56 protein-coding genes and 6 pseudogenes (1 of these 62 only partly in view) are annotated in these 54,924 nt (G+C 68.4%); 31 read left to right on the top strand and 31 right to left on the bottom strand.

Features of this window, described 5'->3' with window-relative positions; all coding sequences use genetic code 11:
- Nucleotides 1–317: 317 nt before the first annotated feature.
- A complete protein-coding gene (locus OG219_RS43055) occupies nucleotides 318–1,415 on the bottom strand; it encodes a serine hydrolase (RefSeq protein WP_266837890.1) in 1,098 nt (365 codons plus the stop codon).
- Between the two features lie 626 nt (nucleotides 1,416–2,041).
- Between OG219_RS43055 and OG219_RS43060 the strand changes: the two genes are divergently transcribed.
- Nucleotides 2,042–2,287, top strand: a complete 246-nt coding sequence (locus tag OG219_RS43060; RefSeq protein ID WP_266836439.1) for a hypothetical protein — start codon at nucleotides 2,042–2,044, stop codon at nucleotides 2,285–2,287.
- A gap of 97 nt (nucleotides 2,288–2,384) precedes the next feature.
- Here the strand turns inward: OG219_RS43060 and OG219_RS43065 are convergent, their stop codons facing one another.
- The 3 genes and pseudogenes from OG219_RS43065 to istA form a co-directional block, all read right to left on the bottom strand.
- Nucleotides 2,385–3,374 (bottom strand): dipeptidase, encoded by a 990-nt coding sequence (locus OG219_RS43065; RefSeq protein WP_266837892.1) that lies wholly within the window; start codon nucleotides 3,372–3,374, stop codon nucleotides 2,385–2,387.
- A gap of 49 nt (nucleotides 3,375–3,423) precedes the next feature.
- On the bottom strand, nucleotides 3,424–4,224 hold the full coding sequence (istB, locus tag OG219_RS43070) for an IS21-like element helper ATPase IstB (protein ID WP_266836440.1): 801 nt from the start codon (nucleotides 4,222–4,224) through the stop codon (nucleotides 3,424–3,426).
- Nucleotides 4,221–5,794 (bottom strand): annotated as a pseudogene (istA, locus tag OG219_RS43075) (IS21 family transposase). The gene istB and the pseudogene istA overlap by 4 nt, the downstream one beginning before the upstream one ends.
- A gap of 229 nt (nucleotides 5,795–6,023) precedes the next feature.
- On the opposite strand from istA, the gene OG219_RS43080 reads away from it, so the two are divergent.
- The gene (locus OG219_RS43080) at nucleotides 6,024–6,254 is read left to right on the top strand and encodes a hypothetical protein (RefSeq protein WP_266836441.1); all 231 of its coding nucleotides are present in this window, start codon (nucleotides 6,024–6,026) and stop codon (nucleotides 6,252–6,254) included.
- Here the strand turns inward: OG219_RS43080 and OG219_RS43085 are convergent.
- From OG219_RS43085 to OG219_RS43095, 3 genes are all read right to left on the bottom strand, one after another.
- On the bottom strand, nucleotides 6,223–7,041 hold the full coding sequence (locus OG219_RS43085) for an IS5 family transposase (RefSeq protein ID WP_266836442.1): 819 nt from the start codon (nucleotides 7,039–7,041) through the stop codon (nucleotides 6,223–6,225). The genes OG219_RS43080 and OG219_RS43085 overlap by 32 nt on opposite strands.
- A gap of 268 nt (nucleotides 7,042–7,309) precedes the next feature.
- Nucleotides 7,310–8,260 carry an alpha/beta fold hydrolase gene (locus tag OG219_RS43090; protein ID WP_266836443.1) on the bottom strand — a complete coding sequence of 317 codons (951 nt, stop codon included), beginning with the start codon at nucleotides 8,258–8,260 and terminating at the stop codon, nucleotides 7,310–7,312.
- Between the two features lie 218 nt (nucleotides 8,261–8,478).
- Nucleotides 8,479–9,060, bottom strand: coding sequence for a YdeI family protein (locus OG219_RS43095; RefSeq protein WP_266836444.1), 582 nt, complete (start codon nucleotides 9,058–9,060; stop codon nucleotides 8,479–8,481).
- A 651-nt stretch (nucleotides 9,061–9,711) separates the two neighbouring features.
- Between OG219_RS43095 and OG219_RS43100 the strand changes: the two genes are divergently transcribed.
- Entirely contained in the window at nucleotides 9,712–10,023 is a 312-nt protein-coding gene (locus OG219_RS43100) for a hypothetical protein (RefSeq protein ID WP_266836445.1), read from the top strand.
- A 109-nt stretch (nucleotides 10,024–10,132) separates the two neighbouring features.
- Nucleotides 10,133–10,312: pseudogene (locus tag OG219_RS43105) on the top strand (response regulator transcription factor); the annotation flags it as partial.
- A 108-nt stretch (nucleotides 10,313–10,420) separates the two neighbouring features.
- On the opposite strand, the gene OG219_RS43110 reads toward OG219_RS43105, so the two are convergent.
- Together OG219_RS43110 and OG219_RS43115 are read right to left on the bottom strand one after the other, a co-directional pair.
- Nucleotides 10,421–11,485, bottom strand: coding sequence for a class I SAM-dependent methyltransferase (locus OG219_RS43110; protein WP_266836446.1), 1,065 nt, complete (start codon nucleotides 11,483–11,485; stop codon nucleotides 10,421–10,423).
- Nucleotides 11,486–11,505: 20 nt separating this feature from the next.
- A pseudogene (locus tag OG219_RS43115) lies at nucleotides 11,506–11,640 on the bottom strand (CGNR zinc finger domain-containing protein); the annotation flags it as partial.
- 809 nt (nucleotides 11,641–12,449) lie between these two features.
- Between OG219_RS43115 and OG219_RS43120 the strand changes: the two are divergent.
- Nucleotides 12,450–13,964 carry an alpha/beta fold hydrolase gene (locus tag OG219_RS43120; protein ID WP_266836447.1) on the top strand — a complete coding sequence of 505 codons (1,515 nt, stop codon included), beginning with the start codon at nucleotides 12,450–12,452 and terminating at the stop codon, nucleotides 13,962–13,964.
- 135 nt (nucleotides 13,965–14,099) lie between these two features.
- Here the strand turns inward: OG219_RS43120 and OG219_RS43125 are convergent, their stop codons facing one another.
- Nucleotides 14,100–14,936, bottom strand: coding sequence for an enoyl-CoA hydratase/isomerase family protein (locus tag OG219_RS43125; protein ID WP_266836448.1), 837 nt, complete (start codon nucleotides 14,934–14,936; stop codon nucleotides 14,100–14,102).
- 106 nt (nucleotides 14,937–15,042) lie between these two features.
- Here OG219_RS43125 and OG219_RS43130 point away from each other — a divergent pair, with 106 nt between their 5' ends.
- The 3 genes from OG219_RS43130 (at nucleotide 15,043) to OG219_RS43140 (ending at nucleotide 17,163) form a co-directional block, all read left to right on the top strand.
- Nucleotides 15,043–15,435: a helix-turn-helix domain-containing protein gene (locus OG219_RS43130; RefSeq protein ID WP_266836449.1), complete on the top strand. Its 393-nt coding sequence runs from the start codon at nucleotides 15,043–15,045 to the stop codon at nucleotides 15,433–15,435.
- 664 nt (nucleotides 15,436–16,099) lie between these two features.
- Entirely contained in the window at nucleotides 16,100–16,639 is a 540-nt protein-coding gene (locus OG219_RS43135; RefSeq protein ID WP_266836450.1) for a winged helix-turn-helix domain-containing protein, read from the top strand.
- A complete protein-coding gene (locus OG219_RS43140; RefSeq protein WP_266837894.1) occupies nucleotides 16,636–17,163 on the top strand; it encodes a transposase in 528 nt (175 codons plus the stop codon). The genes OG219_RS43135 and OG219_RS43140 overlap by 4 nt, the downstream gene beginning before the upstream one ends.
- Nucleotides 17,164–17,166: 3 nt before the next feature.
- Here the strand turns inward: OG219_RS43140 and OG219_RS43145 are convergent, their stop codons facing one another.
- The 4 genes from OG219_RS43145 to OG219_RS43160 all read right to left on the bottom strand — a co-directional run bounded on the left by OG219_RS43145 (nucleotide 17,167) and on the right by OG219_RS43160 (nucleotide 21,107).
- Nucleotides 17,167–17,661 carry a hypothetical protein gene (locus OG219_RS43145; RefSeq protein WP_266836451.1) on the bottom strand — a complete coding sequence of 165 codons (495 nt, stop codon included), beginning with the start codon at nucleotides 17,659–17,661 and terminating at the stop codon, nucleotides 17,167–17,169.
- A gap of 264 nt (nucleotides 17,662–17,925) precedes the next feature.
- Nucleotides 17,926–18,204: a hypothetical protein gene (locus tag OG219_RS43150; protein ID WP_266836452.1), complete on the bottom strand. Its 279-nt coding sequence runs from the start codon at nucleotides 18,202–18,204 to the stop codon at nucleotides 17,926–17,928.
- A 433-nt stretch (nucleotides 18,205–18,637) separates the two neighbouring features.
- Nucleotides 18,638–19,702: an LLM class flavin-dependent oxidoreductase gene (locus tag OG219_RS43155; protein ID WP_266836454.1), complete on the bottom strand. Its 1,065-nt coding sequence runs from the start codon at nucleotides 19,700–19,702 to the stop codon at nucleotides 18,638–18,640.
- Between the two features lie 586 nt (nucleotides 19,703–20,288).
- The gene (locus OG219_RS43160) at nucleotides 20,289–21,107 is read right to left on the bottom strand and encodes an SAM-dependent methyltransferase (RefSeq protein ID WP_266836456.1); all 819 of its coding nucleotides are present in this window, start codon (nucleotides 21,105–21,107) and stop codon (nucleotides 20,289–20,291) included.
- Nucleotides 21,108–21,508: 401 nt separating this feature from the next.
- On the opposite strand from OG219_RS43160, the gene OG219_RS43165 reads away from it, so the two are divergent.
- Nucleotides 21,509–22,573 carry a hypothetical protein gene (locus OG219_RS43165; RefSeq protein WP_266836458.1) on the top strand — a complete coding sequence of 355 codons (1,065 nt, stop codon included), beginning with the start codon at nucleotides 21,509–21,511 and terminating at the stop codon, nucleotides 22,571–22,573.
- 155 nt (nucleotides 22,574–22,728) lie between these two features.
- Here OG219_RS43165 and OG219_RS43170 read toward each other — a convergent pair whose 3' ends face one another.
- The 3 genes from OG219_RS43170 to OG219_RS43180 form a co-directional block, all read right to left on the bottom strand.
- Nucleotides 22,729–23,523: an SDR family NAD(P)-dependent oxidoreductase gene (locus tag OG219_RS43170; protein ID WP_266836460.1), complete on the bottom strand. Its 795-nt coding sequence runs from the start codon at nucleotides 23,521–23,523 to the stop codon at nucleotides 22,729–22,731.
- Between the two features lie 12 nt (nucleotides 23,524–23,535).
- On the bottom strand, nucleotides 23,536–24,663 hold the full coding sequence (locus OG219_RS43175; RefSeq protein ID WP_266836462.1) for an acyl-CoA dehydrogenase family protein: 1,128 nt from the start codon (nucleotides 24,661–24,663) through the stop codon (nucleotides 23,536–23,538).
- Nucleotides 24,664–24,843: 180 nt separating this feature from the next.
- The gene (locus tag OG219_RS43180; protein ID WP_266836464.1) at nucleotides 24,844–25,782 is read right to left on the bottom strand and encodes a 2-hydroxyacid dehydrogenase; all 939 of its coding nucleotides are present in this window, start codon (nucleotides 25,780–25,782) and stop codon (nucleotides 24,844–24,846) included.
- A 273-nt stretch (nucleotides 25,783–26,055) separates the two neighbouring features.
- On the opposite strand from OG219_RS43180, the pseudogene OG219_RS43185 reads away from it, so the two are divergent.
- From OG219_RS43185 to OG219_RS43210, 6 genes and pseudogenes are all read left to right on the top strand, one after another.
- Nucleotides 26,056–26,148: pseudogene (locus tag OG219_RS43185) on the top strand (VOC family protein); the annotation flags it as partial.
- Between the two features lie 461 nt (nucleotides 26,149–26,609).
- A complete protein-coding gene (locus OG219_RS43190) occupies nucleotides 26,610–28,394 on the top strand; it encodes a substrate-binding and VWA domain-containing protein (protein WP_266836466.1) in 1,785 nt (594 codons plus the stop codon).
- 40 nt (nucleotides 28,395–28,434) lie between these two features.
- A complete protein-coding gene (locus OG219_RS43195) occupies nucleotides 28,435–29,250 on the top strand; it encodes a hypothetical protein (protein WP_266836468.1) in 816 nt (271 codons plus the stop codon).
- Between the two features lie 11 nt (nucleotides 29,251–29,261).
- Complete coding sequence (locus OG219_RS43200; RefSeq protein ID WP_266836470.1) at nucleotides 29,262–29,942, top strand: hypothetical protein; 681 nt, start codon at nucleotides 29,262–29,264, stop codon at nucleotides 29,940–29,942.
- A gap of 203 nt (nucleotides 29,943–30,145) precedes the next feature.
- Nucleotides 30,146–30,418 (top strand): annotated as a pseudogene (locus OG219_RS43205) (IS5/IS1182 family transposase); the annotation flags it as partial.
- Between the two features lie 77 nt (nucleotides 30,419–30,495).
- The gene (locus OG219_RS43210; RefSeq protein ID WP_266836472.1) at nucleotides 30,496–31,275 is read left to right on the top strand and encodes a class I SAM-dependent methyltransferase; all 780 of its coding nucleotides are present in this window, start codon (nucleotides 30,496–30,498) and stop codon (nucleotides 31,273–31,275) included.
- Nucleotides 31,276–31,535: 260 nt separating this feature from the next.
- On the opposite strand, the gene OG219_RS43215 is transcribed toward OG219_RS43210, so the two are convergent.
- The gene (locus tag OG219_RS43215) at nucleotides 31,536–32,834 is read right to left on the bottom strand and encodes an amidohydrolase family protein (protein WP_266836474.1); all 1,299 of its coding nucleotides are present in this window, start codon (nucleotides 32,832–32,834) and stop codon (nucleotides 31,536–31,538) included.
- Nucleotides 32,835–33,086: 252 nt separating this feature from the next.
- Nucleotides 33,087–34,277, bottom strand: coding sequence for a PLP-dependent aspartate aminotransferase family protein (locus OG219_RS43220; protein ID WP_266836476.1), 1,191 nt, complete (start codon nucleotides 34,275–34,277; stop codon nucleotides 33,087–33,089).
- 167 nt (nucleotides 34,278–34,444) lie between these two features.
- Here OG219_RS43220 and OG219_RS43225 point away from each other — a divergent pair, with 167 nt between their 5' ends.
- The gene (locus OG219_RS43225) at nucleotides 34,445–34,888 is read left to right on the top strand and encodes an Lrp/AsnC family transcriptional regulator (RefSeq protein WP_266836478.1); all 444 of its coding nucleotides are present in this window, start codon (nucleotides 34,445–34,447) and stop codon (nucleotides 34,886–34,888) included.
- A gap of 101 nt (nucleotides 34,889–34,989) precedes the next feature.
- On the opposite strand, the gene OG219_RS43230 is transcribed toward OG219_RS43225, so the two are convergent.
- Nucleotides 34,990–35,832, bottom strand: coding sequence for a PhzF family phenazine biosynthesis protein (locus OG219_RS43230; RefSeq protein WP_266836480.1), 843 nt, complete (start codon nucleotides 35,830–35,832; stop codon nucleotides 34,990–34,992).
- A gap of 210 nt (nucleotides 35,833–36,042) precedes the next feature.
- Nucleotides 36,043–37,173, bottom strand: a complete 1,131-nt coding sequence (locus tag OG219_RS43235) for a transposase (protein ID WP_266836482.1) — start codon at nucleotides 37,171–37,173, stop codon at nucleotides 36,043–36,045.
- 52 nt (nucleotides 37,174–37,225) lie between these two features.
- On the opposite strand from OG219_RS43235, the gene tnpA reads away from it, so the two are divergent.
- Nucleotides 37,226–37,651 (top strand): IS200/IS605 family transposase, encoded by a 426-nt coding sequence (gene tnpA / locus OG219_RS43240; protein WP_266836484.1) that lies wholly within the window; start codon nucleotides 37,226–37,228, stop codon nucleotides 37,649–37,651.
- Nucleotides 37,652–37,879: 228 nt separating this feature from the next.
- Here tnpA and OG219_RS43245 read toward each other — a convergent pair whose 3' ends face one another.
- Nucleotides 37,880–38,026: a hypothetical protein gene (locus OG219_RS43245; protein ID WP_266836486.1), complete on the bottom strand. Its 147-nt coding sequence runs from the start codon at nucleotides 38,024–38,026 to the stop codon at nucleotides 37,880–37,882.
- A gap of 78 nt (nucleotides 38,027–38,104) precedes the next feature.
- Between OG219_RS43245 and OG219_RS43250 the strand changes: the two genes are divergently transcribed.
- Together OG219_RS43250 and OG219_RS43255 are read left to right on the top strand one after the other, a co-directional pair.
- Complete coding sequence (locus OG219_RS43250; RefSeq protein WP_266836488.1) at nucleotides 38,105–38,353, top strand: antitoxin MazE7; 249 nt, start codon at nucleotides 38,105–38,107, stop codon at nucleotides 38,351–38,353.
- 4 nt (nucleotides 38,354–38,357) lie between these two features.
- The gene (locus tag OG219_RS43255; protein ID WP_266836490.1) at nucleotides 38,358–38,735 is read left to right on the top strand and encodes a toxin Doc; all 378 of its coding nucleotides are present in this window, start codon (nucleotides 38,358–38,360) and stop codon (nucleotides 38,733–38,735) included.
- Between the two features lie 19 nt (nucleotides 38,736–38,754).
- Here the strand turns inward: OG219_RS43255 and OG219_RS43260 are convergent, their stop codons facing one another.
- Nucleotides 38,755–39,639: an IS5 family transposase gene (locus OG219_RS43260; RefSeq protein ID WP_266836492.1), complete on the bottom strand. Its 885-nt coding sequence runs from the start codon at nucleotides 39,637–39,639 to the stop codon at nucleotides 38,755–38,757.
- 72 nt (nucleotides 39,640–39,711) lie between these two features.
- Between OG219_RS43260 and OG219_RS43265 the strand changes: the two genes are divergently transcribed.
- From OG219_RS43265 to OG219_RS43275, 3 genes and pseudogenes are all read left to right on the top strand, one after another.
- Nucleotides 39,712–40,377: a class I SAM-dependent methyltransferase gene (locus OG219_RS43265; protein ID WP_266837896.1), complete on the top strand. Its 666-nt coding sequence runs from the start codon at nucleotides 39,712–39,714 to the stop codon at nucleotides 40,375–40,377.
- A gap of 277 nt (nucleotides 40,378–40,654) precedes the next feature.
- Complete coding sequence (locus OG219_RS43270; RefSeq protein ID WP_266837897.1) at nucleotides 40,655–41,311, top strand: HAD-IA family hydrolase; 657 nt, start codon at nucleotides 40,655–40,657, stop codon at nucleotides 41,309–41,311.
- Between the two features lie 7 nt (nucleotides 41,312–41,318).
- Nucleotides 41,319–41,541, top strand: a pseudogene (locus OG219_RS43275) (IS5/IS1182 family transposase); the annotation flags it as partial.
- Nucleotides 41,542–41,630: 89 nt separating this feature from the next.
- On the opposite strand, the gene OG219_RS43280 reads toward OG219_RS43275, so the two are convergent.
- Nucleotides 41,631–42,380, bottom strand: coding sequence for an SDR family oxidoreductase (locus OG219_RS43280; protein WP_266836494.1), 750 nt, complete (start codon nucleotides 42,378–42,380; stop codon nucleotides 41,631–41,633).
- Between the two features lie 159 nt (nucleotides 42,381–42,539).
- Nucleotides 42,540–43,445: an AraC family transcriptional regulator gene (locus OG219_RS43285; RefSeq protein ID WP_266836496.1), complete on the bottom strand. Its 906-nt coding sequence runs from the start codon at nucleotides 43,443–43,445 to the stop codon at nucleotides 42,540–42,542.
- Between the two features lie 143 nt (nucleotides 43,446–43,588).
- Between OG219_RS43285 and OG219_RS43290 the strand changes: the two genes are divergently transcribed.
- Both OG219_RS43290 and OG219_RS43295 read left to right on the top strand, forming a co-directional pair.
- Complete coding sequence (locus tag OG219_RS43290; protein WP_266836498.1) at nucleotides 43,589–43,906, top strand: putative quinol monooxygenase; 318 nt, start codon at nucleotides 43,589–43,591, stop codon at nucleotides 43,904–43,906.
- Nucleotides 43,907–44,009: 103 nt separating this feature from the next.
- Entirely contained in the window at nucleotides 44,010–44,978 is a 969-nt protein-coding gene (locus tag OG219_RS43295) for an alpha/beta hydrolase (RefSeq protein ID WP_266836500.1), read from the top strand.
- Nucleotides 44,979–45,132: 154 nt separating this feature from the next.
- Here the strand turns inward: OG219_RS43295 and OG219_RS43300 are convergent, their stop codons facing one another.
- A complete protein-coding gene (locus OG219_RS43300; protein WP_266836502.1) occupies nucleotides 45,133–45,714 on the bottom strand; it encodes a hypothetical protein in 582 nt (193 codons plus the stop codon).
- 73 nt (nucleotides 45,715–45,787) lie between these two features.
- Between OG219_RS43300 and OG219_RS43305 the strand changes: the two genes are divergently transcribed.
- The 7 genes from OG219_RS43305 (at nucleotide 45,788) to OG219_RS43335 (ending at nucleotide 48,499) form a co-directional block, all read left to right on the top strand.
- A complete protein-coding gene (locus OG219_RS43305; protein ID WP_266836504.1) occupies nucleotides 45,788–46,039 on the top strand; it encodes a hypothetical protein in 252 nt (83 codons plus the stop codon).
- A 123-nt stretch (nucleotides 46,040–46,162) separates the two neighbouring features.
- Nucleotides 46,163–46,345, top strand: coding sequence for a hypothetical protein (locus OG219_RS43310; protein WP_266836506.1), 183 nt, complete (start codon nucleotides 46,163–46,165; stop codon nucleotides 46,343–46,345).
- Nucleotides 46,346–46,350: 5 nt separating this feature from the next.
- The gene (locus OG219_RS43315; protein ID WP_266836508.1) at nucleotides 46,351–46,689 is read left to right on the top strand and encodes a helix-turn-helix transcriptional regulator; all 339 of its coding nucleotides are present in this window, start codon (nucleotides 46,351–46,353) and stop codon (nucleotides 46,687–46,689) included.
- A complete protein-coding gene (locus OG219_RS43320; RefSeq protein WP_266836510.1) occupies nucleotides 46,689–47,153 on the top strand; it encodes an ATP-binding protein in 465 nt (154 codons plus the stop codon). Before OG219_RS43315 ends, OG219_RS43320 begins: the two co-directional genes overlap by 1 nt.
- 43 nt (nucleotides 47,154–47,196) lie before the next feature.
- On the top strand, nucleotides 47,197–47,382 hold the full coding sequence (locus tag OG219_RS43325) for a DUF6126 family protein (protein ID WP_266836512.1): 186 nt from the start codon (nucleotides 47,197–47,199) through the stop codon (nucleotides 47,380–47,382).
- 230 nt (nucleotides 47,383–47,612) lie between these two features.
- Nucleotides 47,613–48,113, top strand: a complete 501-nt coding sequence (locus OG219_RS43330; RefSeq protein WP_266836514.1) for a hypothetical protein — start codon at nucleotides 47,613–47,615, stop codon at nucleotides 48,111–48,113.
- Nucleotides 48,110–48,499, top strand: coding sequence for a pyridoxamine 5'-phosphate oxidase family protein (locus OG219_RS43335; protein WP_323183368.1), 390 nt, complete (start codon nucleotides 48,110–48,112; stop codon nucleotides 48,497–48,499). The genes OG219_RS43330 and OG219_RS43335 overlap by 4 nt, the downstream gene beginning before the upstream one ends.
- 42 nt (nucleotides 48,500–48,541) lie before the next feature.
- On the opposite strand, the gene OG219_RS43340 is transcribed toward OG219_RS43335, so the two are convergent.
- From OG219_RS43340 to OG219_RS43360, 5 genes are all read right to left on the bottom strand, one after another.
- Entirely contained in the window at nucleotides 48,542–50,020 is a 1,479-nt protein-coding gene (locus OG219_RS43340; RefSeq protein WP_266836516.1) for an NADH-quinone oxidoreductase subunit C, read from the bottom strand.
- Nucleotides 50,021–50,023: 3 nt separating this feature from the next.
- On the bottom strand, nucleotides 50,024–51,502 hold the full coding sequence (locus tag OG219_RS43345) for a proton-conducting transporter membrane subunit (RefSeq protein WP_266836518.1): 1,479 nt from the start codon (nucleotides 51,500–51,502) through the stop codon (nucleotides 50,024–50,026).
- Between the two features lie 221 nt (nucleotides 51,503–51,723).
- Nucleotides 51,724–52,434: a hypothetical protein gene (locus tag OG219_RS43350; protein WP_266836520.1), complete on the bottom strand. Its 711-nt coding sequence runs from the start codon at nucleotides 52,432–52,434 to the stop codon at nucleotides 51,724–51,726.
- Entirely contained in the window at nucleotides 52,431–53,387 is a 957-nt protein-coding gene (locus tag OG219_RS43355; protein WP_266836522.1) for a respiratory chain complex I subunit 1 family protein, read from the bottom strand. Before OG219_RS43355 ends, OG219_RS43350 begins: the two co-directional genes overlap by 4 nt.
- Nucleotides 53,384–54,924: the 3' portion of a proton-conducting transporter membrane subunit gene (locus tag OG219_RS43360; RefSeq protein WP_266837899.1), read on the bottom strand. Its footprint extends 490 nt past the window's final position; 1,541 of the gene's 2,031 nt are visible here — the last part of the coding sequence; its start codon lies off the right edge, out of view; it ends in the stop codon at nucleotides 53,384–53,386. The genes OG219_RS43355 and OG219_RS43360 overlap by 4 nt, the downstream gene beginning before the upstream one ends.

Below are 54,924 nucleotides of genomic sequence, written 5' to 3' on the forward strand. Positions count from 1 at the left end.
AGGACCGCCAACCACCCCCACCCCCACCGACAGCCAGAAAATATACCGGACGGACGGTTCACGGCAACGCCCCCACAGCTCGCACCGCACCGCCACGAAGGGGCCCACCCCGAACCACCCAGCCCACCACCCCCACCATCCGATCCCTTTCGGGGAATCTCGAGGAGAGGTCTGGGCAAGGCGCCCCGTAGTGTCCGCGTCCGCAGCGTGGCGCGAGGGCGAGAGCTTCGAAGACGCCCCGCAGACCGTCAGCAAGCGCACCCAACCGCCTTCTGCGCCCACCGGCCTTGCAGTTCCGCCCGCGTCCTGCTTGCTGCCTACTGCCTACGCAACAGCGCGCAGACGAAGTTCTCCTCCACGGCCCGCAGCCGCTCCAGCAGTTCCGGCTTGTTCGTCTTGTTGACCTGGGTGGTGAGGGAGACGGTCAGCGACCGCTTGCCATCCGGGGTGGCTGCGACCAGCTGCGTGTAGCCGGGGAAGTTGCCTGTATGGCCGTACACCACCCCGCAGCGGGTGGTGTACCGGAAGATGGCCAGACCGGCGTTGTTCGTGCCGGGACCCGCGGGTTCGGATGCGCCGTCCACCCACTTCAGCTGCTGACGGCGTGTCCGGTCGGAGACCAGCTTTCCGCCGGCGTAGCCGCGGATGAAGGCCGTCATGTCCTCCGGTGTCGAGATGATCCCGCCCGATGCCCACACACCCGACGCACTCAATACCTCGCTGATGTCCTCGGGCGGGTCCGGCGGCGTGACGTCGTAGCCGTGCATGTACGGCTCGGGCATCCGATAACCCTGCGGCAGGCTGGTGCTGCGCAGATCCAACGGCCGGTACACGAGCTGGGCGAGCAGATCTTCGTAGCGGCGGCCCGTCACCGCCTCCGCCATCAGTGCCACGGCGATGTTGTCGGAGTTGGAGTAGGCATACCGGGATCCCGGACGGAACCCCAACGGCTCGTCGGCCACGAAGTCCAGCAGTCGGCGGGAGTCGAAGTGGCGGCGCGGGTTTTCGGTCACCAGGGCCAGGAACTCCGGGGCCGCGCTGAAGTCCGGCAGTCCGCTCGTGTGGTTCAGGAGCTGCCGCAGCGTAACCCGATGCCATGCACGCGGCAGCCGGGGAAGCACCTTGCCGACGGTGTCGTTCAGACGTAGCTTCCCGCGGTCGACAAGCTGGAGGGAGACCGCGCCGGTGTACGCCTTGGCCGTACTGGCGATACGCATGTGGTCGGTGGCTTCGACCGGACGGCCGGTGCCCGTTTCGGCAACACCGGCCCGAAAGACCTCGCTGCGGGACCCGCGTTTGAGGACGGCAATCGCTCCAGGCGGTCCGCCGGGCGCAGTGGTCAGTTCCTGCAACTGCTGTCTCAGCTCGCGGCTGTCATCACCGGGGACATCCGCGGCTCGGGCCGAGGCATGCACCGGCCCGGCGATGCAGGCAGCGGCCAGCAGAACAACAAAGGGCAGGCAGACCCGCGAGGAACTGGGCACCAACACGGAAGGACTCCTGATACGTGAGCACGGTGGGACGTCCAGCTTCACCCGCCGACCAGGAACCTGCGCGCGGCCCTGCTCCAACCGGCCCACAGCCGCACACAGGCGACACCGCTCATAAGGCCGATCAACAGAGCACACACGGCAGAGCCGGGACTGGCCACGGCGGAGATCACCGCTACGACGACGCCACCGCGTAACCCAACCAACAACCACTCACCGCGCCACGACCAACCACGACGACGCACCACACGAACCAGGAAGCCGCGACCCGCGATCCCGCAGTCGCGGCCTACGGCTGCACTGCTACCTGAACGTACGCCAGAACTTAGATGGGACGTGCCTGCGGATTGAGGCCGCGCTCGGCGCACGGATCGAACGCCTTGGCAACAACGCCGGCCACTACGTCCTGGAGATCCAGGTCAAGGGCGACTATTAGAAGGCTTCCGCTTTCCGAACGTGATCGTGTGGTTCGAGGTTGGTGGGCGTGAACTCCGCCTGTGGGTGGGAGAGATGGGGCGGTTCGTCTGCTCGTCTTGTCCGTGGAGGTGGCTGTGCCGTCGGTGCTCGGAATGCTGGAGGCCCGGGAGAAGAAGGTCCGTGAGGAGGTGGCCCGGCTGCGGGAGGAGGCCGAGCGGGTGCAGGCCGCGCTCGTGGCGGCGGAAGGCGCCCTGGTGAGGCTGGCCGGCGCCCGGGAGACGGTGGCCGAGGTGCTGGGTGAACAGGCAGGTCAGGGCGGCGAGCTGACCTCTGGTGCGGTAGCGGGCTCGACCGTTCCGCACCGGGGTGTGGCTTCGTAACTGACAGGCGACACCACTTATCACCGAGTTTGGACAGCACTTGGTGATCACAGGGCCAGGAAATGTCGATGAGAACTGACACCGGCTGCTGGTCGTGCTACTGCCACACCAGTTCGGCGACGCGGCGGAAGTTGCCGCCCAGGATCGCGGCGACGGCGTTGTCGGGGTATCCCCGGGCAAGAAGTGCGTCTTCGACGGTCAGCAGGCCTTCCGGGGGCATGAAGTTGATCGGCCCCCAGCGGGTGTAGCAGTCGGGGAACAGCTCCGGGCTCTGTTCGAGCATCGCGTTGAAGTCTTCGTGGTCGAACGGGTAGTCGGTCGACACTCCGACGTGTTCCGGACCGACGAGGTCGACGGCGTAGTCGATGTGCCGTACCAGCGCGTCGATGGTGGCGTCGTTGGGGCCGAGGAAGATCCCGACACCGGTGATGCCGATGACCCCGCCCGTGGCGGCGCATTCCTTGGCCTGTTCGTCGGTGATGTTGCGGGGGTGGTCCCACACCGAGCGCATGCAGGAGTGGCTGTAGATCACCGGATTCTCGGAGACCTCGCACATGTCCAGCCCGGTACGGGCGCCGCAGTGGGATCCGTCTGCCACCATGCCGACGGCGTTCATCTCCCGTATCAGCGCCCGGCCGTAGGTGGTGAGCCCCTCGTCGACCTCGTCCAGGCAACCGCCGCCGGCCGCGTTGCGGTTGTTGTAGCTCGGCAGCATCGTACGGACGCCGAGATCGTAGAAGTGGCGCACTCGGTCCAACTGCCCATCGAGCGGACCGGAATCCTCCAGGTCAAAGGCCACCGCGACGTCACCCGCGCGCCCAGCGGCCTCGATGTCGTCGAGGTTCACAGCCAGCCGCAAACGGTGATCCGTGGCGATCCGCTCCCGCCAGCTTGCGATCAGGCCGTTGACGTCATCAGCGCTGTGGGGGGCATAGCCCACGTTCACCGAAACGAAGCTGCCCCCGGGCCTGCGGTAGCGGGCCAGTTCGCCGACATCTGCGCGTCTCTCCAAGGGCAGGCAGCAGTGCTGCTCCCACAGCAAGGGCGGGCGGCGCGGTCCTGAAGATTCTTTCGACACAGTACGCATCATGCCCGTACCTCATCGGTTCCAGGCTCGGCACCCACGCCTGGTGAGGTTAGCTGGCTGAGTTCTGTGCTGCGGCCCGGGCTTGGGTGATGGCGAGGCGGTAGGAGTCGGTGCCGGTCTGGATCAGGTTGCCGCCGAAGGTGAGCCGGTCGACGATGGCCGCGCAAAGGCGGGGGTCGGTGAAGGTCTTGGTCCAGCCGCTGAAACTCTCGTTCGAGGCGATGGCGACACTGTTCTTCTCCTCCCGCTCCGTCAGCACCTGGAACAGCAGCTCAGCGCCCCTGCGGTCCAGCTCCATATAGCCCAGCTCATCGATGCACAAAAGATCGACGCGGCCGTAGCGGGCGATGGTCTTGGTCAGCACCTTCTCGTCCGCGGCCTCGACCAGTTCGTTGACGAGTTTGGTGGCGAGCGTGTAGCGGACCCGGTAGCCGGCCATCGCGGCCTCGGTGCCCAGTGCGATCAGCAGGTGGGACTTGCCGGTGCCCGAGTCGCCGATCAGGCAGAGCGGCAGGCCCTTCTTGACCCACTCGCAGGTCGCCAGGGTGTGGATGACCGCCGGGTCGACGCTGGGGTTGGCCTCGAAGTCGAAGGCCCGCAGCGATTTCTCACGGGGGAAGGCGGCGGCCTTGATCCGCCGTTCCGAGCGGCGGCGGGCCCGGTCGTCGCACTCGGCCATTAGCAGCTCGGCGAGGAAGCCGCGATACGACATCTGGTCACGGGCGGCTGCTTCGGCCAGTTCGGGGAACTGGGCCCGAATGGTGGGCAGCCGCAGCATGCGGCATGCCTGGTCGACGGCGGCGTCAGCGGCCTGTTCGGTCAGCCCGCGGTGGCGTTTGAACGTCGTCATGGCCTGTCTCCCTCGACGGCGGATCGGTCCGGCCGCCGCGGTCGCAGCAGCTGGTCGTAGGCCGCGACCGACGGCAGCGGCCGGTTGTCGGGCGGCAGGTGGGCCAGCCGCCGTTCGGTCAGGAACGTCACACTCGCCCGGTCCGGCTGCGGATCTGCCGTGGCGGGTGGTGCCTCGTCGGCTTCGGCGGCCTTGCGTGCCTCCAGGGCGACCGCGTCCGCGGTCAATGCGCCGGCCCGCAGGGCGGCGGCGAGGCCGGTCACCAGGTATTCGTGGTGAAGGTGCCGGCCCAGCAGCAGGACCTCGATCAGAGCGCGGGTACCGTCCCGGTCGCCGTGGGCCTTGCAGGCCGCTGCCCACCACGCGTCGTGGACGGGGGTGAACTTGCCCGCGGAGCGGGCCTGTTCCAGCGCGGTCGCGCCGGGGAAAGCTCCGGGCTTGCGGACCAGGGCCTCCAGGTAGTGGTCCAGTTCCAGGCGGGACTGGCCCTTGGCGATCAGCCGTTCGTGCCGGGCGACTTCCTTGCGCCCGTCGTAGACGACGACCTCGGAAGCGTGCAGCATCACCCGGACGGTGCGGCCGATCAACCCCACGGGCACCGAGTAGCGGTTCGTGCGGACGCTGACCTGCGCGTACCGGTCCACCCGCAGGCTGAACAGTCGGCGGTCTCGAACGGCTCGTCCGGCAGTGGCCGCAGCAGCGGGCGTTCGACGCCGAAGTACTCGCCGATCGTCCTGGGCCGCGACCGGATGCGGCGGTCGTCGTCCTCGGCGTCCCATTGCTCGACCATCGCGTTGAGTTCGGCGAGGGAGGCGACTTCCGGGACGGGGACCAGGTGGTTGCGCCTGAACCAGCCGATCTGGCCTTCCACTCCGCCCTTCTCATGGGCCCCTTCGAGTCCTGGGCGGCAGTACATGCTTTCGATGCCGTAGTGCGAACGGAACGCAGTCCAGCGCTCGTTCTCCACTCTCGCTCTCGACAGGCCCAGCACCCGGGCGACCGCGGCCCGCAGGTTGTCATAGCGCACCTTGCCGCAGGGGACGCCGCCCAGCATGCTGAGAGCGTGGACGTGGCCTTCGAAGAACGCCTCCTGGCCGCACGAGGCGAAGATGCGGTGCACCGCCTTGCCGGAATACGACAGGCGCATCGCGAACAGGAACACCTTGACCTGCTCGCCGGCCAGACGGATCGTCACGTCCCCGAAGTCGACCTCGGCCTCTGCCCCCGGCAGGTGGGTCTGCGGGATGAACGCGTTCAGCGGACCGCGTCCCGCCTCGATCCGGATCTGCGGGCGGCGAACAGCGACATAGGCCCGCACCATCGGATAGGTCACCTCCACCGCGCCGTGCTCGTCCAGCAGCCGGTCGAAGATCCGCTTGACGGTGTGCCGCTGCTTGCGCGGCGCGTCCAGATCCGCCCGCAGCATCTGGTCGATCACCGGCTTGAACGCATCCAGCCGCGTCTTGCGGGGTGGCAGCTGCTTGCGCGGCTCCGGCCAGACGGACTCCACAGCCGCCTTCACCGTCCGGAAGCCCACCCCGTACTTGCGCTGCACGGCCCGGTTCGACATCCCGGCCCGGACATCACGGCGGATCGCCGCGTACAGATCGACCTTGGACTTCGGTGGCACCGGCGCCCCCTCACCACGCAGAGCACCACCAGCCTCCCACCGCAAGCACCCAAGTGGTATCAAAACTCGGCGATATCACTTTCCGTCAACACTGGGCGGTGTCGCCGCCGATCGACAACCGGTGTCAGGACTCGCCGATAAAGCCAGGGGTGGGAATGCCGTCGTTGAGGTGCTCGCGCCCGAATACCAGCAGATCCTGCGGGTCCTCGTTGTGCCGGAGGCGGCCGGTGGGATGCGGGTGAAGCAGATCCTGGCCGGGCTGCGGTGGGAGGCGACACCGACCCGGGTCGAGGGAGTGCGCTCGCGGGTCAAGCGGCTGGCTGCCCGCGGGTGGGTCACCGAGGTGCGGCCGAACGTATTCGTCTCCGCTATGACGACGGAGTCAGCTGCCGCGGGATGAAGGCGTTGCCGCGGCGTTCGGCGAGCCGGCTGCTCATGAGCATGGTCATCGACCACAGCACCATCGCCTCGTGCATCGCGGGCAGCGTCTCGTAGTCACGCACCAGACGACGCGAGCGCATCAGCCAGCTCAGCGTTCTCTCCACCACCCACCGTCGCGGCAGCACCACGAACCCGGTGGTGTCGTCGGTGCGGCGGACGATGTCGAGGGTGAGCTGGAGCTCTGAGCGGGCGAAGTCGACCAGACGGCAGGCATAGCCGCCGTCCGCCCAGACGAGACGGATCGAGAAATACTGCTCACGCAGCCGCGCCAGCAGCCCGATGCCGGCGTCGCGATCCTGCACGCTCGCCGCACTCACCAGCACCGTCAGGACCAGGCCGAGACAGTCCACCACCACATGCCGCTTGCGCCCGCCCACCCGCTTGCCGCCGTCCCAGCCCGACGTCGCGCGCGGGATGTTCGCCGCGGCCCGCACCGACTGCGAGTCCACGATCGCAGCCGAAGGATCCACCGAACGGCCCTCCCTGACGCGTACGCGGTCGCGTAGCCGGTCATGGAATTCGGCCAGCAGGCCGGTGGCCTGCCAGCGGCGGGCGAAGACATGCACCCGCCTCAACGGCGGGAAGTCCGCAGGCAGGTTGACCCACTTCACCACGTTGTCCACGACATAGCGGACCTCATCCAACATCACGCGATGGCAGTACCCCTCCGGCCGCCCGCCCTGGCCCTGGAGCCAGGCCGGAACCGGCAGCAACGGCCGGACGACCTGCCACTCCGACTCGCTCATATCGGAGCCGTAGCACGAGGTCCGGTCCGTCCGGTCCGCGGCGTTTCCGAACCGGTGCGCGAGACAATCGCACGGCGACACGCGGGAGTTGGACGCGACAGCCGTGGTCACGCAAGACTGCGACAACAGGGTCTCCTGGGTGTTCGAGTGGCTTCGCGACCCCGAGCTACCGAGGGGCCCTGTCTTCATGCGCCGACGCCGCAGCGATCACCCGATCCAGCACCCAGTTCGACTGACCACACCCATCGACCGGTATGCGGAAGCCTTCTCAGACGGTGGCATCCTGCTGTTCCAGCCATTTGGTAATCAGCTGGTTTGTTTCCTCAGGCATTTCCTCCTGGATCCAGTGCCCGCAGTCCAGGCCGACAACTTCCACGTTGGGCACGAACTCTGTCAGGGTTTCGGACCTCGGGACCCCAAGGTCCCGGTCGCCGTAGATCATGAGGGCGGGCTGCTGGATGATCGGGTCCACGTCCGCCAGCTGGTGCCAGTTGCGGTCGAGGTTCCGGTACCAGTTGATGCCGCCCGTGAATCCCGACGTTTCGAACCCGGAGATGTAGACGGCCAGGTCGCTGTCGCTCATGACAGGCTCACCAAGCGGTGCTTCCGCTAGGGCGAGGTTGATAAACGCCATGCCCGGCTCAGGGGGCGCCGGGGGAACGTTCTTCCGGTAGAGGTTGCGGAGAAACTGGCTTGTGTTCGCATCGAACACGGCGTCCGCAACGCCCGGCTGTCGATTGAAGTGGACGAAGTAGAAGTCGCCGCCGAGGAACTGTTCCATGACCTCGATCCACGGCGTTTCACCGCGCACCTGGTAAGGCAAGGACAGGTTGATCACCTTGTTCACACGGTTGGGGTGCAGCAGGGTCAGTCCCCAGACGACGAACGCACCCCAGTCATGGCCGACGAAGGTGGCGTCTTCGTATCCGTAGTGGTCGAGGAGCGCGACGAGGTCGCCCGACAGGTGCTCGATATCGTAGTCGGTCACTTCGGCCGGGCGGGATGAGTTGCCGTAACCCCGCTGGTTCGGTGCGATGACGTGGTAGCCGGCTTCGGCGAGGACGGGCATCAGATGACGCCAGGAGTACGCGTGCTCAGGCCAGCCGTGGCAGAGCACGATGGGCTTTCCCTTGTTTTCTCGTCCTGCTTCGAAGACTTCGAGTTCCACGCCGTTGACCGGAACAATGGTGGGCTTGGAGAAATCGCTAGAATTGGTCATCGTGTTTCCTTATTGCCTTTCGGGGTGATTGGGCTTAGGTGAAGTTCCCGAAGAGTTCGGGCTGTTGAATCACGAACTCTTTGCGCGGGAAACCCTGTGCGGAATGAAAGTCTGAACGCGAGACGACGGTTGCGCTTCGTGACAGCGCCTTCTTGGGGCTCCCTATAAGCCTCCGCGGGCCTTGATGCCCTTGATCTGCGCGTTGACCGAGCGGTCGATCATGATGGCCGCTCGGACCTTGCCATCGACGCCACCATCCGCTCCAAGCGGGCCAGCCGCGTCTTCTCGGTACGGGCGGTGACCAGACCGAGGTACAGGGCGAACTGGTCGGACTTGCCGAGCGTGTCGTAGAACACCCGCGCTGCAGGGTTCGCGTCGAGGGCTTCGATGAGATCCGGTGGTGCGGTGGCGTTCTTCTGCGAGGTGTATGCCGTCTCCCAGCGGCCGTCCGCCCGCGCCGCCTCGACCTCGGCCAGGCCGCGGGGGCGCATCCGGCCTGCCGCGATCAGGGCCTCGGCCTTGTCGACGTTCACCTGCGACCAGGCGGAGCGGGGGCGGCGGGGTGTCGTGCGCTGCAGAAAGTACGAGTCGTCGAAGCCTCGCCGCTGACCGTCGATCCAGCCAAAGCAGAGCACCGTGTCGACCATCTCTTCCCAGGTGAGCGACGAGATGCCGGTATGCTTCTTGGCGATCTTCACCCAGAGCGCGGCCTTCTCCCCGTGATGCTCTTCGAGCCACGCCTCCAGCTCGGCCGGGCTCGCGGGGACAAGGATCTCGACGCCGTCCTCGTGTTTCTGCATAAACCGCAGACTAGAGGCTATATAGGACAGATGGTGACCTACTCAAGCGGCCCGCTCAGGCGACCTGAACGGTTCACTACTTGGCGAGCTTCGCCCCTGCTTGCCTCAGGTCACCCGTCGAGTTGATGAACTGCTTGAGCTGGCTTGGGATGTTGCCGTAGCGGGTCGGCGAACCGACCGCAGGGTCTAGCCAAGGCGGCGACCGACACAGATGTGCTTGGGGCGATTCGACTCCCACAAGGGGCCTTCGGGACGCCGCCCTGGAGTATCGGTGGACTGGTGACCATTGGGCGGCAGTGCCACTCCCGTGGCGGGGTGGGTGTCCACCGCGGTGGACACCCACCCCGCTGCCGCTCCTGTCTCTGAGAAGGCTTCCGCATACCGGTCGATGGGTGTGGTCAGTCGAACTGGGTGCTAGATCGGGTGATCGCCGCGGCGTCGGCGCATGAAGACTTCTTCTCCCGGGCCTCCAGCACTCCGAGCACCGACGGCACAGCCACCTCCACGGACAAGACGAGCAGACGAACCACCCCATCTCTCCCACCCACAGGCGGAGTTCACGCCCACCAACCTCGAACCACACGATCACGTTCGGAAAGCGGAAGCCTTCTAGGTCAAGAAGGCGGCCCGCTGCTGGTCCACGACGCGATCATGACTCTGATCGGCGACCGCACCGATGGCTACATCCTCATCACCAGCACCAGCACCAGCACCAGCACCAGCGGCACGCTCGACGAGCCCTCACAGTGGCGCGCGTTCCGCTCCGTAGCCCGGCGCGCTGGGCTGCCGCAGGCGAACGTCGGCCCACGCTCGATCAAGCACTCCGCGATCAACCACGCTCTGGACCGGCCGGCGCGCGTCAAGACAAGATCCAGCAGAGAGGGGGTGGGCAGGAATGGCCCAGGCGACGCAGTTTTCGGACACCAGCAAGCGGGGCCGGAACGGAAATCGGTGCGGTCCTGAGCAGTTCAAGTTCGCGTTCTGGCGCTTGAACCGCAACTGAAAGCGTGAGCATGAGATCCGTCCCGAGCAGCTGGAGGCTCAGTCGCGGGCGGCCGAGCGCAAGGCCGGCCGCGAACGCGAGGTCCTCGCCGAGCTGGCCCACGGCCGCTCCAACCGTGAGATCGCCAAATCCCTTGTCCTGTCGGAAAAGACCGTCAAGACGCACGTCAGCGCGACCCTGTCCAAGCTCGGCGTGCAGGACCGGACGCAAGCGGCCTTGCACGCCGTCCGAACCGGCTTGCTCGACTGACCCACTCGTCCCCCGCCCCCTCGTCGTGCAGGGAAGGACGCCTTACCTGCACTCAACGCGGGTAAGGCGTCCTTCCCGTGCACAACAGCAGCGCCCGGATCCCGGGCGCTAGTTCCGGGTCAGGAGCACGCGGTAGGCGTTGGAGTAGCCGTGCTTTCGGCCGTACGGTGCGAAAAGCTTGTCGCCGAGGAACGCGAGCACCATCAGTGGCACCGAGATGACCATGCTGGCCTTGCGCGCGAACTTGCGCAGCGGACTCGGCGGCTTGGGGTGCCACGGCACGTCGTTGCCGCCGACGATCCAGTTGGCCCACAACGCGAAGGCGGCGACCATGTCCATGCCGCCGTGCGGCTCGGACCGCTGTTCCTCCACCACGGCGAAGCCGACGTCCTCGGCCGCCTTCTTCAGGTTGGCGATGGGCATCAGGTTCAGGTGCTGGGGCTGGAGCCAGGGCATCCAGTAGCGGCCGAGGATGCGGCCCCACCTGCACTCGGGATCGGGCAGTTCGATGACGAGGTACCCGCCGGGCGACAGGACGGCGGCCGCGGCGGCCAGCTCAGCCTTCGGGGCGAGGGTGTGCTCCAAGTAGTGGAACATGCTGAGCACGTCGTAGTTCCCGGTCAGTTCCGCGGTCATCTCCGGGAAGTTACCCCGGAATCCGCGCGTGATCCAGCCATGCTCCTGGGCCAGCTCGACGCCGGCGCTCATGTCGAGGCCGTGGAACTCGGTGTCGGGCAAGATCTCCGCGGCTGCCTTGCAGAAGTGGCCGTGCCCGGTACCGACGTCCAGCCAGCGCTTGGGCTGGTGATGCTGGGTGAGCAGCGAGGCCCGGTCCTTGAGCCCGGCGGCGTTGCCCTCGAACATGGCGGCCATCTGCTGCTCGCCGAGACCGTCGTAGCAGTCCCGGTAGTAGAACTCCAGCCCGGCCAGGCTCAGCCGAGGGTTCTGGAAGGTGTGTCGGCAGTCGAGGCATTCGGCCAGTTCGAACCGGCCCGGCTTGTGCTGCAACAGGTCCACGGTGCGCAGCCGGGTCGACAGCCGGGCGCTGCCGCACCAGGGGCAGTCGGTGCGACGAGGTTCGTATAAGCGGTCCAGTCCGGCCGCGATGTCGGCGAGGTACTGGGGACGCCGCGCGGCGACAGGGTCCGTCTCCGGCAGGGGGGAAGCGGTCACACGCCGCAGCGTAGCGGCGATCAACGCCCGCTGTCTGCGCGTTGACGGTGGTAAAAGCGGGCGGCCCGGGCCCGGTTGCCGCACGACGGCTGGCAGAACTCCTGACAGCCGTGGACCTTCACGAAATACCGGACGCAGCGGGGCACGGTGCAGGCGGTCGGTTTCCAGAAAGGCGGTCAGCGCTGCACCGACATGACCGGTCCCGTCGGCCGCATGATGAAGACCGCGGCGCTCGCCTGGTGCTCGTCGACGGCATCGACCGGCTGGAGAATTCTGAACTGAAGGCGGCCTTCGGCTACCTCGCCAGCGAGTTCAGCGTCTCCTTCGCCTCTTGCGGCCCCGGTGCCCGTGACATCGTCAACGCCGCTCGTCGCGGCAAACGGGCCGCGGCGCCCCCAGATGGCATTCCAACTCTCGCGGTCAACCCGATCCCCTGCAGTCCCGACGCCTACGACGTCTGGCACGAAGTCATCAAGTTTTCGACCAGGACCTGCGGCTGCACCACCATGCCCCCGGTGACCTCCTCAAGCTCGCCGCCCACCTGCACGAACGCACCAGCGGCCATACGAGGCCGTGGTCCCACCTGGTCTGCCAGGCAGTCCAGGAAGCCATCGAAACCGGCGCCGAAGCCATCACCCGGGAGCCGCTGGACAACCAGCGGGCGGGACGTTGCGACGATGATCCGATTCTGTAGAACTGACGCGCGTCTCTTCAGACCCTCCGGTCGCTACGGCTCCTCGGATATCCCCGCTACAGGTTCCTGCCTGGCACATCAGCCCCTCCTTGCTCTGCCTTCTCGCATCGCCCGCGCCGAGCAGAGAGCGCCGACGTTCACAAGGGCTCACAGGAACCACAAAGCAAGACGGTAACCGTTTTCATTTTAAAAGGGATGGTCAAGATCCCCTGTCCGTCGCACCCCGCCTGGCAGAGTCACCTCCGCCCCCCATGGTGAGGAGATTCTCAGGTGAGACGATTGCTGACCGCTGTCGCCACAAGCACCTTCCTGCTGTTAACCGTACCGACGGTTCCCTCCGCCGCCGCGACCCCCGCACGGCCCACCTCCACCATCGCTTGGAGCACCTGCACGGATACGACGCTGGCCCAGGCCGGCGCCGAGTGCGGCACGCTCCGGGTCCCCCTCGACCACGCCCAGCCTGCCGGCACCCAGATCACCCTGGCACTGTCGCGGATCCGGCACACCGTGCCGGACGGCGAGTACCAGGGCGTGGTGCTCGCCGCCCCCAACCCGCTGGGCGGCTCCGGGTACACCGACCCGCTGCAGGGCGCCCTGCTGCCCGAGAACGCGGGCGCCGCCTACGACTGGGTGGGATTCGCCCGGCGCGGCCTGTCCCCGAGCGCACCCGCGCTGTCCTGCGAACCCGGCTACTTCGGCTATGACCGGCCGGCGTACGAGCCCGCGTCTGCCGCCGAGGAGCAGGCGTGGCTGGACCGGACCGAGGGCTACGCCCAGGCATGCGACACCGGCAGCCAGTCGGCGCTGCTCGACCACATGAAGGCAACCGACACCGCCGCGGACATGGAGGCCATCCGCACCGCGCTCGGGGCCGGGCAACTCAACATCTACGCACACTCCTACGGCACCTACATCGCCCAGGTCTACGCCACCCTGCACCCGCGACAGGTCCGCCGGATGGTGCTCGACAGCAACGTCGATCCGACACGCGTCTGGTACAACGCCGCCAACTTCGACCAGAACGTCCAGATGCAGGACAACCTGGAGCTCTGGTTCGCCTGGCTCGCCTCGCACGACGACGTCTACCACCTCGGCGCCACGACCGAGGCCGTGACCCAGCAGTGGGAGGACCAGCTCGCCGCGGTGACCGCCGCGCCGGCCGACGGGGCGATAGGCCCCGACGAGTGGATCGACATCTTCCTGGTGTCCCCCTACTTCCAGGCGAGTTGGCCCTTCCTCGGGTCGGCGTTCTCCGGCTGGGTGCACGGCGGCGACGGCGTGACGCTCAAGGCACTGTTCGACCAGCTCATGCAGTACGGCAACGACAACACCTACGCGGCCCTGCTCGCCGAGGTGTGCACGGACGCGCCTTGGCCGTCGGACTGGGCCAGATGGCAGGCCGACACCCAGGCCACCGCGGCACTGGCGCCGACCACCACTTGGGGCAACACCTGGTTCAACGCGCCCTGCCGGACTTGGGGCGCCGAGGCCGGAACCCCCGTGAAGGTGGACGGCTCAAAAGTGGCCGGCGCGCTGCTGATCGACGAAACGCTCGACGCGGCAACGCCGTTCGAGAGCAGCCTCCAAGTCCGGTCGCTGTTCCCGCACTCGTCGCTCGTCAGCGTCCCGGGCGGCACCAGCAACGGCGCCACGCCGGGCAGCAACACCTGCGTGGACGCGACGATCGCCGCCTACCTCACCACCGGCACACTGCCGACCCGCGTCCCGGGCCGCCAGGCCGATCTTGAGTGCGCGGCCTCGCCGCTGCCCACGCCGACCGGCTGAGACGCTCCCCGAACGGGCCCGGCCGGCAGTGACGACCCGGTCGGGTCCGCTCCCCCGCGCGACTCAGCTCCAGGGAGCTGCGGGATCGCGCCACCTACCCGCGCGGTTGCCTCGGCGCCAGATACTGGTTCTGGCTCACCGGCGCATGGCACTGCGCATCAGTTCCTCGAGGGCGCGTTCACCTGTGGGTGTCTGCGCCCCGTTGCGCAGTCCTCGGCCTATCAATTGCTGAACAGCGGGCAAAGCAATCTGAGTGGCCCACGCCTCGTTCTCGCGGAGGAGTCCGTCCGTGATGTGTTCGGCGGGCAATGCGCGCTTGGCCGCTTCGATGACACCATCGGGCAGGGCAGCGATATTGCGGGCGATACGGTCGACGTACTCATCGAGTTGGTCGGCTGGCAGAGCCCGGTTGATCCAGCCGTAAGACGCTGCGGTCTCGGCATCGAACAGGTCTGCGGTGAGAACCACCTCCAGTGCACGGTTGCGGCCCACGCGGTCACGGAGGTACTGCGTTCCGCCTCCGCCGGGGACGATGCCCATGAGCGCTTCGATCTGGCCGATTCCGGCGGTCTCGGCAGCGGCGAATGCCATGTCCGCTGCGGCTACGAATTCCGCCCCGCCTCCGCGGGTCTTCCCGGCGAGCTTCACGATGGTCACCTGGGGCTGATGTCGGAGGACCTCGCCTACGGCCTGGAACACGTTGACGTCCGTCGGCGCCGACGCAGCGAGCTGCTCCAGAACGTCCATCCTCTCCCCGATCCGCATGTCCACATGAGCGAGGAAGAACTCCGGGTTGGCGCTGGAGAAGACGATCACCCGGACCGATGAATCGCCCCTCAAGGCGTCCAGCGCCGTACGGAGCTCGCGCATCATCGTCGCGTCGAGCACGTTCACCGGCGGGTTGTCGAGGACGATCCGGGCGACGCCGTCTTCGATGCTCACGTGCAGAGTCGAGTAGACATTGGTGGTCAAGAGGCTCTCCGTCAGTTACCGATAGGTGTGTAGGTTTGCAATGCATACCTACCGTCGGCGACGCCTCTGGGACCGTCAAGAACGCACTCTGGGAGAACCAAGGATCATGAGGGATACCGCCCCGCACGGCCTTGACGCGGGAACACACATCGTTTTCCGGGCGGACTGCCCCACCCGGCCGATCCTCGACCAGATAGCAGACAAGTGGTCGATGATGGTCATGGCGCTTCTGGAGCGGCCGATGCGGTTCAATGAGCTGAAACGCCGCTTGGAAGGTGTGACGCAGCGTGTCCTCACTCAGACGCTGCGCCGTCTTGAGCGGAACGGCATGATCCAGCGGAAGGTACTGCCGACCTCACCGGTCGGCGTCGAGTACTCGCTCACGGCGCTGGGCGAGTCCCTGCGCGAGCCTTTCGGGCATCTTTACAACTGGACGGTCGAGCACAGCGAGGAAATCCAGAATTGCCAGCGGGCGTACGCCAGCAGGACTGACACATAGCCGCCTGCTCAATCACCCATAGACATGTCATCCGAGGCTGGGCCCCTGGTCTGATGCGGATGGAGAGCGTGGTCTGGACGAGCAGGGTGAGCGCTGCCCGAGAGCCGACGTCGGCCGTGGGCGTGGTCACCATGGTGGTCCGGTCCTGATCCGCAGCGGCTCGATCACCGACCCCAGTTCGTCGTCGACTTCCCACACCTTCGGCCGAGCCACCCCGCCCCCCAGATCACCGTTCCCCAATTGATCCAACCACCTCTAAGATCATTTCGTTGGGAGTCCTAAGCCCGGCAAGATCTACTTCTCCGGCTACAACTGGGACCAGAGCCTCGGCGTCCCGACCTTCCACACCTTCGGCGGCGACACCTTCCGCCTGGGCGGGAACGGCGTTCCGCCCGGCACGCCGATCCGATTCCAGGCCGTGAACGTCGATACCGGCACGCAGATCAACTTCTGCCGCGGCCAGTCGCTCTACACCACCCGGGGAGCCGGGGACAACTGCGTCGTCAACCAAGAAGGCCCGCTCACGGTCACCGCCCCCCGGAGACATCGTCGATCAAGCGGTCAACGTCGTGGTGTCCTGACTCCCCCTCGCTACTGAACTTGATCGGGTGATGTCGGGCTGTACCTCGGACAGCGAGCAGGTGGCTTCAGTAGTCCTGGTGCGGTGAGATATTCGCAGGGTGGCGGCTTGACCGACGCCGAGAGGACTGCGCGGGAGCAAGTCTGGCTCCAGGCCGTGGCTTGCTTCCGGGGCGGGGAGAAGAACAGGGAGATCGCTGCCGCGTTGCAGGTCTCGGAGCGGTCGGTGGAACGCTGGCGACGCCAGTGGCGCGAGGACGGCCAGGCCAGGGTGGCTTCCAAGGGGTCACCTGGCCGACCCCGACTGTTCGACGCGCAGATGGCCAGGCTGGAGCGAGAGTTGGAACGCGGCCCGCTGGCACACGGGTGGTCCGATCAGCGGTGGACCCTGGCCCGGGTGAAAACGCTGATCGACCGGTTGTGCCACGTCTCATACACGGTGGAGGGCACGTGGCGGTTGCTGCGACGGAACGGCTGGTCGTGGCAGCAACCCGCCCGGCGGGCGATCGAGCGTGACGACGATGCAGTGGAGCTGTGGAAGCGGGAGGTGTGGCCGCGAGTAAGAGCACCGCGGCGGCGAACGGAGCCTGGGCGGTCTTCGAAGACGAAGCCGGCCAGTCGATGACGCCGCCGCGTGCCAGGACCTGGGGCCGCAGGGGCAGCACCCCGGTCGTCCGGGTCCGCGGACGGGGATCGGGCCGGGTGTCGATGGCGGGCATGACCTGCTACAACTCCGGTCAGCAGTCCCGTCTGATCTACGCGATCCGCGAGTGCCGGGGGCGCAAGGACGAACCGAAGGGCTTCGGCTGGAAGGACTATCGCGATCTGGCCCTCCGCGCCCATGCCCAGCTCGGCGGTCCGATCGTGCTGGTGTGGGACGACCTGCGCATGCATCTGGTCGCGCCACTGCGGGAGTTCCTCGAGGCCAACGCCCACTGGCTCACCGTGTTCCAGCTACCGACATACGCTCCGGACCTCAACCCGCAGGAGGGCATCTGGTCCCTGGTCAAACGCGACATTGGCAACCTTGCCGCCGCTGACCTCGGCCGGGTCACCCGGGCCGTGAAGCGCAAGCTCAAGATGCTGCAGTACCGGCCGGAGGTGATCGACGGCTGCCTGGCGGGTACCGGCCTGACGCTGTCGGCGTGATCGTCAGAAGATGCCGAAGAAGCGATGCCACCAACTGGGCCGATGAACGTGCCAGGGCAGCCGGCTCGGCCCGTCGTAGTCGAGCTCCAACAGCTCCTCGGCAACCACCACATAGCCGATCTCGACCAACGCTCGTTTAGCCTTGGCAAGGTCGGCGTCGTCCAGCTCGCCCTCAGCCTGGGCGTCCTCCGTCCCAAGGAAGGCGCCGGGGTTGTCCGCGCAGACCAGAGCCAGTGAGCCGAACTTGCTCACACAGATGACGATCCGGGTTCCGCATACGGTCGCGTCCCCGGGCACGACGACACGTCCGTACTCGCTGGAGTCCGGAGTGTCCTGCTCAGCCGTGCAGCGAGCTGCGAAGTCACCTTCGAGCCGGGTCACCAGACCGCCGAAGAGGGCTGCGGTCTCACCGCGGTTGTAGTGCTGCGGCCACTCCAGCCACTCCGGATCATCGAGCTCACGCAGCAACGCCAGCAGATCCGATTCACTCTCGGTCATGTCCTCATCCTGACGCGACAGCCACACGCGGAGCGGCTCGGGGTACCACCACGCTCACCATGCCCCGACAACACCCATTCAAGTTCAGTAGCGGCCGCCCCGGGACGGCCGCCAGTCGGCGGACAACTCGCAACACCGATGGACGACCGAACCTACGACGCGGAACAGCAACATCCGGCGCCAACCCGATTAGCATGCTCCTGACGGCATCGCGTACCAAATTGTCGCGAATGGGATGCGCTGGCGGTGTTTTCTGTGTAGCTGTCAGGGGCTCGTGAGATCCACCCATAGCCACGGTTTGTGGTGCCACGAGCGCACTTCGCCGACGACCAGATCGATGGTTGTTCCCACCGGCGGGAGGTCCTGAGCCAGTCGCCTCACGCCTGGCTCGCTGCCGCGGCGGATGGTATCCAGAGATGCGCCGGCCGACTCGTATTCGTTGAGTTTCGCCGTGAGGCCCCATGGCTGGTGGCTAGTGATGGTCGCTTGGACGGGATCGCCCGGGTGAAGCTCGCTGAGGGGGCGCTTCGGCTTGTCTGGCATGGCAGCATCATCGCTCCCTGCCACCAGCAGGGCGTCGGCGGGGAACGTAGTTCGCCCAGGTCATTCCGGAGACCTTGGCGTGTCGCTCGGCGCACGGGGCGGTGTAGCCAACAGCTTGGGCAGCAATGGCTGGCGGCATCTCGGAGACCAGAGGCTCGAAGCGCCGAGATGCGGCTGCAAGACGGTCGACGACTGGCTCCGCGCCGATTTGGAGGCGCCGTGCAAGCAGCGGCACACCGCGAAACGGATCGGTACACGGCTGGAGGAGGAGTTCGGGGCACGCTTCCGTACACCACGGTGCGCGACTTCGTCACCGCCCGCCCGTGATCCCGGGGCGCTGCCTGAGCAGCTGTCCTACCTCATTCCGCAAGTCGAAGCCTCATGACGCGCCATGGTGAGCTGCGGCATCGGTAGTTAGGGTCGGTGGGTCCGCTCAGGCGAGGAGTTTCGCGAGCTGAGCCATCTCGGTGGGCGGGTCGATCACCGGCTGGATGAGGAGTTCGTCGATGCCGGCCTGCTCCAGGGTGGTGATGCGGGCGAGGAGGTCGTCGCGGGTGCCGACCAGGGCCAGGGTGTCCATCAGCGGGGGCAGAACCAGATCCCGGTCCCGCAGTGCGATGCGTCCAAGGTAGTTGGGGTAGAGCTTGGTGTGCCGGTCCGGCGCGGTGGCGGTGGTGCCGCGCCGGTCGAGGAGCCGCCGCACTGCCTCGCGCTCCTCGAGGCCGAGTTGCTCGGCGAAGGCAGGCATGTCGGCGGCTGTGTCGGCGGCGAAGGCCAGCAGCGACAGGACGAGGTGGCCCGTCGCATCCCTGGCCGCGTCGCCGTAAGGGTCCTCGCCCTCGCCGAGTAGGTGGACCGAGGTGACCACATAGGAGTCCGTGTGGGAATCGGCGTCGCGGGGTGAGTCTCGGGCGGCGTGGCGGCGGGCGTCGTGCAGCGCGTGCCAGGCGGTGGGGTCCAGCAGGCCGAAGGAGATGAGTCCGGTGTTGCGGCGGCCGGCGACGGCGGCGGCCTTGGGTCCGAGCGCGGCCACGACGAACTCGATCGGGTCGGCGGTGTTCACGTGCGCCCCGGCGTGCAGGAACTGGATGTCGCGGACCCGGGCGCCTTCGCGGTACACGGTCGACCGTCCGGCGCACAGGTCCTGCAGCGCGGTGGTGAAGTGCTCCAGCGTGGCCGCTGTGGTCGGCCGCATGCCCAGGGTGCGACGGGCGGTGTTTCCGGTGCCGACCCCGCAGATGATCCGGCCCGGTGCCAGGGCGTTGAGGCTGGCGAGCCCGCTCGCGGTGGCCGGGGCGGAGCGCAGCGCCGGTGAGGTCACGCCGATGCCGAGCCGGATGCGACGGGTGGCCTTCGCACACAGGCTCAAGGCGACGAAGGGGTCTCCGTGGACCATCGGGGTGTCGTTGACCCAGATGCTGTGCAAGCCCAACTCCTCGGCCCGCACGGCGAGTTCTTCCACGCCGGGGTGCGCGGCGACCACGACGCCAGCACGCATCAAGCCTCCAACATATGAGGATCGATTCGAACTCGCTCAGCATGACAGGTAACGGCGGCAGCCCCGCGGGGGCCGGCAGCGTGGGCGAGAGGGTCGTTCTCGAGGTACCAGCCGAACGGCAAGCAGTATCACCACCGCATCTCATGGCTCAGCGACCAGCGAAAAGAGGATGTGCCACAGCTTGTGAGGCTGTCCGGAGCGCAACTGCGGTGTCACCGGCGGCCGTTGGGATCGTGCGACGAAAACCAAAGACCGTGCCGGGGACACCGTGTCCCTGGTCCACCGGTACCACCTGCCGTCGTCCACGCGCACCCTGACCTACCTCGCCGACCTGCTCCGACGCCATCTGAAGGCGATGCGGTCGCGGTGGCGAGCGCTGCCGCCAGGGAAGATCGCCGCGATCGCCCTGGCCGTGCAGCGGCACGACCAGCGCCTGGCCGCCATGGCCGACGGACACGACGTGTCCGCCGGCCACCGTGCGGCGTTGGGCGAACGAGTTGATCGCACTGCTCGCGGCCAAGGCCCCGCGTCTGGAGCGCGCCCGCGCCGGGATACGGGCCCCCGCCCCTCCCCCAACCGAAGACGATCAGGCTTTGCGTCCCACGCCACCGAACATGGCTACCTCGGCAGGCAGATCGGCTTCACCGCCGTCCGGGCGCCAGCGATTGCAGGAGACGACTCCTGGTTCGAGGAGTTCCAGCCCGTCGAAGAACCCGGCGATGGCGGCCGGGGTGCGCTGGGTCAGCTTCGGTGTGCCGTGCTCGTTCCAGAAGGCGACCGCGGCGTCGACGTCCGGCATGTCCGGCCGGGTGATGGTGTGCGAGAGGACGAGGTGGCTGCCGTCGGGCAGCGCGTCCATCAGACGCCGCACTATCGCGTACGCCTCCTCGTCATCGTCGATGAAGATGACGACGCCGAGCAGGATCAACGCCACGGGCTCGCTGAAGTCCAGTGTGCGCGCCGCCTGCTCCATGATCGCGTCGACGTTACGCAGGTCCTCGTCGAGGTAGTCGGTGCGCCCCTCCGGCGTGCTCGTCAGCAGGGCCTCAGCGTGGGCCAGCACGATGGGGTCGTTGTCGGCATAGACGATGCGGGACTCCGGCGCGACACGCTGAGCGACCTCGTGCGTGTTGTCCGCAGTCGGCAGGCCGGTGCCGATGTCGAGGAACTGCCTTATCCCGCGCTCCTCGGCGAGGTACCGTACCGCGCGCCCGAGGAACAGCCGGTCGGCGAGAGCGTAATCGCCGATGCCCGGGTGCAACTGGCGTATCTGGTCCCCGGCTTGCTGATCGACCTCGTAGTTGTCCTTGCCGCCCAGCCAGTAGTTCCAGATCCGGGCCGTGTGCGGCTGGTCGGTCTTGATTCGCTTGCGCGCCTCGATCGACACGGCGGGAACCTCAGTCACGGGATGTCCTCCAGAGCAAGCCGATAGACGGTCAAGGAGCAACCTAGCGGCAGGGGTTGAGGACAGCGACTCCGTCCGGCGACAGGGCTGGACGGCCACCGGGCCTTCATCTCCCGCCGTCGAGCCCTACGTCCAGCCGAAGAGTTCAGAGTGCCGGCCGGCGAGGAGTGGGAGGAGTTCCTCGGCCACTTCGTACGGCGCGAGGTCGCCTTGGGAACCTGTGGAAGAGCCTTCAGCACCCCGTGCATCCAAGTAGTGGTTGCACGGTCGCGGGGCAGGGACTTGCTTCGCGTGACACGCGTCGTAGTGGGATCTCGATGAGATCAGTTGATCTGGTCAAGGCCAGCCATGAGTCACGCCTCGATATGCTGTCGGTTCGGTTTCGGGGAGTGGGGGCGGCGATGATCGGTAGCAGCGACGCCGTCGGCGAGATCTCAACGCCACCACGGTTGGGGGCTGTTGCCGATCTGGCGCCGGTGCGTGATCGCAATCGGCCTGTGTGGCTGGTGCTGAGCGAGGATGGCACGATCAGCCGGTGGGACGTGGCAGCCGGCAGTCACCTTACTGTCGGGGTCACCACCGTTCCGGCGGAACCCGATCGCGAACCATGGAATGGCCGCCTGCTCCGCAGGCGCCTGCATGTCTCACACGACGGTATGTTCGCCGCGGTGGTCAACGACTACGGCCGGTTCGGCGAGGTGGTCGACCTCCGGACCGGCGAGGTGACGCTGGTTCTGGACAACCAGGGTGATGAAGAAGAGACAGTTCCGTTCTCACTGGAGTTCGCGCGAAGTCGTGGGCGTTGCGTCGTGATCCACCGCACGGACTGGAACCGGCTGGATGTGTCGGACGCGCAAACGGGAGTCTTGCTGACTGATCGCTCGCTCCCCACGCCTGCAGACGCGGAAGCCGTACCGGAGCACGACCTCGACTACTTCCATGGCGCACTGTATGTGAGCCCTGACGGGAAGCGGATCCTGGACGACGGCTGGATCTGGCATCCGATCGGGATCCCCGCGGTGTGGGATCTCGACCAGTGGATCGAGGGCAACGTCTGGGAGTCCGAGGACGGTCCGAGCCGGGTCGGTCTCTGCGACCGGGCGGACTACTGGGACCATGGCATGACCTGGATCGACTCGACCCGGGTCGCCGTCGAGGGCCTCGGCGATCACGACGTTGCCATGCGGCCCGGGGCACGGATCTTCGATACGAGTCGCACCGGTCGGAGTGAACCGCCGCGGAATCCGACGGCCGTAGAACTCCTTGCGTTCGAAGGCCCGACCGGGCGCTTCTTCAGCGATGGCACCCACCTGTTCAGCTGTGGTGACACCGATCTGTCTATATGGGATCCGGCCGAGGGGAAGCTTCTGGGCGCCGTTCCCGGCTTCTCCCCCGCGCACTACCACCCAGGTGCCCAGCAGTTCCTGCAGCTCGCCGACAGCGTGGTACGTCTCTGGACTGCATGAGCGGTTGTGCCGCCGTTGGGACTGGTTGTCGCCTGATCGGTGCAGCGTCCTCTGCAAGCTTCAGACCTGTCCTTCTTCTCTCAGCTGAGCCGCGAGCTGATAGCAGGCAACATCGATGGAGCTTTCTCGGGGAGTGGCAGCCGTGTCGCACGACGTCAGCGCATGTGGGTTCCGCCGTTGATGTCGAACGTGGCGCCGGTGACGTATCCGGCGTCTTCGCTTGCCAGGTAGGCCACTAGGGCGGCGACCTCTGTTGGGCGGCCGAGGCGTTTGACGGGGATGTTCCTGGCCGCCTCGGATACCGCGGTCGCGCCGAGTTCCGCCACTGCGGGGGTCTCGATGGATGCCGGCGCGACGGCGTTGACGGTCACTCCGTGTGGTGCCAGTTCCCGGGCGAACACCTTGGTGAGGACCAGTACGCCGGCTTTGGCGGCGGAGTAGTGGGCGCCGGCGAGTGTGCCGCCCTGCTGGCCCGCGAGGGAGGCGAGGTTGATCACGCGTCCCCACCCGCGTTGCCGCATCGGCAACGCGCACAGGCGAGTCAGAGCGAGGACACTGCGCAGGTTGGTCGCCATCACGGCATCCCACTCGTCCAGAGCGATGTCCCATACGGATCCCGGCACGGTGCGGGCGGCGTTGTTGACCAGTACGTCAGGTGCCCGCCACGCAGCGGTGACCTTCCGCACCGCGGCATCCATCGCGGCGACATCGTCCACATCGACCGGGAGTGCCAGCGTGGTGCCCATGTCGGGGTCGAGTCCTCGGGCCACCTCGGTCGCGGAGTCGCCGTCGCGGTCGAGCAGGGCCACCCGCAGTCCCTGCTGGTGCAGTCGCGTGGCGATCGCCGCCCCGAGGCCGCGCCCCGCGCCGGTGACCAGTGCCACCCGCGGCGATCCGGACCTGTGCGCGGCGGTGGCCGTAATCGCGCCATCGGCTGTCGTCTCGCGCATGGTCGACTCCTCTCAGATGACCGGACTTGTGGGTAGCGGGGCGCCCAGGAGGGCACGGCCGTAGATCTCCCTGCTCGTCTGGATGCTGAAAGCCGCGTGGCGCGTCGCCATCTCGATATCGCGCCACGCCCTCTGCAGTACGGAGCCGTCCGCGAAGCTGCCCGCACCGGCGGTATCGAGCAGCAGACTCACGGCGTCGCGAGCGCACCGCATGGCGTGGGCGGCGTCCATGCGCAGGCGGGCCCGGTCGCGGAGCTCGGGACGGCGGCCGGCGCGGGCCTCCCTGTCCACCTCGTCGGCGGCGCGGCCGAGATGGAGGCGTGCAGTGTCGATCAGCGTCGCGGCGTCCGCCACGTTCAACTGATGGGCAGGGGCTTCGGCGACCAGGTGATGCAGTGGTGAGACCGCCCGCTTCCCCTGGGCCGCGGCCGTCACGACCCGCTGCAGTACCTCTGCGGCGATCCCCACCGCGGTCGCCACGAGAGGCAGGTTGATGGAGAGGTGGAAGGTGATCCGCGCCTCGTCGGGATGGCGTCGACGGTAGGTGCCGTTCGCCATGTCGGTGAGGGAAATGGTCCGGGATTCCGGCACGTACACGTCCTCCGCCACCGCCGTGTTGCTTCCACTCCCCCTCATTCCCGCGACCTGCCATACGTCATCGATGGTCAGAGCGGATGTGGGGAACAGCGCCATGCCCCGCTCTGTTTCGCCCTCGTTGTTCGTCCAGGTAAAGCCGAGCAGGGTCCACTGCGCGTGGTGGATGCCGGATATCCAGGGCCAACTGCCTTTCAGTATCCAGCCGTTGTCCGCCCGCTCTGCTGTCCCGGACGGGTTGGCCGTGCCGCAGACGATGGTGTCCGGGTCGTGCTTCCAGAGGGCGGCGCGCTCGTCTTGCGCGAGTTGGGAGGCGAAGAGGTTGCCGCCGTAGGCGATTCCCACGATCCAGGAACTGGCCGCGCACCCGTGCGCCAGTTCCTCGCAAACGTCCACGGCGGTACGGATGTCCGCGCCGAGGCCGCCACATGCCGCGGGTGTGCCCAGCCGGAAGAGGCCGGCCCGCCGCAGAGCGGTCACGCTCGCGTCCGTGAGCCTGCGGCCGCTCTCCGTACGGGGGGCTTCGTCGGCGAGGAGGGGGATCAACGACCGTGCCGCTTCCAGAGGGGCGAGGACGCCGGGCGTGCCAGGTCGACGTCCAGGATCGGAGGTTGAGGTTGTTGAGGTTAAGGTGCCCACGTCTGTTCCTTTTCTCCTTCTTCAGTGATTCCCGCCCCGGTGGTGGCGTGAATGCGAGGGGGCCGTACGACGGCGTGCTTCCCGGCGTCAGTAGGCCACCGCGTTGTCCAACTCCTCGTTTGCGGCGAACCGCTCGAGTTGTCTGCGGATCAGCTGTTCAAGGCGGGGCCACATCGTCGGGGTGAATGCGCCGATGTGCGGAGTGATGAGGACGCCGGGTGTTTCCCAGAGCGGATGTCCAGCGGGCAGCGGTTCCGGATCCGTCACGTCCAGCGCTGCGCGGATCCGGCCACCGCGTACTTCTTCCAACAATGCGGCGGTATCGATGACCGCCCCTCTTGCCACGTTCACAAGCAGCGCTCCGTCCCGCATTCGTGCCAGGAGGTCCGCGCCGGCCAAACGGCGGGTCGCGGGGGTCAGTTCGGTCGCCAGCACGACCACGTCGGCACCCGCGATGAGGTCAGGAAGGTGGGACACGGCGTGCACGGGCCCCCGGGGAGATGGCCGGGCGGTGCGCGCGACGCGCGTCACGGCGCACCCGAACGGCACGACGAGATCTTCCAGAGCGGATCCGAGGGCGCCGTAGCCCACGATGAGCACCGAACACCCGTGCAGAGAGGGGAACACCTCGGGCTTCCATAATCGGAGGTCCTGAGCGTGGGTGAACTCCGGTATTCCTCGTAGTGAGGCGAGTATCAGGGCCAGGGCAAGCTCCGCCGTGCTCCGGGCGTGCACCCCTTTGGCGTTGCACAGTTTCACGTTGCCCGGCAGACGTCGCAACCGCGCACATAACTCGTCGGTCCCGGAGCTGAGGGCCTGGACGGCTCTGAGGCTGGTCATCCGGCCGAGCGGTCTGCTGATGATGTCGACGTCCTGAACCAACGGGGGTACGTAGAACTCCACTTCCGCCGGATCCGACGGAAAGGCCGAACCGCCGTCCCAGCGGGCGTATCGCAGTCCTTCCGGCAGGCCGGAGAAACTGGTGAATTGGGCCGGTAACCATACCTGCCGGGATATTGATGTCACGTTGGTGCGTTTTACCTTCGGTCCGGCAGCGGGTTCCGCTCTGGTCGTGTGCCTGCCCGTGCGGGGCCTGCTCCACCGCAGATGACCGAAGCGTCGGGGCGTCCATTCGAGGTTATCAAGCTGCCGCGCCTGTTTGTTGCGTTCATGATTGTTAAGCACGACTGACGAACTGTGGTGATTTCGTTCGGAGTGGCCTTGGTATTCCGATAGGTCGATCCTCCCGATGACCGAGAAGGATCGATGGAAGGGAACCATTGAGAGTAGGAATCCATGGGCCAGGGCGAGGACATGGAAGGCGGCATGTTCCGGAAGGACGGCAAGACCGTCGACCGGCTCGGCAAGCTCACCGAGGAAGGTGCGCGCTCGGGCGCGCCACCGGCAGCGAGCGAGCGAAGTGAGATGCGAGGTGCCGCCGGGCAACGGGACGCCAAGCGGGCTTAGGGCTTCAACATCCTTTGCTGGAAGGGCTGTTGACAGTGAAACTCGCTGTGTAGACGGCGCGAGGACGGGCATCTTGTCATATGCATGCTGCGGAGATTGCGGGGGGACGGCGTGAAGAACCTCGGAGGACGTGGAGACGGCGGACGGAACCTCAACGGCGTGGCCACAAGGGACGCCGCGGCACAGGGTGACGGGCGGACCAGCGAGGAGCCACAGACCGCGATGCCGAGGAGCCTGGCCGGCTCGCCACGTGTAGAGAGCCCGGGGGAAACGGTTCGGGACGTGCCGAACGAACTGCCCGGACTCTCGGCCGGGGTCGCGGGGGCGACGTGGGGCGCGGGGACGACCGCCTGAGAAGTGAAGAGCCGAAGGAAACGGGGGGTGTCATGAGGAACGTACGCAGGCTACCGATACTTGTGGCGATCGGGGTGGGGCTGGCGCTGCTCGTGGCCGTCGGCGTGGTGATGCGCGTGTCCGTCGGCGGGTCGTCGGGAAGCGACTGCGCGGTGCGGCTGGAGGTGAACTCCTCGACGGAGAAGGGCGATCTGCTCGCCGAACTGGCCGAGGAGTACAACGAATCCGGGCGTGAACTCGCGGGCGGAGGGTGCGCCCGGGTGACGGTGTCGGAGACGAGTTCCGGCGTCGCCAAGGACGCCCTGGCCCAGGGGTGGGAGGAGCAGCGCGACGGCGCGCCGGAACCGCAGGTGTGGACGCCGTCCTCCTCGCTGTGGCTGACGCTCCTCCAGCGCGACGCGACCGCCGCCGACCGCACACTCCTCACCGACGAGAAGCCGCTCTCACTCGCCACGAGCCCGCTGGCGATCGCCATGCCCCGCCCCATGGCGGAGGCGCTCGGCTGGCCGGAGAAACCGATCGGCTGGCGGGACGTGCTGTCGCTGACGACCAAGGGCTGGGCCTCGGTCGGCCGGCCCGAGTGGGGCCGCTTCAGCCTGGGTAAGGACAACCCGCACACCTCCACCTCCGGCCTGGCCGCGACCCTGGCCACCTTCTACGCCGCCACCGGCCGCTCCAGCGACCTGACCGTTGACGAGGTCAAGGACGCGAAGACCCGGCGGTTCGTGTCGGGCGTCGAGGCCGGGGTCCTCCACTACGCCTCCGACGCGACCGCTTACATGGCCAACCTCGCCGAGGCGGACGCCGACGGGCAGGCTCTGTCGTACGCCAGCGCCATCGCCGTACAGGAGCAGTTGATCCACCTGTACAACCAGGGCAGCCCCACGGGCGAGACCGAACGGATCGGCAAGGGCAAGAAGCCGCAGGTGCCTCTGGTGGCCGTGCACCCGGCCGACGGCACGCTGATGTTCGACCACCCCTTCGTGGTGCTGCCCACGGCCTCCAAGGAACAGCGGGCCGCAGCCGCCGACTTCCGCACCTTCCTGCTGGCGGATGCTCAGCAGCGGCGCTTCCAGCAGACCGGATTCCGCGACCACGAAGGCAACGCCGGCAGTGAACTCGCCCGCTCGGTCAGCCTGTCCGAGCAGAGCGAGCGGGACCTGTCCCTGATCGACCCGCCCGCGCCCGAGGTGCTGGAGGCGATCCTGGACAGCTGGGACGAACTGCGCAAGAAGGCCCGGGTGCTGCTCGTCATGGACGTCTCGGGATCGATGAACCAGGCCGCGGGCGGCGGCCAGAGCCGGCTGGAGGCGGCCAAGAAGGCCGCCGCCGACACGCTCGGCCTCTATCACCCCGACGACGAGGTCGGCCTGTGGGCGTTCTCCACCGAGACCGGCGACCACCCCGAGCCCTACCGGCAGATCGTGCCGCCCGGCCCCATCCGCGACAACGAACAGCGGCTCACCGACGCCATCAACGGACTCAACGCCGAAGGCGGCACCGCCCTCTACGCCACCGTGCGCGCCGCCCAGCAGGCGATGCTGGCCGATCTGGACACCGACCGCATCAACGCGGTCGTCGTACTGACCGACGGCAGGAACGAGTATCCGCCGGACAACGACCTCGACGCACTTCTGGGGGACCTCGACGCCGGCCAACTGGAGCGCTCCGTACGCGTCTTCACCGTCGCCTTCAGCGACCAGGCCGACTTCGGCACGCTCACGAAGATCGCCGCCGCAACCAAGGCCACCTCCTACGACGCCCGCGACCCGGCGGTCATCGACAAGGTGATGGTCTCCGTCATCAGCAACTTCTGACGGTTCGGACCCGATGGGCAGTGCAGACAGAGAGGACACGATGGGCAGCCGTCTCCTTCCCGCCGCCGCGGTCGGGCTGTTCGCCGTCGCGGGCGGTGTCACGGCCCTCCTTGCCGGTGCCTCGGCAGCCGCCGCCGTGCCCGTCGGCGCGGGTGTCGGTGGCCTCGTATGGGCAGCGCACGCAATCACCGGCCGACTCACCCGCCCCGCACCATCGGCATCCGCGAGGCCCGCGACGGGCCGGCCCGACTCCCCGAACGCGGACCGGCCGGCGGACACATCGTCCCAACCGCCCGCCGACGCAGCCCGATGGCTGACCCGCGCGGCGGCGGCCGCCGACCGGCTGGAGAACCAGTGCCGGCAGAGCCCCAAAGCCTCGCTCTGGCCCGCGCTGGCAACGGCGGCGACCTCCGTACGGGCCGCGGCCGACCGGCTGACCACGGCGGCCGAGGCGGTCCGCGTCATCGACACCAGCGGCACATCCACCGACCACCACGACCTGGACCGCGAGCGGGAACGCCTGGAGAAGGAGGCCCGAGCCCTCCCCGACGGCCCGCTCAGGCGGGCCAAACAGGACGCCGCCCGCGCCACGGGCCAACGCGCCGCGACCCTGAAGCGCCTGACCGAACTGCGCCAACTCCTGATCACCACGATGGAGGCCACCGCCCTGCGCCTGGAAGCCGCAGCGGAGCGCGGCGCCATGCTGCTGTCGCTCCAGGCCGCGACGGACGCCTCCGCCGTCCCGACGGACCTGACCGCCCTCGACCACGAACTCGAAGCCGTACAGGCCGGACTCGACACCCTCGACGAGGTCACCCGCTCACTGCACGGCACAGCCGACGAACCACCGGACTGAGGAGGCCGCGCATGCCCGGAAGAGGCCGCATCGTGGTCGCGATACTTGTGGGTCTGGCCGTCGAAGCGGTCGACGCGATGTGGTGGAGCCTGGAGGGGAAAGGCCGCTTCGTAGCTGTGATGCTGTGGTCCCTGGCCGTCATACCTGTCGCGGTCCTCTTCGGCTCGCGCAACCAAGGAGTTCGATGGGTGCTGGTCTGCGCGCTTCTCGCGGTTGCCTCGTTCGCCATGGCCGTGACAACCGCCGGTTCCTGGTACGGGTGGGACGACGTACGTGAGCACCTGACCGCCCTGCCCGGACTCACCGCCGCCGCTCTGCTCATCACGGCTCCATGGTTGGCCTCTTGGCCCCTCCACGATCTCTCCGGCCGGCCGACCCTGGCCCGCGTCATCGAGACCAAGCCCTCCATCGACAGCGACGAGGAGGAGGACACCGGGCTCACCCGCTACCACCTCGCCGAGGCGGAGACCGAGCGTGACCTCGGCTGGATGCGGTTCGGACCACGGACACGCGCCCTCCCCGGTGCCGTCATCAGCGTCTCGGTGGTCCCGGACGGCTGGGCCCCGCCCATCGCCACCGAACGCCTGAACGACACCGACGTGAAACCCGGCATCACCGCCTTCGCGGCCCTCGCCACCGTCCATGCCCTTGCCTGCGCCGCCACGGCGGCGGCATGGCCTCGCGACACGTGATGAGTGTCGCGCCGGGCCGAGTAACTGAGGGTTGTCAGCGCGGCCATTGATCGGGGGACGCCGACGGGGTGCGCAACGCACCAGGCTCCTGTGCCGTTGGAAGAGGTGTTCAAGTCTCAACCCACAGGCATAGAAGCCGCGTTGGTTCCGTACTCTGCCGAACTCGACTCGACCTGCCGCACGCCCTGGCCGACTGGGTCACCATGCTCGTCGTCACCCGCGACGGTGACCACCGCCGGAACCGCACACGCCTGCGCGTCGGCCGTCATCAATCTGCTCGCCGACCGAGCGCCCGGACTGCTGCGTGCCCTGCGAGAAGCCGACCCCACTACGTCCTGCTCAACGGCACACTCGCGGAGTGCGACCAGGTCGGCGACAGCCAGGCCGACCACTCCCACAAGCACCGTCGGCACGGAGTGAACGTGCAGGTGGTGACCGCCCCGGCCGGACGACTGCTGCGGCTCTCGCCCTCACTCAGAACGGTATCGTGCGGCCGCCGCCGCAGCGGTGAGGCAGGGTTTCCGACCGCCAGCAGCATCGATACGGTAGCGGGATGGATCAGGATGAGCGGCTGCTTCATGCCTCGTCGTTCGGCGCGGCCGCCGTCGCCTACGCCGAGCACCGTCCGGACTACGCGCAGGCCGCGGTGCGCTGGGCGCTTGAGCCCGCGTCCGGCCCGCGCGTGCTCGACCTCGGGGCCGGAACCGGCAAGCTGACCGCCACGTTGGTTGCACTGGGTGCCGAAGTCATCGCGGTCGAGCCCGATTCGGCGATGCTGACTGAGTTGCGCCGCCCGCTGCCGGGGGTCCGTGCCCTCTCGGGCAGTGCCGAGGCGATTCCGCTGCCGGACTCGTCCGTTGACGCCGTGCTGGCCGGCAACGCCATGCATTGGTTCGACATGACCGTCGCGGGACCCGAGATCGCGAGGGTCCTCGCACCCGGCGGCATCCTGGCCGGTCTTTGGAACGTCCTGGACGATGGGGTCGAGTGGGTTTCCGGGCTTGCGCGGGTCAGCGGGAGCGCGGCCATCGGCCCGCGTGACACGCCCGCCAGTTGGCGCGCTGCGACGGCAGACATGCACCTTCCAAAGAATGACGTACCCGCTCGGTTCGGCTCGCCGGCGCAGGCGGAGTTCCCGCACGGGCAGCGCCGCACCGCCGACTCTCTCGTCGCGACTCTTGCGACGCGCGCGGGGTTGCTGGGCATGCCAGAACAGGAACGCGAGGCCACGCTCGGCCGGATCCGCGCTTTCCTCGCGAGTCGACCGGAGACCGCCCGAGGCGAGTTCACTCTCCCGATGCGGACAGGGGTGCTGCGCGTCCGGCGGCTGTGAAGCATCACGTCGACGCCCGAGCCTGACGGCTTGCTCACCTGCGAAGTGCCTCCGGCTGGTGCGGGAACGACCGCTTCGACAATCTTTGTGAGTGAGTGTCTTTGAACCTCCCGCTGCTCGGTCAGCTTCCGCAGGGCAAAAGTATTTCCGGCTTCTGCGCACCATGTGACATATTGATCGGCTCCGTCTCGGTCGCCCGTTCTCTCGTGCCACCAGGCAAGTTGCGACACGATGGAGGTGTCTCGTCCAACAACGTGCGGCTATTCCGATTCCGGCCGTGGGTGCCATGTGCCGTCGAGCGGAATGCCGGCGGCCGCCGCGATCCGGTTGCGTGATGCGGCCAGTCGGGTTCTCAGCGCCGCCAAGTCCACGCCCACCAGTACGCCGTCGCGTTTGGCCACGCGGCCGGCGACGAGGACGGTGTCCACCAGGCCGGGATGGCCGGCGCTGACGATGGTGGCGACCGGGTCGGTGACCGGGAACACGGTCAGGTCGTCGGCGCGCAGAAGGATGACGTCGGCGTCCTTGCCGGGCGTGATGCTGCCCGTTCGGGCGTCGATGCCGCACGATCGGGCGGCATCGACGGTGGCGAACTCCAGCAGGTCCCGGGAGCGCAGGCCGCCGTCCAGGCCGCGCTGGACGGCGAAGGCGGTACGCATCGTGGAGAACATGTCGCCGCCGACCGACGGGACGTCGTCGATGGACAGCGTCGGGCGCAGGCCGGCGGCCAGCGCCCGGCCGGTCATCGGCGATCCGAACCCCATCTTCAGCTCGACGTCCGGGCTGATCGACAGCGAACTGCCCGCGTCGGCGAGCATCCGCAGCTCTTCGTCGCTGATCCCGTTGGCGTGCACGAACGTGGTGGTGTCCCGCAGCAGACCGTGCTCGCGCAGATCGGCGACCGGGCGCTGTGTCCCGTCGGAGGCGATGTGCAGGCTGGTGCGCAGGCCGAGTTCGGCCGCGAGCTTCAGCTCCCGGGCGACGGTGTCCATGCTCGTGTCCTCGGGTCCGCGCAGCCCCAGCGCCATGGTGACCAGGCCGTCTCCGGCCAGGTCGGAGCGGACGCGGCGGATGTCGGCGTCGACGGGGTCGGCGGTGCCCCATCCGGCACCGAGGCAGAAGATCGACCGGCCCGGCGCGTCTCGCAGCGCGGCGACGGCGGCGTCCTCGTGCTCGTGGGTCTGCGCGACGTGGTACCAGTCCAACATCGTGGTCACGCCGGAGTGCAGGGCCTCCAGACGGCCGAGCAGGGTGCCCGCATAGACGTCCTCGGGCTGGTAGTGGGGCTTGACCGTACCGTGCATGGCCACCGCCCACTCGGGGAACGTCCAGTCCGCGCCGACGCCTCGGAACGCGGTCTGCCAGGTGTGGCGGTGGTTGTCGACGAAGCCGGGCATGACGATCCGGTCGGTCGCGTCGATCACCTCGGCGTCCGGCGCGTCGACGCGCTCGGCCACCTCCACGATCACGCCGTCCTCGATCAGCACGTCACCGCGGTCGAAATCGCCGACAGCCGGGTCCATGCTGACCACGGTGCCGCCAGTGAGCAGGGTCTTCATCGGGAACTCCTTCACAGACGCTTTCGGATTGTTCAAGATCCGGATTGTTCAAGATCGTGTTGTGGCGGCCGTTGCGGCTCCGTTCGCGGCCGTACCGATCAGTCACCGACACGCAGGTGAGCGGGTCAGCGGGGCAGCCGCAGGCGCGCAGATCAGCCGCGCGCGTTCATGTCACGGGCGCTCAGGGTCTACTGCCGCAGGTAGCCGCCGACGCATCCCCAGCTGGGCGGCTGCGATGAAACCCCGCGCCGATCAGACGGTCACGGCCTCGGCCTCGGCCGGCACCGCGTCAGCCGCGGCGAGCGCGTCGGCGACCAGGTCGGCCGTGTCCTCCGTGCCCGCTGCCAGCCGGACCAGGCCCAGCGGTACCGATTCCGCTATCTGTTCCTCGCTGAGCATCCCGCGCCACATGGACGCCGGATGGACGGCCAGCGATTCCACACCGCCGAGGCTGGCCGACCGGCGGGCGTAGCGCAGCCGGCCGAGGAAGGCGTCGGCCATCTCGAAACCACCCGCGAACTCGATGCCGAGCACCCCGCCGAAGCCACTCATCTGCTCGGCGGCCAGTTGGTGCTGGGGATGGGTCGCCAGGCCGGGATAGTGCACCTTCGCCACCGCCGGATGCGCGTTCAGCGCCTCGGCGAGCGCCAGGCCGTTGGCGTTGTGCCGCGGCACACGCAGCGGCAGGGTGCGCATGCCGCGCAGCAGCAGCCACGCGTCGATCGGGCCGAGCGTGGCACCGGTGAGCAGACCGACGTCCCAGATCCGGTCCAGGATCTCGGCCCGCCCGGCCAGTACTCCGGCCGAGACATCGGAATGGCCGTTGAGGTACTTGGTCGCGCTGTGCCAGACCAGATCGATGCCGTAGTCCGCCGGTCGCTGGTTCAGCGGAGTGGCGAAGGTGTTGTCCGCCATGGTGAGCACGTCGTGCGCGCGGGCCAGGTCCGCGACGGCGCGCAGGTCGGTGATCTGCAGCAGCGGATTGCTCGGGGATTCCACCAGGATCAGGCGGGTCTGCGGGGTCAGTGCCTTCGCAAACGCCTCCGGATCGGTCTGGTCCACCAGGGTGGTCGACACGCCGAGGCGCGGCAGCAGGTTCAGCAGCACCGACGCCGTACCCCCGTAGGTGGACTTCTGCCCGATGACGTGGTCACCGGCGGACACCAGGGCCAGCACGGCCGTGGTGAGCGCGGCCATCCCGGACGCGGTGACCATGGCCGCCTCGGTGCCCTCCAGTTCGGCGACGACGGCCGCGACCTGTGCGTGGTTCGGGTTGCCGAAGCGGGTGTAGAAGTCCTTGCCCCGCGGGGCGACGGCGCCCTGCGCGAACGTCTCCCCGTCCTCGGCCCAGAACGCCGCTGTCTGATAGATGGGCGGCGCGACGGCACGGCTCGGATGGACTTCGCGATCGGCGTGAACGGTGATGGTGCTCTTGCCCGGCATGGCTGCCCTTCCGTGGACCGTCGGTGTGACTCATGGGGTGTGACTCCATGAAGCGTGGCCGACCGGCGGTCGGATGTGACCGGATCTCAGCAATTTTGGCAGCAAATTGCGCTCAGAGCAGGCGCACGATTGTGGTAGGCACGCCCTGGGAGCAATAATCTGCCACCATGGATGAGGTGGACCGATCGATTCTGGCCGTACTCGAACAGCACGGCCGCATCAGCAACGCCGAGCTCGCCGCCCGGGTCGGGCTGTCACCGTCACCCTGTTTGCGGCGCGTACGTCAGCTGGAGGAGGCCGGGGTCATCCGCGGCTACCGGGCCCTGATCGATCCCGCTGCGGTCGGCCGCAGCCTGCGAGTGTTCGCGGGTGTCCGGCTGATGCGCCACACCCGCGCGGATGTGGTCGCATTCGAGAGTGCGGTCACCCGGCTGCCCGAGGTGGTCCACAGCCACCACATCACCGGCAACTTCGACTATCTGCTCCAGGTCGAGGTGGCCGACCTGCCCGCCTACGAGGACTTCCACGCCAACCAGTTGGCCAGCCTGCCCGGCGTGGCCACGGTGACCAGCTACGTCACCATGAAGACGCTCTCGGCCGACACCACATGACGGTCCCGTCCCGACACCGGTGGTCCGGCGCATTGATCACCCCGTAGCCGCCCGCGCTCCGACAACTGCTGTGCGAGCGCGGGCAGTTGGGGCTGGGGCGGTCAGAGAGTGATGGTGCCGCGGATGCAGACGGTGGCGGCGCCGCTGACCCAGACGGTGCCGTCCGCATCGGCGGTGATCTCGATGCTCGCGGCCCGGCCCAGTCTCGTGCCCTGTGAGACCCGGTAGGAGGAGGGTGCGGCGCCGGTGGAGGTGAGCCACTGACCGACGGCGGCGTTCATGCTGCCGCACGCGGGGTCTTCGGGCACGCCGACGCCCGGGGCGAAGGTGCGCGTCTCGAAGTCGTGCGGCGACCCGTGGGGGTAGGCCCCGATTGCGCCGACCATCGCGTCCGGGATGAGGGAGAGGTCGGGTTCGAGGGCGAGGACCTCCTCGGCCGTGGACAACTGAACCACGGCCCAGCCGGGTCCGTTGTCGACCCATTGGTGGGCGAGGACACGGTCGCGTGTGATGCCGAACGCGGCCACGATCTGGTTCAGATACTCGTCGTCGACCGCGCCGTCACGCACACGGGGAGGGGCGGCAAAGGACAGAGTGCCCTCGCCACGGCGCACGGTCACCAGTCCTGCGGCGCACTCCTGCACGACACGGTCGCCGTCCTGCGGCTTGCCGCCACCGTCCAGCCAGGCGTGCGCGGAGCCGAGGGTGGGGTGCCCGGCGAACGGCAGCTCACCGTGCGGAGTGAAGATCCGCAGCCGGTAGTCCGCCTCCGGGACGGTGGGGGGCAGCACGAACGTGGTCTCGGACAGATTCGTCCAACGCGCCAGGCGCTGCATCTCCTCGTCGCTCAGGTCCGTCCCGTCCAGAACGACCGCGACCGGGTTGCCGGAATACGGACTCGTGAAAAACACATCGACCTGCACGAACGAGCGTGTGCGCGGCATCGTCATCGAGGACCTTTCAGCGGCGGCTGCAGCGGATTCTGCACGTCCCACCCGTCGGCGGAAACAGGTCCATCCCAACGGGCGCCCGCACAGCCAGGACAGGGCCAGTCACGGCAAAGTGGACTGAGTCAACTTGACCTGGCCCTGAAGGGCCGGGTTTGGAGGTAGTGCCCAACTGGCTGCTGGGGTGGCCCCTCCGTCCAGACACCCCTATGGGGTGGCAGGGACGCGTGACTCACGCCCCGCATTCCACACGATCTCGCCGCGTTGGCCGATCACGTGGGAAGCATTCCGGTCGGCGTGGGCAACGACCCCGCACCCCCGGCAGACAAAGAGGGCCTGGTCGACCCGGTTCTTCTTCTCGATGTGATGGCACTCGGCGCATTCCTGGCTGGTGTACGCCGGATCGACGTACACCAGTGGGACGCCGGCCCGCTGCGCCTTGTACGCGACGAACGCGCCGAGCTGGGCGAAGGCCCAGGAGTGGAGCGTGACCCGTTGGGGCTTCCTCAGCCGTACCCTCTGCCGGATGCGGCCCAGGTCTTCCAGGGCGATACCGGACGAGGTGCGTTCAGCCTCGGTCACGATCTTCTTCGAGATGATGTGGTTGACGTTCGCGGCGTGCCGCTGTTCCTTGCGGCGCCGGTTCTTCAGGCGGCGCTTGGCGGACTGGGTGCGCTTGGCCTGGAGTTTGCGGCGCAGATCACGGTGCCGCTTACGGTGCCTGTTCAGATCCCGCCCGGCCGCTCGGTAACCCGTGCTGGTGGTGGCGATGTTGGCAATGCCGAGGTCCACGCCGATGAAACCATCGGGCTCATACCGCTCGGCCTCGGGCACCTCGCAGGTGGCGATCAGCAACCACATTCCGTCACGGTGGACGAGATCACTCTCGCCTTTGCGGTGCCCGGCAAGGAGCTTGCGGGCCTGCTCGGAGCAGGTGAACCGCACACCCCGGAGACGTCCGGCGGTGGTCCAGATGCTTACCGTCTGCTCGTCAATCTGCCAGCTGAGACAGCGATCGTCGTACGGCTGCGCCGCATCCGGCCGGAAGGTGACGGGCTTCGACTCGGCCTTGTGGCGGCGCTTGGAGCCTTCCTCGCCGAGGTTCCCGTTGCGGATGTTCGCCCTCAACGTCGTGTAGGCGTCGGCGACCTTCCGCAGCACATGCAGCGCCGGTTGCGCCGACAGCCCCCGGCCTTTCAGGTCCCGGTAGGCGAAGCCCTGCAACACCTTGCGCGAGGTCTCACCCCGCTCGTGGGCCTGGCCCGAGAGCCAGTTCGCCGCGTCGTTGCAGGCATGCAGGGTGCACTCAAGTGCCAACGCCGTCTCGGGCGTTGGCATGAGACGAACCTGTACGACGATCTTCACGCAAGCCACTCTAGCTTCGCGTCCAATGTCACCACGAGGGGAACCACACCCCGATATCCGCAGGGGCCGTAGCGTTGCCTCCACCCTCCACACGCATCTGGTCCTCGTACCGAAACACCGGCGTGGCGTCTTCACCGAGATCCTGACCCGCTGCGAGGAGATGATGCGGGAGGTCTGCGCCAAGGCGAACGCCGAGCTGCGCGAGTTCAACGGCGAACGCGATCACGTGCACCTACTCATCCACTACCCGCCACAGGTCAAACTGTCCGCCCCGGTCGGCTCGCTCAAGGGCGTCTCCGCGCACTACCTGCGCAAGGAGTACGCCGATCACATCCACAAGTACCTGTGGGGCGCGCACTTCTGGTCACCCTCGTACTTCGCAGCGTCCGCCGGCGGCGCACCCCTCGCTGTGGTGAAGGAGTACATCGAGAGCCAGAAACGCCGCGATTGAGGCAGACAGTGCGGACCCGTGCCTCCGGCGCGGGTCAGAGCAGCCCAGAGAAGCCATTCCTCCCGAGCCCTGAAGAGCCGGGATTCCTGGCTAGATCATGTTGAAGCCTGAATTGAGGACGAGGCGTACACCCGTAGTGGTCCAGGACAAGCCGCTTGCAGTCGGCTACTGCAGGCGCTTGCGCCCGCGGTAGCCACGAGGTCGGTCCCGACACCCGCCACGTCCCGCTTACCGGGTGCCGGTGGGTGTGACCAGGAGGCCGCCGACGAAGGTGCAGCTGGGGTTGAGGTCGCACAGGGTGTGGTCGGGAAGTGGGCGATCCCGGTTCCAGACGGTGAGGCGTCCGGGCATGCGGGTGCCGCGCAGCAACCTCATGTTCAGGGCTCAAGCAGTCATGGGCACAGAACGGAAGACGGTAGCCAGATCGGTATGCCGAGCGGCATACTCGAAACCATGGCAGACACCAGTGTCAAGATTGACGACACCACCAGGGACAGGCTCAAGGCCTTGGCCGACAGCGAGCACATGTCCATGAAGGACTACCTCGCCAAGGTGGCCGCGGAGAAGGAACACGAGAAACAGCTCGACACCGCCACGGCTGCGTTCCGCCGCCTCATGGCACCTGGCGTCCTGGACCGCTTCGACGCCGACTTCGGCGGACTTCCGCCGACGACCGCCCACAAGACTCCGCGGGCGGCCTGACCCTGTGGACCTGCTCGTCGACTACCGATGGCTCCTGGCCCGCCAGGAAGACATCCTCCGCACAGACCTGACCGTGAACGATCTCAGTGTGCTCGTGGGCATGGCAGCCCGCCACAAGGTTGATCCGCCGCGACTCGACCAGAGTCACCCGGACGCCTGTTGGCGGGCCGCGGTGTTCTTGGAGGAGTGCGTCTTGCTACGACCGCTCCCGGCCCGAAACGAGGCGTACGGCTATGGAGTCGCCCTCGCGTACCTGGAGGCCTCCGGTGAACGCGTCGACACAACCTACGAACCGTGGCGCGATCTGATCAACGAAATCCGCAGCCTGCGCCTGGACTCATATGCAATTGCCGAGCGGATCCGCTCCTGGCGCCAGGCCTAGGTCCTGTCTGGGGTTCGTGTCATGAATGCGATGCGATGCTGCGGAACCAGAGCATTGCACCGCGCAGGTGCAGCCCGGCCGTATAGCTCTCCGAGGTCTTGTCGAAGCGGAAGGCGATGCCCCGCCAGTTCCGCAGCCGGTTGATGCACCTCTCCACGGTGTTGCGTTCCTTGTAGAGCTCCGTGTCGTGGCCGAGCGGCCGACCGGCCTTCGAGCTGCGCTTCTTACGGCTGGCGGCCTGGTCGGCCTTCTCCAGGATCACTCCCCGGATCCCGCGTCGCCGCAGGTAACGGCCGTTGCCACGGGAAGAGTACGCTTTGTCGCCGGCCACCGCGTCCGGCCTGGCCCAGGGACGCCCGACCGGCCCGCGCACCTTCACACGCTCCAGGACCGGAACGAACTGCGGGCTGTCGCCGGCTTGGCCGGGCGTGAGGACGAACGCCAGCGGGCGGCAGCGCTGGTCGGCCGCAAGATGGATCTTGCTGGTCAGCCCGCCCCGGGAACGCCCCAGTTCTGCGGCTCTTAGGCGGGCCCGGTGCCGTCGGCGGACACATCGGCGCTCGGCGCCCGGGTCGGTCGCCCTCGGCTTGTCCGTTCTGCGGCTCCTGTCCCTCCGCAGCACCCCCTTTTCTTCGGCCTCGAAGGCCATTTCCAGGGCGGCCAACTGCTCCGGTTCCAGGGCCATCCCGGCTGCGTGGTGATGGGCCCGGGCGGTCGCCGAGTCCACGCTGACCAGCCCCAGGTCCACCTGGCCGCGCGCGGCGGCCTCGGCGATCACCGCCTCCATCAGACGCTGGAAGGCACCCTGGGCCGTCCAGATCCGAAAGCGGTCGTACGCGCTCTGCCAGGGGCCGAACTCATCCGGCAGATCACGCCAGGAGGCAGCGGGCGGGCGAGGTGACAACCTGGGGTCCCTCTAAGGTGGCCTGACGTGCGCCGGTTGTTCGATACCGGCCCGGTCCAGGAGGGCGTCAGGGTGTCGGAGTCGGAGCAGGGGCTGGCCGAGGTTCAGCGGGCGCACTGGCAGCGGACCTACGGCGAGCATCCCGGCATGTACGGCGAGGAACCGTCCGAGCCGGCGATCCGTGCCGCTGCCGTCTTCCGGGCCGCCGATGCCCGCGAGGTGCTGGAGCTGGGTGCAGGCCACGGCCGTGACGCGCTGTACTTCGCCCGCGAAGGCTTCTCCGTCATGGCCACCGACTTCAGCCCGGTCGGTCTGGATCAGCTACGCGAGGCCGCCGCGGCCCAAGGCGTAGCCGGGCGGCTCACCACGGCGGTGCACGACGTCCGCGAGCCTCTACCGCTCGCGGACGCCTCAGTGGATGCTGTGTTCGCCCACATGCTGCTCTGCATGGCGCTGTCCACCCAGGAGATCCACGCCCTGGTCGCCGAGGTGCGACGGGTACTGCGGCCGGGCGGAGCCTTCGTCTACACCGTCCGCCACACCGAGGACGCCCACTACCAGCTCGGTACCGGGCACGGAGACGACATCTGGGAGCACGGCGGCTTCGCCGTGCACTTCTTCCCCCGTGACCTCGTCAACGCCCTCGCCAAGAGCTGGACCCTGGATGAGGTCGCCGCGTTCGAGGAAGGCGGCCTCCCCCGGCGGCTGTGGCGCGTCACCCAGACCGTCCCCCGGTAAGTACCACCTGCACTCTCAGTGCTGTCCAAGCTCGTGAACATCCCCGCCCGCCTGGGCCCTTGAGCACCGTCCATGCTGGTGTCAAAACACTGCCCGTTCTCGTGGACAAGGCCTGTCCCACCCCGACTCCGTGAGGAAGCTTTGGCGGGCAGTGCTTGCATACTCCGAATACCTCGTGCTGCGTAGATGGCCGCTTAAGACTCGTCCCACAAACTGCCTGCTCAGGGCCTGATGACATGATCGAAGCGTGACCAGAGAACTCGGCCAGTCCGGTGCGATGAGGTATGTCCTGTTTGATGTTGATGGCACGTTGATCGACGCCGTGGACAATCAGCGCCTGGTCTGGCGAACGTGGGCAGAGCGATACGGACTGGACCCCGACGAGGTCTACCAAGTGGCGCTGCGGACGAGGCCGATGGAGACCTTCGCGCAGGTTGCTATGGACCAGGACCCCGGCGAGTGCCTTGCTGCACTGCACGAGCTGGAGGACGAGGACGTCCGCTCCGGCGCCTATACGGCCTTCGGCGGCGCCTCGGAGCTGCTGAGTGCTCTGCAGCCCGGGTCCTGGGCATTGGTGACTTCGAACTATGAGCACCGGGTTCGTGGACGCTTCGCACGGACGGGCTTGCCGGTCCCGGAGGTCCTCGTGGATGCGGCCGCCGTGGAGGAAGGCAAACCGTCGCCCGTGCCGTATCTGCAGGCAGCCGCGCGGCTTGGTGCCAAACCAGAGGACTGTCTGGTCATCGAGGACGCCCCTTCCGGGGTGGAGTCCGGGCTGCGTGCCGGGATGACGGTATGGGGTGTCAACGCTCCTACGGCGGTGGACGGCGTGCATCGTCACTTCGGCAGCCTGCGCGACGCGATCCCTGACGTCCTTGCCTTCGCGTCCGGACCCCGCCCTCACGGGCTCGAAGGATCAGCCGCGATGGAATGATCTTGATGTGGCCGGCGTGATCACGGCGTCGGAGCCGTCTTGGATAGTCCCGTTTCCCGGGCTGCACCCGCGCCAGTTCATGAAACTGGTGACGGCGCTGCGTCGCGAGGGGGTCGACGCCATCCGCCGGGGTAGACCGTGGAGCCTGCCGCTGGCAGACAGGACACTGCCGGTCACGGCGTACTGGCGCACAAGCTTGACGATGCGCCAGCTCGCCCCGCTCGTTCGGTGGGGTGGGCGCTGGACGGCAGGCCGGCCACTTGCCTGTGTGCGTGGCCGACTCACGGCATCAGTGCGGCGTCATCATGCCTGCTGTTGATCACTTCGCCTGGGCGAGCCAGACCGCGTCGGGACCGGCCGGGAATCGCAGCTGGCCGGTCATGTCGTGCACGGCTCGCCACACCGTCTCGGCGACGTCGCTCTCTTTGGTGACCACGTCTTGGCCCGTGAAGTCGTCCATGGCCTGCTTCGCGAACGCTACGTAGGGCGCTGGGACGAGCGCGTCCAGCGAATCGCCGTTCGTTGCCCTGGCTGCGAAGTTCGTCGTCAGGCAGGCGCCCGGCTCGACCGTCTTCGCCTGCACACCGAACGGCGCGAGTTCGAGCGCGAGGGATGCGGTGAACCCCTCGATGGCCATCTTGCTCGCCTTGTAGACGGCCGAGAGCGGCATGTGCCCCAGCACCACGCTGGAGGTCACGTTGACCACCACGCCGGAGCCACGCTCGCGGAACTGGGGCAGCACCGCCTGCGTCGTCGCCATCACTCCGAACGTGTTGGTCTCGAAGACCTCCCGCACTCGGGCCATGGGGGTGCCCTCGAACACACCGATCGAGGGCACGCCCGCGTTGTTGACCAGGACGTCGATGGGGCCCTCGGCCTCGAACGCTGCGGTGATGCTCTCGGGCCTGGTCACGTCGAGCTCGACGACGCGGAGCCGGTCCGACTCAGGAAGAACGCCCGAACGCGGCGTCCGCATCGTGGCGATGACGTTCCACCCCTGCGAGTGGAAGTAGAGGGCGGTCTCCCGCCCGTACCCGGATGAGGTACCAGTGATCAGAACTGTCTTCATGTTGTGCCCCTTTGCGATGCGGTGGGATCCGTGCGGGTGGACAGGCATTTTCCTGCTCCACGGGAGAACCGGTGATCCCATTGAATCGCTCTGACCTGCGTGGATAGTAGAACTATCCTGGCTACTCCTTGCACGATCCTCCCGTGCCGCCCATCCAGCTCAGGGCAGGACAGCTGTCGGCGCACGCACGGCCTGACGCAGGCGGGCGGCGTCCTGGCTGGGGGGTGCGCCGAACTGGCGGCGGTACTCCCGGCTGAACTGCGACGGGTTGTCGTAGCCGACGCGGTGGCCGACTCCGGTGACGTCTCCGGGGTGGGTGGCGAGCAGCAGCCGGGCCTCTTGGAGCCGGATCTGCTTCTGGAACTGGATGGGGCTCATCGCGGTCACCGCTTGGAAGTTGCGGTAGAAGGCGGAGACGCTCATGCCGGACTGCCGCGCCACGTCCTCGACCCGGAAGGGCTGCGCGTAGTGCTCGCGGATCCAGCGCACGGCCCGCGAGACGTGGCTGAGGCTGCTGTCGGCCAGGCCGAGCTGGCGAACCGTCGCACCCTGCTCGCCGGTGATCACACGCCACAGGATCTCGCGCTTGACCAGCGGGGCCAGGACGGCCCGGTCTCGGGGCTCGTCGAGCAGGCGCAGCAGCCGGACCACCGCGTCCAGCAGCGCGGCCGGAGCGTCACTGACGGCGATCCCCGACGGCGCGCCCCCGCTGCTGCGGGGGGTGGCTCCGGGCCCGGCCTCAAGCAGCAGCTCGGCAACGGCGGACGGTTCCAGGACGAGACCGAACCCCAGCGCCGGCTGCTTGGGGTCGGCCTGGGTGAACTGCCCGGTGACAGGCAGATCGACGGATGCGACCAGGTACTGCCCGGGCCCGTACTCGAACACCCTCTCGCCCAGGGCGAGGCGTTTGGCGCCCTGCGCGATGACCGCCAGGAGCGTGCCGGACATCGAGGGCGCCGGCGGATCAGGGCGGTCGACCTTCGAGATGAGGACGCCGTCGACGGCGGTGGTCCAGTCGGGCCGCGCATGGCGGGCCAGCAGGGTGCGGAGTTCTTCGAGGTACATGCGTCCATTGCAGCACCATTCCGCGCCATGGTTCCCATGCTCGCGAGTATCGTGCAAGTTCGAACGAGGATCTGTCTAACGTTTCCGCAGGTCAACCCAGTTGAATGGAATCACCACACTCCATTACTGAAAAGAGGGAATCCATGATCGTCGACTACGGATTCAACGCCACCCTGACCGCCAGGCCCGGAATGGGCGACCAGCTCGTCGACCTGCTGCTGACCGGACTGAACGAGGGCAGCCCCGGCGCGAGCGAGTACTGCCTCGTCTACCTCGTGTCCCGCTCCGCGTCCGACCCCGACGTCGTCCACGTCACCGAAGGCTGGACCAGCGAGGAGGACCACCACCGCATCTTCGCCGGCGAGACCGCCCAGGCCATCGTGGCGCAGATCGACCCGCTGCTCGCCAAGGACTCCGAGTACACCGACTACGTCCCGGTCCGCGGCAAAGCCGCCTTCTGACCCGCCTAACACCGCACGCGCCAGCCACTGCCGCCTCAGTGCCCGCCGAGGCGGCCCCCTCCTCGCCCGACCGTCCCGCCACCACCCACGAAAGGCAACGACCATGACCACAGCACGCCCCGCCCTCGACCCCGAACTGCATGAACTCTCGGCCGACATGCCCTTGATGTCCCAGCTCAGCCCGGACGTGCTGGCGCAGGTGCGCCCCTACTCCTCGATGCCCGTCGAACCCCTCCTCGAAGGTCGCGCGATCGACCGGCGCGAGGTCACCATTGCGAGTCCGGACGGCACCCCGATCCCCTTGTCCGTCTTCAGCCCCGCGGACACCGATCGCACTGCTGCCGCACCCTGCGTCTACTGGATGCACGGGGGCGGGATGGTCATGGGCGACCGCTTCTCACAGATCGACATCCCGCTGGAGTGGCTCGACGAGTTCGGCGCCGTCGTGGTCTCCGTCGACTACCGGCTCGCACCCGAGGCCACCGGCACCGTCCCGGTCGACGACTGCTACCAGGGACTGCTCTGGATCGCCGACCACGCCGCCGAACTGGGCATCGACCCCGCCCGGATCGTCGTCGCGGGCGCCAGCGCGGGCGGTGGCCTCGCCGCCGGCGTCACCCTGATGGCCCGCGACCTCGGCACCCCTACGATCGCCGCCCAAGTCCTGATCGGCCCCATGCTCGACCACCGCAACACCACCACCTCCAGCCTCCAGTACTCGAACGGGCCCGGCGTCTGGACCCGCGAGATGAACGGATTCGGATGGCGCTGCCTCCTCGGCGACCTCACCGACGACGAGGTTCCCGCATACGTCTCACCCGCCCTGGCCGACGACCTCACGGGCCTGCCGACCACCTACATCGACACCGGCTCCGCCGAAGTCTTCCGCGACGAGGACACCGACTACGCCACCCGCATCTGGGCGGCCGGCGGCCAGGCCGAACTCCACGTCTGGGCAGGCGGCTTCCACGGATTCGACGCCCTGTACCCGCAGGCACACATCTCGGCCACAGCGCGCCGAACCCGCACCGACTGGCTCGCCCGAATCCTGCCCACGAACCCCGCCGCATAACGCCACCGAAAACCTGATGATGCAGGGTGCATGAGCTTGGCGCTCAACGTCGCGGGTCACTCGACCTGCTCAGATCCCTGGGAACAGGCGGCACGTGACGAATCCCCGGACGAAGACTTGGAGTGAGTGCTGGGGCTTGTTCCTGCCTCGAGCGTCAGCCGGTCTTTCCGCCCCACCGGGTGTCGGTCCGTGCCCAGTCCGCGGCCCATTGCTCCATGCGCCGCCGATCCAGCCACGCCCTTGCAGCACAGGCGCCGCCCGCCACCACTCCGACGGTGATCATTGCGGTCAGCGCTCCCGCCAGGGCCGACTGGAGTCGTGCCTCCTCGTGCGACACGGGCTTCGAGGTGAGCACGCCGTGCTGGTCCGTCCACACCGTGACCCGGGTCCCGGCTCGCGCATCGGGCCCTACCTTGGTCTGGCCGGTGCGTGTCGAGCCGTCCGGTGCGGTCCAGCGGGCCGTGACCCAGACCCGGTCGTCGTCGGCCGCGCCGGCGGGCGGCTTGTCCTTCGCGTCCTCAACAAGTGCGGCGGCGACCGCCTGTCGCTCCACCCGCTGCTGGTCGAGGTGTCGTTCCACCGCTCCCTGGGTCGCCATGCCGGCCAGGAAAGCCCCGACGAGCGCCAGGACGTATGCGGTGAGCAGGACCCAGGCTTCAAGGACGTCGCTGAGCCGCCTGAGCGGGTTACGTCGCCATCGCCACAACCGCACCTTCGAGCGCTGTGTCCTCGCCACCGTCGACACCCCCTTGCCAAGGCCGGCATCACCCACTTCAGTGTCCTCCCGGGAGCGCCTCGGGGAGACGTCCGTGCTCCTGGCGGAATTGCAGGCGTCCGGCACCGATCCGATAGCCACGCGTGAACTCGGGCGGCTGCGTCACGAGGCGGAGACCGGGCCGTTCAGCAGGCTCGGCTCGGTGGCTCTGCGCGCGCGGGAGCTGACCGACGAGCTGTGCCGGGATTCGCTGCGGCGGGGCGATGTCCTCGCCTTCGCCCGCCTGTGTGCCTGCGGGGCAGATCTGCGTGAGTTCTGCGTCTGCGCTCAGCTGGCCGACGCATAGGTCTCCAAGGCGCTGAGCACCGAGGGCGCGACCTCGGTGCTCAGCGGCGCAGTCTATAATTGAAGAGTTCTTCAATTGGTTAGTTGCGTTGGTCGATAGATGACCCAAAGTGCGGAGGGCAGGGTGGGGACAGTCACCGAGGCGCTGTTGGCGCGGGTGCGGGCGGCCCGGGCCGAGCTGGCGGTCGCCGTGGCGGCAGACGACGCCTACTCCGTGGCGGTGGCGCAGGACGAGCTGGACGACGCGGTGCGGCTGGCCCGCGGGTACGGGCTCGACGTCGAAGTCGCAGGGGCGGACGAGGAGTGATCGGCATGCCGGTTCCGCTGTACGAGGCGAAGGCGGAGCTCTTCCGGATGCTCGGGCATCCAGTGCGGATAAGGGTGCTCGAGCTGCTGCAGGACGGGCCAAAGCCCGTGCGTGACCTGCTGGCCGCGATCGAAGTGGAGCCGTCGAACCTGTCGCAGCAGCTGGCGGTGCTGCGCCGCTCCGGCATCGTCACTGCCACCCGCACCGGCTCGACCGTGGTGTACCAGCTGGCGGGCGGGGACGTGGCCGAGCTGCTGGCCGCGGCGCGCCGGATCCTGTCCGTTCTGCTGGCAAGCCGTCAGGAGCTGCTGGACGAGCTGAGTGCCACGGAGTCGACGCGGTGATGAGCGACCCGTTCCGGCCGTGGCGCAGAGACCTGCCCGCGGCAGCGAGAGAGCACGTGCCCTCGCCCGTGCGGCCCCATGTCGTCTCGGTACCCGTCGGGCCGGAGGCGGTGAGGAAGGCCCGTGAGGCGGTGGCCGGACGCTTCGGTGAGGTCGGTGTCGCGACGGGCTCTGCGTTCGCCGACGCGGTGCTGCTGGTGGTCAGCGAGCTGGTCGTGAACGTGCTGCGGCACGCGCCGCGGTCCTCGGTCGCCGACGTGGGCATCACGGTCGGGGCGGGCCAGCTGGTCGTCAGCGTCGCCGACGCCGAGCCACGTCTGCCCGACCTCGAACCGGACGCGACGGGGGCGGGACTGCGGATGGTGGCCGAGCTGGCGGCCGAGTACGACGGCGACGTCAGCGTAGAACCGGCCGTCGGCGATGACGGCAAGGTGGTCGTCGTGCGGTTCGGCATGCCGTCGTAGGGCGTAGCAACGTGGAGATCGAGGGAAACAGGGAGACGACACCGTGAGTGATGAAGCTGAGGCGGCCGCGCAACCGGAGAGCGAGCGGCGTCCAGGGAAGCGCATGGACCGAGAGGACTGGATCGAGCGCGGTGTAGCGATCCGGGCGGGCTTCTACATCTTCGGCACCCATCTGTTCGCCGGGTTCGTGTGGCTGCTCTTCTACCTGGGCGAGCACACGAACAAGTAACCGGGCAGCAGAGAGGCCCGGGCGCCCACCAACGAAGGTCGAACGGCCCCTATAGGACCACCGACTCATTGCTGACTATGGTTCGACCGAGCCATTGGGCGGCCGTTCTCCTCCCGCCTGCGGCCGCCCGTGTCTCCAGTCCGGCGGACTACCCCGGACACAGCTTGAAAGCTTGTTAAATTGGCTGGTTGCCGCGACTGGCATGGAATAGGGCGAAAGGACTGCCGAGGGTGATCGCTGTTGTGGGGCATGGTGATCTCGCGCCCTGGACCCTGGCGTTGCTCGAGGAGGAGCTGTGCGCACGGTTGGCCCGGTGCGCCGAGGCGGGCCGGACGGGCCTGGTCCGGGTCGGGCAAGGGCTGCCGGTGGCGTTCGGGCGGGCCGCGAAGCATGCCGGCCTGGCGATGGTGGCTGTGGTGCCGACGCTGAACCGGGTGCCCGCGTTGCTGCGGGGGCCGGACCGGCTGGCGGCCGGGGAGTTGCTGCTGTTGTCGGAGCAGGTACGGCTGGTGGAGTACGACCCGGCGGACCGGGATGCCTGCGTCCGCGCCGACGAGCGGCTGCTGCGCGCCTGCGCCCGGGTAGTGGCGATCTGGGACGGCACGGCGTCCAACGGCCATGACACCACGGCCCACTTGGTGGCCTACGCCCGCAGCCACGGCATAGACGTCGAGGTGCTGTGGCCCGACGGTGCCGAGCGTGTGCCAGGGCTCCGAGAGGAGGCGCCATGACAGCCGGTACCCCGCCGCGGGTTCACATGGTCGAGCTGGACCGGGACGAGGCGCTGAAACTGCTGGCCGAAGCGCCGCTGGGCCGGGTCGTGTTCTCCCACCAGGCGCTGCCTACGATCCGCCCGGTCAACCATCTCGTCGAAGCGAACGGCGACATCGTCATCCACACGCACCCCGGGGCCGCGCTGCTCGCGGCACAGTCGGAGGTGGTGGCCTACGAGGCCGACGACCTCGCCCCGGCCACCCGGACCGGCTGGAGCGTGGTCGTCAGCGGCACCGCATCCCAGGTCTCCGACCCCGCCGAACTCGCCCGCTACCAGGCCGCACTCACGCCCTGGGGGATGCGGAGATGGACTACGTGGTGCGGATCCGGGCCGACGTCGTGACCGGATACCGGCTGGTGCGGGGCAACACGGCTTCCTGACCGGTCAGAGGTCGTTGCCGGCGTAGGACAGGTTGAAGCTTTTGTTGGTCAGCGGGAAGTCCGGGACGATCGTGTCGTTCAGGGCGACCGGCAGTGCGGGCCAGTTGAAGAAGGACGGGTCGACGGGCTTGACCCGCTTGAGGGCGCCGTCGGCGGCGAGTTCGACGCGGGTGGCGATGGTGCCGCGCCAGCCTTCGACGAGGCCGACGCCGCTGCGGGGGCCTTGCCCGGGAACGGCCGTGGGCCCGAGGACCGCGCCGGTGGCGACGCAGTCGGTGAGTTCCCGGATCAGGGCGAGTGAGGTGTCAATTTCTTCAGCGCGGACCAGGAAGCGGGCCAGGACATCGCCGGTGGTGTGGACGGGGACGCGAGTCGGCTGTCCCTTCGGGGTGAAGGGGTGGGCGATACGGGCGTCCTGGGACAGGCCGCTGGCGCGGGCGACGTAGCCGAGGCAGCCGATGTCGCGAGCGGCCTGGGTGCGCAGGATCGCGGTGCCGGTGAAGCGGTCGTGGACGGTGGAGTGGCCGAGCGCCAGCCGGACGATGTCGCGGATGTCGTCGCCGATGGCCTCCATCCGGGCGGGGCTGGGCAGGGTGCGCAGGGCGCTGCCGCCGGGGACGACGCCGCCGCGCAGCAGTCGGTGTCCGGTCACCGTGTCGTTGAGGCGCAGGAGTTGTTCGCGGACGCGTTGGGCGTGGGCGTTGAGGATGCCGTGGCCGACGTCGTTGCAGAGCATGCCGAGGTCGGCGACGTGGTTGTGGAGGCGTTCGAGTTCGAGGAGCAGGGCGCGGGCGCACTGGGCCTGTTCGGGGACGGCCGTGCCGGTGGCCTCCTCGACGGCCAGGCAGTAGGCGAGGGCGTGGCCGACTGCGGTGTCGCCGCTGATGCGTTCGGCAAGTGGCAGTCCGGCCGCGATGCTGCGTCCCTGGAAGAGTTTCTCGATGCCCTTGTGGACGAACCAGAGGCGGGCTTTGAGCTTGAGGATGGTCTCGCCGACGACGGAGAAGCGGAAGTGGCCGGGTTCGATGAGCCCGGCGTGCACCGGGCCGACGGGGATTTCGTAGACGCCGTCGCCGGTGACTTCCAGGAAGGGGTACGGGCCTTCCTGCTCGCCGAAGGCGGGCGGGTCCCCGGCATCCGGGTGCATGGGGTACCAGCCGCGCGGCCAGTGGAAGTGGCGTACCAGGCGGCGCGGTTGCGGGTGGTCGAGGGGCACGATGCCGTGCAGGTCGTGCATCTCGCGTTCGAACCGGCCTGCGGGGAAGGACAGATGGGCCAGGCTGGGCACCTCTGGCCGGGCCGGCTCGAGCCGTACGTGGAGCTCGATGCGGGTGTCCGGCGGCCCCGAGACGAAGAGGTAGACGAGGCGTACGGCGTCCGCGTCGTGGTGGGCGGCGACCAGGGCCAGGCGGTGTCCGTCGCGCAGCAGCGCCTCGGCCCGCTTGGGGAGTTCGGCGGGGTGGATGTCGTGCACGGTGCGCATCGGTCAGGGCCTTTCCAGGACGGCGGCGGCCTGGGCGAGCAGGTCGCCCAGCGGGCCGATGGCGACGCCGAGCGCGGAGAGGGCCGCCAGGCCCAGGACGAGGGGCCACAGGGCGGACGGGCTCTCCACAATGGCCGTGTCCCCGTTGGGAGCGGGCCCGAGCAACATCCGCGCCGTGCGGGTGGCCAGCGCGGCGAAGGCGATCAGCACCAGCAGGAGCGCGGCGGCCGTGGCCCAGCCCAGTCCCGCTCCGGCGGCGAAGCCGGCGCGGACGATGCCCAGTTCGGAGGCGAAGAGGCTGAACGGCGGGAAGCCCAGCAGTGCCACGACAGCGAGCCCGAACAGCGCGCCCAGCCACGGCGCTTGGGCGACCAGTCCGCGCACCCGCCCGATCTTCGACGTGCCCCGCAGGTGGAGGATCTGGCCGGAGGCGCAGAACGCGGTGGCCTTGGCGAGCCCGTGCCCTGCGATGTGCAGGAGCGCGGCGGACAGGGCGAGCGGGCTGCCCACCGCGGCTGCCAGGGCGATCAGGCTCATGTGCTCCATGCTCGAATAGGCCAGCATCCGCTTGTAGTCGCGCTGGGCCAGCAGCAGCCCGGCCGCAAGGGCCAGGGTGAGCAGCGCGATTCCGGTCAGCAGGACGCGGGTGAAGTCCAGTCCGAGGGCTGCGTCGGCGATGACGCGGTAGCGCAGGATCCCGGCGAAGGCGACGGACAGCAGCACGCCGGACATCAGCGCCGAGACCGGGGCGGGGGCCTGACTGTGCGCGTCGGGCAGCCAGGCGTGCAGCGGCACGAGGCCCGCCTTGGCCCCGTAGCCGAGGACGATGAGGGTGATGCCGAGCCGGGTCACCGCGGGGTCGAGACGGTCCGCGCGGGCGAGCAGTGTGGGCCAGTCCAGTGCCCACGCCTCGGCGATGCCGGCCTGCCGGGCGGCGTAGTAGATGAGCACGGTACCGAGGAAGGCGAGGGCGATCCCGGCGGAGCAGATCACCACGTACTTCCAGGCAGCCTCCACGGACGTACGGGTGCGGCGGTGGCCGACCAGGAACGCGGTGACAATGGTCGTCGCCTCGATCGCCACCCACAACACGCCCAGGTTCGCGGTCACCACGGCCAGGCACATCGCGGCGAGGAAGGCGTGTACGAGGGCGTGGTAGCGCCACACGGTCCGGTCCGTAGCCCGCCCGGCGACCCGCTCGCCCGCGAGGTAGGCCGGGGCTGAGGCGCAGGCGATCAGCGCGACGGTGCCGACCACCAGGAGCATCCACACCGTCAGCGCGTCGGCCCGCAGCAGGCCGGAGTACGCGGCCACGGGCCCGTTGTCGATGACGTCGGTGGCCAGGAGCGCGCCGCAGCTGAGGATCACTGCCGGAGAAGCCAGCCCGGCCCAGTCGGCCGGATGGCGCCCGCGCGCCTGGAGAGCAACAACCGGCTCACCGGGCGCGGAGGCGTCTCCTGTTTTCCCCCTGCCGTCTGCCATGCCCGTGGCTCCTCTCGCGGTTCCACGAGAAGGTCCGGCAGCAGCCTTCTCCACAAGCTGCGGGCGACGGCTCTCCTCCTGCCGGGCCGCCGGCACCGCGCCAGGAGATCCGCGTGTGATGAGTCCGGCGAGGGTGTACCCGGCGGCCACGGCCAGCGGTCCGGCGGTGGGCGCGGTGAGCAGGAGCGCGGTGAGTGCGGGCTCTTGAAAAAGACGCAGCATCAGTCGTGCAGCTCCCGCAGGTCGTCAATGTCGGTGGTGCCGAACGCCTCCTGCACTCGTACGGTGAGCAGCTGCAGGACGAGCACGGCGAGCAACACGTCGAAGGAGACGCCGAGTTCGACGATCAGCGGCACTCCGGAGGCGGCCAGGAAGGCGGTGGCGGTAATGCCGTTGTCGAGCAGCAGGAAGCCGACCACCTGGGCGAGCGCACGGCGCCGGGTCACGAGTACGAAGAAGCCGATCAGCACCACGGCCAGCCCGACCGGCAGCGCGCGGGTGGCGGGCGTCGGATCCAGCTCGACCAGGGGGCGGGCGACCGCGTAGGCGAGCAGCGTGAGCGCGGCGGCGGTCAGCAGCGAGGCGGCCACGTTCACCAACGGCTGCGTCTCACGCACCTCCTCACTGTGCCCGTACGCCCGCACTCCGTCCTGCCCCTGGGCCCGGTCGGCGACGAGCGCGGCCAGGGCCCGGCGGATCAGGTACGGCAGCAGGCCGGCCCGCAGCGCGCCGATCCCGGCGGCCACCACGATCAGGTCCCAGCGGTCCTCGTGCAGCCCGAGCAGCAGGGCGATGGCCGCGAGGGCGAGGCCCTGCAGGGCGAAGAGCCGTACGATCGCGGCGAGTTCGCGCCGCCACAGCACCACTACGGCGGCCAGCAGGAACGCCCCGCAGGTCAGATTCAGCAGCTGGGTGAACAGACTCTCGCTCATCGCTCTCCGCCCAGGAAATATGAGGCGGTCACCGCGAGCAGCGCCAACAGGAAGGACCCGGCGAGCAGTTCGGGCACGCGGAACAGCCGGAGCTTGGCCCAGAACACCTCGGCCGCCGCCAGGACCATGCCGAGCACAGTCACCTTGAGCACCACCACCAGCAGGGCAAGCAACACGGCCGCGAGCGAGGCCGTGGTGGCGATGCCCCACGGGGCGAACAGCGAGGCGAGCAGGCCCAGCAGCACGGTCAGCCGCAGCTGCGCACCGAACTCGACCAGCGCCAGATCCGGACCGGCGTATTCGAGGACCATGGCCTCGTGCACCATGGTCAATTCCAGGTGGGTGGAGGGGTTGTCCACCGGCAGCCGACCGCTCTCGGCCAGTACCGCGACCGCGAGCGCGGCGATGGCCAACAGCCCGGCCGGGGAGGTCAGCCGGGCCGGCTCGTCGACCGCTCCGGCGACGATGACGGGCAGGTTCGTCGACCCGGCCGGTATCGACAGCGCGAACACCGCCATCAGGATCGTCGGTTCCACGAGCGCGGCGATGGTCATCTCCCGGGAGGCGCCCATGCCACCGAACGCCGTGCCGGTGTCCAGACCCGCGAGCGCCAGGGCCAGCGTGCCGAGAGCGAGCAGCGCCACCACCAGGATCAGATCGGCCCGTCCTGTGACCGGTGTGTCCGTGGACACCAGCGGCACGAGGGCGGCGAGTACGAGCGCGGTGGCGACCAGCAGCAGCGGCGCCCATCTGAACGCCGGTCCCGTGCCGACCGGGGTGATCGGTTCCTTGCGCAGCAGCTTGCGTACGTCCCGCCAGGGCTGGAGCACCCCGGCCCCGGCCCGCCCCTCAAGGCGCGCCCGCGTCTGCCGCATCAACCCCGTCAGCAGCGGCGCTCCGACCGCCACCGCGCCCACCTGGACGGCGACCGCCCCGTATCCGACCGTGTTCACCAGCCCACCACCAGGACGACGAGAAGAGCCACAAGACCGAAGAATCCGTAGCCGAGATACGTGTGCACGCTGCCGCCGGCCAGCCGCCTGGCCGACTGCCCGGTGGCGGCCAGGAAGTCCAGCACCGGCCGGTACAGCCGGTGCTCGATCCGGTCGGGCACCCTGTTGCGGAACCGCACCCGCTCCACCAGGTACGCCGACTCGCGCACCGGGGTGACGTCCACGTCCTGCTCCGGGGCCAGCACGTCATCGAAGACCCGCTGGAGCGGTTCGGCGAACGAGGTGGCCGTATAGGCCATCCGCGGGGTCGGCGCTCCGCCTCCGCAGTCCCATAGGCGGGCGTTCATACGCCGTACGCGTCGCCGAGCAGCCAGCCGGGTCACAGTCATCACCGCTGCCAGGGCGACGACCAGCGCAGCCATCACCCACAGCGGCGAAAGCGAGGCGGACACCTCGTCAAGGCGCACCTGCAGCCCGTCACCGGAGACCGGATGCGTACCGGTGTACCCGACCGCCTCCACCGCCCGGTCCAGACCGTCGCCCAGCAGTCCCGGGACCAGGGCCAGCGCCGCGCACAGGGCCGCGAGCACTCCCATCCCCGTCAGCATGAGCAGCGGCGACTCGTTGGCCCCCGCAGCCGGTTCGCTGCGTGGCCGGGCGAAGAAGCCCACGCCGAGCGCCTTGACGAACACTGCCGCCGCGAGCCCCGCCGACAGGGCGATCACCGCTACCGCGAGCGGCAGCACGATGGCGGTGGTCACCCCGGGCACGGCCAGCCCGTGGATCATCGACTGGAGCAGCAGCCACTCACTGATGAACCCATTGCCCGGCGGCAGCGCCACCGCACCCAGCGCGGCCACGGTGAACAGACCCGTGGTGACCGGCATCCGGGCCCGCAGCCCACCCAACGCGTCCAGGTTCCGCACCCCGGTGGCCCGCAGCACCGACCCGGCCGCGCAGAACAACAGCGCCTTGAACGCGGCGTGGTTGACCACATGCAGAAGACCGGCCGCGAGCGCCAGGCCGGCCAGCGCGGTGTTGCCCTCGTGTGCGAACAGTCCCGCCGCACCCACGCCGAGGACGACCAGGCCCATGTTCTCCGATGTCGAGTACGCCAGCAGCCGCTTCAGGTCCGAGGCCATCGCGGCCTGCAGGATCCCGTACACCGCCGAGAGACCGCCCAGCGCCATCACCAGCAGCCACCACCACGCCGGCCCCCCGCCCAGCAGGTCCAATCCGACGCGCACGAGCCCGTAGACGCCGAGGTTGACCATGGCCGCGCTCATCAACGCCGAGACGGCGCTGGGCGCTTCGGGATGCGCGCGCGGCAGCCAGGCATGCAGCGGCACCAGGCCCGCCTTGGAGGTGAACGCCACCGCCGTCAGTACGAAGACGAGCCCGCGCACGCTCGGCGACATCCCCGCCGTGCCGGCCCGCAGGGCGGCGAACGTCTCGCCCCCGGCCTGCGCGGCATACACCATCAGCCCCACCAGCAGCAGCACGAGCCCCAGGTGGGTCATCACCGCGTACCAGACGC

The organism is Streptomyces sp. NBC_00038 (assembly GCF_026343635.1).
GTDB lineage: Bacteria > Actinomycetota > Actinomycetes > Streptomycetales > Streptomycetaceae > Streptomyces.

Excerpts from the sequence above, each read along its gene's own strand:
- OG219_RS43090 (WP_266836443.1), bottom strand. The coding sequence starts at position 8,260 with ATGACCAATTCTAGCGATTTCTCCAAGCCCACCATTGTTCCGGTCAAC.
- OG219_RS43225 (WP_266836478.1), top strand. The coding sequence starts at position 34,445 with ATGGATGAGGTGGACCGATCGATTCTGGCCGTACTCGAACAGCACGGC.
- OG219_RS43315 (WP_266836508.1), top strand. The coding sequence starts at position 46,351 with ATGCCGGTTCCGCTGTACGAGGCGAAGGCGGAGCTCTTCCGGATGCTC.
- OG219_RS43130 (WP_266836449.1), top strand. The coding sequence starts at position 15,043 with ATGAGGGATACCGCCCCGCACGGCCTTGACGCGGGAACACACATCGTT.
- OG219_RS43295 (WP_266836500.1), top strand. The coding sequence starts at position 44,010 with ATGACCACAGCACGCCCCGCCCTCGACCCCGAACTGCATGAACTCTCG.
- OG219_RS43345 (WP_266836518.1), bottom strand. The coding sequence starts at position 51,502 with ATGGCAGACGGCAGGGGGAAAACAGGAGACGCCTCCGCGCCCGGTGAG.
- OG219_RS43280 (WP_266836494.1), bottom strand. The coding sequence starts at position 42,380 with ATGAAGACAGTTCTGATCACTGGTACCTCATCCGGGTACGGGCGGGAG.
- OG219_RS43200 (WP_266836470.1), top strand. The coding sequence starts at position 29,262 with ATGCCCGGAAGAGGCCGCATCGTGGTCGCGATACTTGTGGGTCTGGCC.
- OG219_RS43150 (WP_266836452.1), bottom strand. The coding sequence starts at position 18,204 with ATGCCAGACAAGCCGAAGCGCCCCCTCAGCGAGCTTCACCCGGGCGAT.
- OG219_RS43165 (WP_266836458.1), top strand. The coding sequence starts at position 21,509 with ATGATCGGTAGCAGCGACGCCGTCGGCGAGATCTCAACGCCACCACGG.
- OG219_RS43290 (WP_266836498.1), top strand. The coding sequence starts at position 43,589 with ATGATCGTCGACTACGGATTCAACGCCACCCTGACCGCCAGGCCCGGA.
- OG219_RS43230 (WP_266836480.1), bottom strand. The coding sequence starts at position 35,832 with ATGCCGCGCACACGCTCGTTCGTGCAGGTCGATGTGTTTTTCACGAGT.
- tnpA (WP_266836484.1), top strand. The coding sequence starts at position 37,226 with ATGTCACCACGAGGGGAACCACACCCCGATATCCGCAGGGGCCGTAGC.
- istB (WP_266836440.1), bottom strand. The coding sequence starts at position 4,224 with ATGACGACGTTCAAACGCCACCGCGGGCTGACCGAACAGGCCGCTGAC.
- OG219_RS43195 (WP_266836468.1), top strand. The coding sequence starts at position 28,435 with ATGGGCAGCCGTCTCCTTCCCGCCGCCGCGGTCGGGCTGTTCGCCGTC.
- OG219_RS43155 (WP_266836454.1), bottom strand. The coding sequence starts at position 19,702 with ATGCGTGCTGGCGTCGTGGTCGCCGCGCACCCCGGCGTGGAAGAACTC.
- OG219_RS43140 (WP_266837894.1), top strand. The coding sequence starts at position 16,636 with ATGACGCCGCCGCGTGCCAGGACCTGGGGCCGCAGGGGCAGCACCCCG.
- OG219_RS43170 (WP_266836460.1), bottom strand. The coding sequence starts at position 23,523 with ATGCGCGAGACGACAGCCGATGGCGCGATTACGGCCACCGCCGCGCAC.
- OG219_RS43215 (WP_266836474.1), bottom strand. The coding sequence starts at position 32,834 with ATGAAGACCCTGCTCACTGGCGGCACCGTGGTCAGCATGGACCCGGCT.
- OG219_RS43270 (WP_266837897.1), top strand. The coding sequence starts at position 40,655 with ATGAGGTATGTCCTGTTTGATGTTGATGGCACGTTGATCGACGCCGTG.
- OG219_RS43285 (WP_266836496.1), bottom strand. The coding sequence starts at position 43,445 with ATGTACCTCGAAGAACTCCGCACCCTGCTGGCCCGCCATGCGCGGCCC.
- OG219_RS43190 (WP_266836466.1), top strand. The coding sequence starts at position 26,610 with ATGAGGAACGTACGCAGGCTACCGATACTTGTGGCGATCGGGGTGGGG.
- OG219_RS43095 (WP_266836444.1), bottom strand. The coding sequence starts at position 9,060 with ATGCAGAAACACGAGGACGGCGTCGAGATCCTTGTCCCCGCGAGCCCG.
- OG219_RS43250 (WP_266836488.1), top strand. The coding sequence starts at position 38,105 with ATGGCAGACACCAGTGTCAAGATTGACGACACCACCAGGGACAGGCTC.
- OG219_RS43220 (WP_266836476.1), bottom strand. The coding sequence starts at position 34,277 with ATGCCGGGCAAGAGCACCATCACCGTTCACGCCGATCGCGAAGTCCAT.
- OG219_RS43210 (WP_266836472.1), top strand. The coding sequence starts at position 30,496 with ATGGATCAGGATGAGCGGCTGCTTCATGCCTCGTCGTTCGGCGCGGCC.
- OG219_RS43065 (WP_266837892.1), bottom strand. The coding sequence starts at position 3,374 with ATGCGTACTGTGTCGAAAGAATCTTCAGGACCGCGCCGCCCGCCCTTG.
- OG219_RS43335 (WP_323183368.1), top strand. The coding sequence starts at position 48,110 with ATGACAGCCGGTACCCCGCCGCGGGTTCACATGGTCGAGCTGGACCGG.
- OG219_RS43235 (WP_266836482.1), bottom strand. The coding sequence starts at position 37,173 with ATGCCAACGCCCGAGACGGCGTTGGCACTTGAGTGCACCCTGCATGCC.
- OG219_RS43085 (WP_266836442.1), bottom strand. The coding sequence starts at position 7,041 with ATGAGCGAGTCGGAGTGGCAGGTCGTCCGGCCGTTGCTGCCGGTTCCG.
- OG219_RS43340 (WP_266836516.1), bottom strand. The coding sequence starts at position 50,020 with ATGCGCACCGTGCACGACATCCACCCCGCCGAACTCCCCAAGCGGGCC.
- OG219_RS43350 (WP_266836520.1), bottom strand. The coding sequence starts at position 52,434 with ATGAGCGAGAGTCTGTTCACCCAGCTGCTGAATCTGACCTGCGGGGCG.
- OG219_RS43145 (WP_266836451.1), bottom strand. The coding sequence starts at position 17,661 with ATGACCGAGAGTGAATCGGATCTGCTGGCGTTGCTGCGTGAGCTCGAT.
- OG219_RS43100 (WP_266836445.1), top strand. The coding sequence starts at position 9,712 with ATGACTCTGATCGGCGACCGCACCGATGGCTACATCCTCATCACCAGC.
- OG219_RS43245 (WP_266836486.1), bottom strand. The coding sequence starts at position 38,026 with ATGAGGTTGCTGCGCGGCACCCGCATGCCCGGACGCCTCACCGTCTGG.
- OG219_RS43320 (WP_266836510.1), top strand. The coding sequence starts at position 46,689 with ATGAGCGACCCGTTCCGGCCGTGGCGCAGAGACCTGCCCGCGGCAGCG.